Source organism: Methylophaga frappieri, from assembly GCF_000260965.1.
Taxonomy (GTDB): Bacteria; Pseudomonadota; Gammaproteobacteria; order Nitrosococcales; family Methylophagaceae; genus Methylophaga; species Methylophaga frappieri.
This window is the reverse complement of the sequence record NC_017856.1, coordinates 2186743-2244022: the sequence shown is the minus strand read 5'-3', so window position 1 is coordinate 2244022 and position 57280 is coordinate 2186743. Positions and strand designations below refer to the sequence as shown.

60 protein-coding genes and 1 pseudogene (2 of these 61 running past the window's edge) are annotated in these 57280 nt (G+C 47.5%); 32 read left to right on the top strand and 29 right to left on the bottom strand.

From position 1 onward, the window contains the following. Window positions 1-1487, top strand: the 3' portion of a protein-coding gene (locus Q7C_RS10790) for a carbamoyltransferase family protein (protein ID WP_014704807.1). The gene continues 241 nt to the left of window position 1, outside the view; 1487 of the gene's 1728 nt are visible here — the last part of the coding sequence; its start codon lies off the left edge, out of view; its stop codon occupies window positions 1485-1487. 10 nt (window positions 1488-1497) lie between these two features. After that, a complete protein-coding gene (locus Q7C_RS10785; protein ID WP_041366708.1) occupies window positions 1498-2265 on the top strand; it encodes a polysaccharide pyruvyl transferase family protein in 768 nt (255 codons plus the stop codon). On the opposite strand, the gene Q7C_RS10780 is transcribed toward Q7C_RS10785, so the two are convergent. The 3 genes from Q7C_RS10780 to Q7C_RS10770 are packed head-to-tail and all read right to left on the bottom strand — an operon-like array spanning window position 2257 to window position 5496. After that, window positions 2257-3594, bottom strand: a complete 1338-nt coding sequence (locus Q7C_RS10780; RefSeq protein ID WP_014704805.1) for a lipopolysaccharide kinase InaA family protein — start codon at window positions 3592-3594, stop codon at window positions 2257-2259. The two genes, Q7C_RS10785 and Q7C_RS10780, sit on opposite strands and share 9 nt — an antisense overlap. Then, window positions 3587-4414, bottom strand: coding sequence for a lipopolysaccharide core heptose(I) kinase RfaP (gene rfaP, locus Q7C_RS10775; protein ID WP_238532317.1), 828 nt, complete (start codon window positions 4412-4414; stop codon window positions 3587-3589). Before rfaP ends, Q7C_RS10780 begins: the two co-directional genes overlap by 8 nt. After that, the gene (locus Q7C_RS10770) at window positions 4402-5496 is read right to left on the bottom strand and encodes a glycosyltransferase family 4 protein (RefSeq protein ID WP_014704803.1); all 1095 of its coding nucleotides are present in this window, start codon (window positions 5494-5496) and stop codon (window positions 4402-4404) included. The genes rfaP and Q7C_RS10770 overlap by 13 nt, the downstream gene beginning before the upstream one ends. Window positions 5497-5631: 135 nt before the next feature. Between Q7C_RS10770 and Q7C_RS10765 the strand changes: the two genes are divergently transcribed. The 8 genes from Q7C_RS10765 to Q7C_RS10730 all read left to right on the top strand — a co-directional run bounded on the left by Q7C_RS10765 (window position 5632) and on the right by Q7C_RS10730 (window position 12958). After that, window positions 5632-6192, top strand: coding sequence for a D-sedoheptulose-7-phosphate isomerase (locus tag Q7C_RS10765; RefSeq protein ID WP_014704802.1), 561 nt, complete (start codon window positions 5632-5634; stop codon window positions 6190-6192). Then, window positions 6189-7385, top strand: coding sequence for an FAD-dependent oxidoreductase (locus tag Q7C_RS10760; RefSeq protein ID WP_014704801.1), 1197 nt, complete (start codon window positions 6189-6191; stop codon window positions 7383-7385). Before Q7C_RS10765 ends, Q7C_RS10760 begins: the two co-directional genes overlap by 4 nt. Beyond that, window positions 7382-8182: an aldo/keto reductase gene (locus tag Q7C_RS10755; protein ID WP_014704800.1), complete on the top strand. Its 801-nt coding sequence runs from the start codon at window positions 7382-7384 to the stop codon at window positions 8180-8182. The genes Q7C_RS10760 and Q7C_RS10755 overlap by 4 nt, the downstream gene beginning before the upstream one ends. Window positions 8183-8309: 127 nt before the next feature. After that, window positions 8310-9368 carry a phosphate ABC transporter substrate-binding protein PstS gene (gene pstS / locus Q7C_RS10750; RefSeq protein ID WP_014704799.1) on the top strand — a complete coding sequence of 353 codons (1059 nt, stop codon included), beginning with the start codon at window positions 8310-8312 and terminating at the stop codon, window positions 9366-9368. Between the two features lie 122 nt (window positions 9369-9490). Then, window positions 9491-10468 (top strand): phosphate ABC transporter permease subunit PstC, encoded by a 978-nt coding sequence (pstC, locus tag Q7C_RS10745; RefSeq protein ID WP_014704798.1) that lies wholly within the window; start codon window positions 9491-9493, stop codon window positions 10466-10468. Continuing rightward, window positions 10465-11367 carry a phosphate ABC transporter permease PstA gene (pstA, locus tag Q7C_RS10740; protein WP_014704797.1) on the top strand — a complete coding sequence of 301 codons (903 nt, stop codon included), beginning with the start codon at window positions 10465-10467 and terminating at the stop codon, window positions 11365-11367. Before pstC ends, pstA begins: the two co-directional genes overlap by 4 nt. 15 nt (window positions 11368-11382) lie before the next feature. Then, window positions 11383-12210: a phosphate ABC transporter ATP-binding protein PstB gene (gene pstB / locus Q7C_RS10735; protein WP_014704796.1), complete on the top strand. Its 828-nt coding sequence runs from the start codon at window positions 11383-11385 to the stop codon at window positions 12208-12210. Window positions 12211-12250: 40 nt separating this feature from the next. Further along, on the top strand, window positions 12251-12958 hold the full coding sequence (locus Q7C_RS10730; protein WP_151194759.1) for a hypothetical protein: 708 nt from the start codon (window positions 12251-12253) through the stop codon (window positions 12956-12958). A 1-nt stretch (window position 12959) separates the two neighbouring features. On the opposite strand, the gene Q7C_RS10725 is transcribed toward Q7C_RS10730, so the two are convergent. The 5 genes from Q7C_RS10725 to Q7C_RS10705 are packed head-to-tail and all read right to left on the bottom strand — an operon-like array spanning window position 12960 to window position 17118. Then, the gene (locus tag Q7C_RS10725; protein WP_014704794.1) at window positions 12960-13259 is read right to left on the bottom strand and encodes a hypothetical protein; all 300 of its coding nucleotides are present in this window, start codon (window positions 13257-13259) and stop codon (window positions 12960-12962) included. A gap of 43 nt (window positions 13260-13302) precedes the next feature. Further along, window positions 13303-14742: a bifunctional D-glycero-beta-D-manno-heptose-7-phosphate kinase/D-glycero-beta-D-manno-heptose 1-phosphate adenylyltransferase HldE gene (hldE, locus tag Q7C_RS10720; protein ID WP_014704793.1), complete on the bottom strand. Its 1440-nt coding sequence runs from the start codon at window positions 14740-14742 to the stop codon at window positions 13303-13305. A 27-nt stretch (window positions 14743-14769) separates the two neighbouring features. After that, a complete protein-coding gene (gene waaC / locus Q7C_RS10715; RefSeq protein WP_014704792.1) occupies window positions 14770-15807 on the bottom strand; it encodes a lipopolysaccharide heptosyltransferase I in 1038 nt (345 codons plus the stop codon). Beyond that, window positions 15807-16763 carry a homoserine kinase gene (locus tag Q7C_RS10710; protein WP_014704791.1) on the bottom strand — a complete coding sequence of 319 codons (957 nt, stop codon included), beginning with the start codon at window positions 16761-16763 and terminating at the stop codon, window positions 15807-15809. The genes waaC and Q7C_RS10710 overlap by 1 nt, the downstream gene beginning before the upstream one ends. A 22-nt stretch (window positions 16764-16785) precedes the next feature. Further along, window positions 16786-17118 carry a DUF2782 domain-containing protein gene (locus Q7C_RS10705; RefSeq protein ID WP_041366707.1) on the bottom strand — a complete coding sequence of 111 codons (333 nt, stop codon included), beginning with the start codon at window positions 17116-17118 and terminating at the stop codon, window positions 16786-16788. Between the two features lie 91 nt (window positions 17119-17209). On the opposite strand from Q7C_RS10705, the gene polA reads away from it, so the two are divergent. Beyond that, a complete protein-coding gene (polA, locus tag Q7C_RS10700) occupies window positions 17210-19924 on the top strand; it encodes a DNA polymerase I (protein WP_014704789.1) in 2715 nt (904 codons plus the stop codon). Between the two features lie 62 nt (window positions 19925-19986). Here polA and xerC read toward each other — a convergent pair whose 3' ends face one another. Genes xerC through lptM form a run of 5 tightly spaced genes read right to left on the bottom strand, consistent with a single transcriptional unit; the run spans window position 19987 to window position 23805 of the window. After that, window positions 19987-20907: a tyrosine recombinase XerC gene (gene xerC / locus Q7C_RS10695; protein WP_014704788.1), complete on the bottom strand. Its 921-nt coding sequence runs from the start codon at window positions 20905-20907 to the stop codon at window positions 19987-19989. After that, window positions 20891-21595, bottom strand: coding sequence for a DUF484 family protein (locus tag Q7C_RS10690; protein WP_014704787.1), 705 nt, complete (start codon window positions 21593-21595; stop codon window positions 20891-20893). Before Q7C_RS10690 ends, xerC begins: the two co-directional genes overlap by 17 nt. Beyond that, the gene (gene dapF, locus Q7C_RS10685) at window positions 21571-22419 is read right to left on the bottom strand and encodes a diaminopimelate epimerase (RefSeq protein ID WP_014704786.1); all 849 of its coding nucleotides are present in this window, start codon (window positions 22417-22419) and stop codon (window positions 21571-21573) included. The genes Q7C_RS10690 and dapF overlap by 25 nt, the downstream gene beginning before the upstream one ends. A gap of 3 nt (window positions 22420-22422) precedes the next feature. Further along, the gene (gene lysA, locus Q7C_RS10680; protein WP_014704785.1) at window positions 22423-23670 is read right to left on the bottom strand and encodes a diaminopimelate decarboxylase; all 1248 of its coding nucleotides are present in this window, start codon (window positions 23668-23670) and stop codon (window positions 22423-22425) included. Window positions 23671-23676: 6 nt separating this feature from the next. Next, the gene (gene lptM, locus Q7C_RS13555) at window positions 23677-23805 is read right to left on the bottom strand and encodes an LPS translocon maturation chaperone LptM (protein ID WP_014704784.1); all 129 of its coding nucleotides are present in this window, start codon (window positions 23803-23805) and stop codon (window positions 23677-23679) included. 142 nt (window positions 23806-23947) lie between these two features. Here lptM and pilB point away from each other — a divergent pair, with 142 nt between their 5' ends. The 6 genes from pilB to yacG are packed head-to-tail and all read left to right on the top strand — an operon-like array spanning window position 23948 to window position 29372. Further along, window positions 23948-25666, top strand: a complete 1719-nt coding sequence (pilB, locus tag Q7C_RS10675) for a type IV-A pilus assembly ATPase PilB (RefSeq protein WP_014704783.1) — start codon at window positions 23948-23950, stop codon at window positions 25664-25666. Window positions 25667-25669: 3 nt separating this feature from the next. After that, on the top strand, window positions 25670-26911 hold the full coding sequence (locus tag Q7C_RS10670) for a type II secretion system F family protein (protein WP_014704782.1): 1242 nt from the start codon (window positions 25670-25672) through the stop codon (window positions 26909-26911). Further along, window positions 26911-27780: a prepilin peptidase gene (locus Q7C_RS10665; RefSeq protein WP_014704781.1), complete on the top strand. Its 870-nt coding sequence runs from the start codon at window positions 26911-26913 to the stop codon at window positions 27778-27780. The genes Q7C_RS10670 and Q7C_RS10665 overlap by 1 nt, the downstream gene beginning before the upstream one ends. Before the next feature lie 3 nt (window positions 27781-27783). Next, entirely contained in the window at window positions 27784-28395 is a 612-nt protein-coding gene (gene coaE / locus Q7C_RS10660) for a dephospho-CoA kinase (protein WP_014704780.1), read from the top strand. Window positions 28396-28401: 6 nt separating this feature from the next. Further along, complete coding sequence (zapD, locus tag Q7C_RS10655) at window positions 28402-29178, top strand: cell division protein ZapD (RefSeq protein ID WP_014704779.1); 777 nt, start codon at window positions 28402-28404, stop codon at window positions 29176-29178. Then, window positions 29178-29372: a DNA gyrase inhibitor YacG gene (gene yacG / locus Q7C_RS13550; protein ID WP_014704778.1), complete on the top strand. Its 195-nt coding sequence runs from the start codon at window positions 29178-29180 to the stop codon at window positions 29370-29372. Before zapD ends, yacG begins: the two co-directional genes overlap by 1 nt. Here the strand turns inward: yacG and mutT are convergent. The 5 genes from mutT to Q7C_RS10630 form a co-directional block, all read right to left on the bottom strand. Beyond that, the gene (gene mutT, locus Q7C_RS10650; RefSeq protein WP_014704777.1) at window positions 29329-29769 is read right to left on the bottom strand and encodes an 8-oxo-dGTP diphosphatase MutT; all 441 of its coding nucleotides are present in this window, start codon (window positions 29767-29769) and stop codon (window positions 29329-29331) included. The two genes, yacG and mutT, sit on opposite strands and share 44 nt — an antisense overlap. Next, complete coding sequence (locus tag Q7C_RS10645) at window positions 29766-29951, bottom strand: zinc-finger domain-containing protein (protein WP_014704776.1); 186 nt, start codon at window positions 29949-29951, stop codon at window positions 29766-29768. The genes mutT and Q7C_RS10645 overlap by 4 nt, the downstream gene beginning before the upstream one ends. Window positions 29952-29965: 14 nt before the next feature. After that, window positions 29966-31078: a quinolinate synthase NadA gene (gene nadA / locus Q7C_RS10640; RefSeq protein WP_014704775.1), complete on the bottom strand. Its 1113-nt coding sequence runs from the start codon at window positions 31076-31078 to the stop codon at window positions 29966-29968. A 45-nt stretch (window positions 31079-31123) separates the two neighbouring features. Then, window positions 31124-32905, bottom strand: coding sequence for an aspartate--tRNA ligase (gene aspS / locus Q7C_RS10635; RefSeq protein WP_014704774.1), 1782 nt, complete (start codon window positions 32903-32905; stop codon window positions 31124-31126). A gap of 96 nt (window positions 32906-33001) precedes the next feature. Beyond that, window positions 33002-33241 carry an FmdB family zinc ribbon protein gene (locus Q7C_RS10630; protein WP_014704773.1) on the bottom strand — a complete coding sequence of 80 codons (240 nt, stop codon included), beginning with the start codon at window positions 33239-33241 and terminating at the stop codon, window positions 33002-33004. A gap of 452 nt (window positions 33242-33693) precedes the next feature. On the opposite strand from Q7C_RS10630, the gene Q7C_RS10625 reads away from it, so the two are divergent. From Q7C_RS10625 to Q7C_RS10605, 5 genes are all read left to right on the top strand, one after another. Then, window positions 33694-34137: a plastocyanin/azurin family copper-binding protein gene (locus tag Q7C_RS10625; protein ID WP_014704772.1), complete on the top strand. Its 444-nt coding sequence runs from the start codon at window positions 33694-33696 to the stop codon at window positions 34135-34137. A gap of 165 nt (window positions 34138-34302) precedes the next feature. After that, window positions 34303-34899 carry a ubiquinol-cytochrome c reductase iron-sulfur subunit gene (gene petA / locus Q7C_RS10620; RefSeq protein ID WP_014704771.1) on the top strand — a complete coding sequence of 199 codons (597 nt, stop codon included), beginning with the start codon at window positions 34303-34305 and terminating at the stop codon, window positions 34897-34899. Then, entirely contained in the window at window positions 34899-36113 is a 1215-nt protein-coding gene (locus Q7C_RS10615) for a cytochrome b (protein ID WP_014704770.1), read from the top strand. The genes petA and Q7C_RS10615 overlap by 1 nt, the downstream gene beginning before the upstream one ends. Beyond that, window positions 36110-36820, top strand: a complete 711-nt coding sequence (locus Q7C_RS10610; RefSeq protein ID WP_014704769.1) for a cytochrome c1 — start codon at window positions 36110-36112, stop codon at window positions 36818-36820. Before Q7C_RS10615 ends, Q7C_RS10610 begins: the two co-directional genes overlap by 4 nt. Before the next feature lie 107 nt (window positions 36821-36927). Continuing rightward, the gene (locus Q7C_RS10605) at window positions 36928-37326 is read left to right on the top strand and encodes a ClpXP protease specificity-enhancing factor (protein WP_014704768.1); all 399 of its coding nucleotides are present in this window, start codon (window positions 36928-36930) and stop codon (window positions 37324-37326) included. Window positions 37327-37724: 398 nt separating this feature from the next. Here Q7C_RS10605 and Q7C_RS10600 read toward each other — a convergent pair whose 3' ends face one another. Continuing rightward, window positions 37725-38411: a hypothetical protein gene (locus Q7C_RS10600; protein ID WP_014704767.1), complete on the bottom strand. Its 687-nt coding sequence runs from the start codon at window positions 38409-38411 to the stop codon at window positions 37725-37727. Window positions 38412-38484: 73 nt separating this feature from the next. Between Q7C_RS10600 and Q7C_RS10595 the strand changes: the two genes are divergently transcribed. Further along, a complete protein-coding gene (locus Q7C_RS10595; RefSeq protein WP_014704766.1) occupies window positions 38485-38934 on the top strand; it encodes a DUF302 domain-containing protein in 450 nt (149 codons plus the stop codon). A gap of 30 nt (window positions 38935-38964) precedes the next feature. Here the strand turns inward: Q7C_RS10595 and Q7C_RS10590 are convergent, their stop codons facing one another. From Q7C_RS10590 to gltX, 3 genes are all read right to left on the bottom strand, one after another. Next, window positions 38965-39843 carry a quinoprotein dehydrogenase-associated putative ABC transporter substrate-binding protein gene (locus tag Q7C_RS10590; protein ID WP_014704765.1) on the bottom strand — a complete coding sequence of 293 codons (879 nt, stop codon included), beginning with the start codon at window positions 39841-39843 and terminating at the stop codon, window positions 38965-38967. A 140-nt stretch (window positions 39844-39983) separates the two neighbouring features. Then, entirely contained in the window at window positions 39984-41762 is a 1779-nt protein-coding gene (locus Q7C_RS10585; protein ID WP_014704764.1) for a methanol/ethanol family PQQ-dependent dehydrogenase, read from the bottom strand. Window positions 41763-41978: 216 nt separating this feature from the next. After that, window positions 41979-43379 (bottom strand): glutamate--tRNA ligase, encoded by a 1401-nt coding sequence (gene gltX, locus Q7C_RS10580; protein WP_014704763.1) that lies wholly within the window; start codon window positions 43377-43379, stop codon window positions 41979-41981. 75 nt (window positions 43380-43454) lie between these two features. Here gltX and Q7C_RS13900 point away from each other — a divergent pair, with 75 nt between their 5' ends. The 4 genes from Q7C_RS13900 to Q7C_RS10565 all read left to right on the top strand — a co-directional run bounded on the left by Q7C_RS13900 (window position 43455) and on the right by Q7C_RS10565 (window position 46055). Further along, window positions 43455-43652 (top strand): hypothetical protein, encoded by a 198-nt coding sequence (locus tag Q7C_RS13900; protein ID WP_238532316.1) that lies wholly within the window; start codon window positions 43455-43457, stop codon window positions 43650-43652. Continuing rightward, window positions 43649-44380 carry a quinoprotein relay system zinc metallohydrolase 2 gene (locus Q7C_RS10575; protein WP_083839465.1) on the top strand — a complete coding sequence of 244 codons (732 nt, stop codon included), beginning with the start codon at window positions 43649-43651 and terminating at the stop codon, window positions 44378-44380. The genes Q7C_RS13900 and Q7C_RS10575 overlap by 4 nt, the downstream gene beginning before the upstream one ends. Before the next feature lie 15 nt (window positions 44381-44395). Further along, a complete protein-coding gene (locus Q7C_RS10570; protein WP_238532315.1) occupies window positions 44396-45184 on the top strand; it encodes a quinoprotein dehydrogenase-associated SoxYZ-like carrier in 789 nt (262 codons plus the stop codon). A 79-nt stretch (window positions 45185-45263) separates the two neighbouring features. After that, a complete protein-coding gene (locus Q7C_RS10565) occupies window positions 45264-46055 on the top strand; it encodes a quinoprotein dehydrogenase-associated SoxYZ-like carrier (protein WP_014704759.1) in 792 nt (263 codons plus the stop codon). 84 nt (window positions 46056-46139) lie between these two features. Here Q7C_RS10565 and Q7C_RS13895 read toward each other — a convergent pair whose 3' ends face one another. Continuing rightward, window positions 46140-46361 (bottom strand): hypothetical protein, encoded by a 222-nt coding sequence (locus Q7C_RS13895; protein WP_014704758.1) that lies wholly within the window; start codon window positions 46359-46361, stop codon window positions 46140-46142. A 344-nt stretch (window positions 46362-46705) separates the two neighbouring features. Between Q7C_RS13895 and Q7C_RS10555 the strand changes: the two genes are divergently transcribed. The 3 genes and pseudogenes from Q7C_RS10555 to Q7C_RS10545 all read left to right on the top strand — a co-directional run bounded on the left by Q7C_RS10555 (window position 46706) and on the right by Q7C_RS10545 (window position 49525). Then, window positions 46706-47572, top strand: a complete 867-nt coding sequence (locus tag Q7C_RS10555; protein WP_014704757.1) for an NAD(P)-dependent methylenetetrahydromethanopterin dehydrogenase — start codon at window positions 46706-46708, stop codon at window positions 47570-47572. 34 nt (window positions 47573-47606) lie between these two features. Next, window positions 47607-48626: a beta-ribofuranosylaminobenzene 5'-phosphate synthase family protein gene (locus tag Q7C_RS10550; RefSeq protein ID WP_041366703.1), complete on the top strand. Its 1020-nt coding sequence runs from the start codon at window positions 47607-47609 to the stop codon at window positions 48624-48626. Further along, window positions 48619-49525, top strand: a pseudogene (locus Q7C_RS10545) (NAD(P)-dependent methylenetetrahydromethanopterin dehydrogenase). The gene Q7C_RS10550 and the pseudogene Q7C_RS10545 overlap by 8 nt, the downstream one beginning before the upstream one ends. Window positions 49526-49757: 232 nt before the next feature. Here the strand turns inward: Q7C_RS10545 and Q7C_RS13705 are convergent. Next, window positions 49758-49898, bottom strand: a complete 141-nt coding sequence (locus tag Q7C_RS13705; RefSeq protein ID WP_014704754.1) for a hypothetical protein — start codon at window positions 49896-49898, stop codon at window positions 49758-49760. Here Q7C_RS13705 and Q7C_RS10540 point away from each other — a divergent pair. Both Q7C_RS10540 and htpX read left to right on the top strand, forming a co-directional pair. Further along, the gene (locus Q7C_RS10540; RefSeq protein ID WP_041366702.1) at window positions 49838-50629 is read left to right on the top strand and encodes an ATP-grasp domain-containing protein; all 792 of its coding nucleotides are present in this window, start codon (window positions 49838-49840) and stop codon (window positions 50627-50629) included. The genes Q7C_RS13705 and Q7C_RS10540 overlap by 61 nt on opposite strands. A 60-nt stretch (window positions 50630-50689) precedes the next feature. Further along, complete coding sequence (gene htpX / locus Q7C_RS10535) at window positions 50690-51559, top strand: protease HtpX (protein ID WP_014704751.1); 870 nt, start codon at window positions 50690-50692, stop codon at window positions 51557-51559. 43 nt (window positions 51560-51602) lie between these two features. On the opposite strand, the gene Q7C_RS10530 is transcribed toward htpX, so the two are convergent. The 5 genes in view from Q7C_RS10530 to glyQ are tightly spaced (at most 12 nt apart) and all read right to left on the bottom strand, a layout consistent with a single transcriptional unit that may run on beyond the window. Beyond that, complete coding sequence (locus Q7C_RS10530; RefSeq protein ID WP_014704750.1) at window positions 51603-53678, bottom strand: EAL domain-containing response regulator; 2076 nt, start codon at window positions 53676-53678, stop codon at window positions 51603-51605. Between the two features lie 2 nt (window positions 53679-53680). Further along, window positions 53681-54427 carry a lysophospholipid acyltransferase family protein gene (locus Q7C_RS10525; RefSeq protein WP_014704749.1) on the bottom strand — a complete coding sequence of 249 codons (747 nt, stop codon included), beginning with the start codon at window positions 54425-54427 and terminating at the stop codon, window positions 53681-53683. Next, window positions 54427-54963 (bottom strand): D-glycero-beta-D-manno-heptose 1,7-bisphosphate 7-phosphatase, encoded by a 537-nt coding sequence (gmhB, locus tag Q7C_RS10520; protein WP_014704748.1) that lies wholly within the window; start codon window positions 54961-54963, stop codon window positions 54427-54429. The genes Q7C_RS10525 and gmhB overlap by 1 nt, the downstream gene beginning before the upstream one ends. Window positions 54964-54975: 12 nt before the next feature. Next, window positions 54976-57045 (bottom strand): glycine--tRNA ligase subunit beta, encoded by a 2070-nt coding sequence (gene glyS, locus Q7C_RS10515; protein ID WP_014704747.1) that lies wholly within the window; start codon window positions 57043-57045, stop codon window positions 54976-54978. Next, a protein-coding gene (gene glyQ, locus Q7C_RS10510; RefSeq protein ID WP_014704746.1) for a glycine--tRNA ligase subunit alpha crosses the window boundary here: on the bottom strand, window positions 57042-57280 show its end. Its footprint extends 691 nt past the window's final position; the window shows 239 of its 930 coding nt (coding positions 692-930); its start codon lies beyond the right edge, outside the window; the stop codon is at window positions 57042-57044. The genes glyS and glyQ overlap by 4 nt, the downstream gene beginning before the upstream one ends.

The window sequence follows — 57280 nt, the reverse complement described above, 5'->3', positions numbered from 1 at the left end:
ATTACGCAAAACGCCACTGGTATGCCCCTGACCGTGCATTATTGGCACTGTTCAACGGAAATCGCCGCTATTGGCGGAATCATAAACACGTCATGCAATTATTGGATGACCTTGGCATTGGCGCCAACCGAGTCAAGTTTGTGCCGGTGGAACACCATCTTGCTCATGCCAGCAGTGCCTATCATCTAAGTGGTTTTAAAGAAAAAACCGCCATTATTGGCATTGATGGTAAAGGCGAATATGCCACCACTTTTTTTGGTTATGGTGAAAACGGCCAGATTCACAAAATCAAAGAATTTTATGACCCGGACTCGTTGGGCGGACTATATGGTGCATTAACAGAGTATCTGGGCTTTGAAATGCTCGATGGCGAGTTTAAGGTTATGGGCATGGCCCCCTATGGCGACCCAGACCGTTTTGATTTTTCCCGCCTGATTGACTGCCAAGATGGCCAATTCCGCATCAATACCAAACTGGTCAATACTGTGGGGCTTCGGCGCTTCAAGAAAAATGGCAAAGGCTATTTTTTCAGCCCGGCCCTGATTGAGTGGCTAGGGCCAATGCGCGAAGGCGATGAAAAAGACGAACCGTATATTGATTACGCCGCCAGCATTCAGGCATTGCTGGAAAAATGTGCCTTGCATCTGATTGATTATTATCTGGGCGATATTATCAAAGAAACCGGCAAAATCGCTTATGCTGGCGGTGTCGCACTGAACGTCAAATTAAATCAGCGCATCATTGCCATGCCCGGTGTCAAAGAGCTCTTCGTGCAACCAGCTGCTGGCGATGCTGGTACCGCTATTGGCGCGGCCAGCTACGCCGCCACTCAAGCCGGGATGATCATCGAACCCATGCAACATGCCTATCTTGGCCCTGCTTACACGACGCAGCAGTGTATTGATGCCTGTGAAGCCTACACGCAACCCGTGACATGGCAAAAACTGGATAATGTGACCGCTGAGACGGCGCAGCTGCTTGATGCAGGTAATCCCGTTGCCTGGTTTCAGGGACGCATGGAGTTTGGCCCGCGCGCGCTGGGTAATCGGAGTATTCTGGGGTCACCCAGTCACCCGGGCGTTGCCGATCGCATCAATGCCCAAATCAAGTACCGAGAAAGATGGCGCCCATTCTGTCCCAGTATGCTGGATACCGTGGCAGAAGAGATTTTACAGACTGCCCATCCTAGCCCGTATATGACTTTTACCTTTGATGTCGCAGAAAGCTGGAAGTCACGCATCCCGGAAGTGGTGCATGAGGATGGCACGGCTCGGGCACAGATTGTGACGGCGCAAACCAATCCGCGTTATTACGATCTGATAAGTGAATTGGCAAAACGAAACGGCAATGCGGTGGTGCTCAATACTTCGCTCAACCGGCGCGGTGAACCGATGGTGTGTAGTCCAATCGATGCCTTGAATATGTTTTTTGGTTCCGATCTGCAGTATCTGGTTATGGAAGATATTCTCGTTACTAAAACAGTGTGAATGTCGCATCGTGCGGGCCCCCCTTAAACTTCACTGGTCAGCTTCGAAGCCCAATTTTGGGGATGCGCTCTCGCCACGCATTTGTGAAATTATCTCGGGTCGCAAAATCGTTTATGCCCCCGTTAAACAATGCGACTTGATCGCTATCGGCAGTTTATTGCATCGTTTGCCTGAACATTGGTTTAGCCGTCGGCTATCGGTTTGGGGCAGCGGGTTTATTGAAGCGAAAAAGCCGCATCAATCTCGCCACCATTATCATGCTATCCGAGGTGCGCTTAGCCGAGACATCATTAGCGCCGGCCCAGACACACCACTCGGTGATCCCGGACTCCTTGCTCATCTGCTATTGTCGGGTTCAAAACCAACAAAAAAGTTTACTGTTGGTTTGGTTGCGCATTACAAAGACAAATCCCATCCATTATTAGCGCAGCTTTGTGATCGCTATGCTGATGTCACCTTGATTGATATTTTTCTGCCACCCGCCATGTTTCTGCAACGACTGCAAACCTGTGAGGTTATTTTTTCATCGGCCATGCATGGGTTAATTGCTGCCGATGCACTTGGCATTGCTAATGCACGTATTCAGCTTTCGAATGACTTGCGAGGTGGTGATTTCAAGTTTGCCGATTATTACACTAATTTTGGTATTTCAGCGGCGCCTATAGCCCTGACAGTTGACGAAATCCATCATCAAGCCGAACACATTGTGAACAGCTATCACCGTCCCGGTTTAACTGAAATTCAGTCTCAACTTATCGCCGCTTTTCCATCATTCTGACCAGTTACGTTGATAACGTTGCCAGTCACGATGATGGCCACGCGCAAATTGCCGGTTGTTTTCACATTGAGACATGGCATCGAGATCGATCAGCTGAAGTTGCTGTTGGTCATCAATTAGAATATTACTGGCCTTCAAATCACCATGCACCAGACGGTAACGTAATAACAGTTGGAACAGTGCCTGAATCTGTTTGGCAATCTCGCCACCAGGCTCTTTATCAGGAAACCGCGCCGATAACTCTTGGCCTGGCAGCCACGCCGTAATCAGGTAAGCACGACAGCGTAATGGCCCGATTCGTCTTTCAACAAAGCCCAGTGCCGTCGGTGTCGGCAAGCCAATCAAAGTCAGCAGTCGACCATAACGCCAGGCATTGGCAGCGCGACTTGGCCGCCAGCACCGTTTAAGAAAATGCCATGCTGACTTCAGGTTGTAACGTTTAATCACTACCACCTGACCATCCAGGTCCACTTTCGCCACCGTTGCCGAGTTACCTTGTTTGAGTAACTCTCCATTTGCAATTAGCGTATCCAGCTGCGTGATAAAGTCATCATGCCGTTTTTCCCAAAACTCGCGCTGGAATGCATACTCATAGGTCAGGGTATGCCGATAGGCGGTCATCGTGCAGGTCCGAAAGCATTTTTTTAGATACGTCTGATGACGCTGTTGCTCAATTTGTTTCCGTTTTGCCGGTAATTGCTCAGCAAAAGCAAATAACTGATCAGACTGTAAGCTGTTCTGATAGACCGAAATAGACTGGCATAGCCTGTCTTGTCCCTCCGCGGTAAACTGCGCTAACAAAAGGGCGACCTGTTCCAGTCGCATTGCCAGAGACAAGGGCTGCTTCTGTGCCAACACCGCGGTATAGTCGACCATCACAAACTGATCCTCGACAAACAGCAAATTGTCACAATGCAGGTCCTGATGTATCAGACCAGCATCGTGTAATTTAGCGAGTTCAGACCAGATTTTTCGACACTTTTCTGGCACGGTTAAATCCTGCTCGGTCAGCGGTGTCGCCCGTTCCAGCCAGGCATAGGCAATCGCATAACAACCCGCCAAATCAGCTTCCATTAAAAGCCGCGCGGGCGCATTTAACCCCGCTTCTTGCATTAGTTGATGCCCTTTTTGTTCGGCCAACCACTGCCTTTTCCCTTGTCGATTACGGCGAAAACACTTCAACAAGAGGGGCGTGTCATGCCACCTTGCTTTCGTGACTAATCTTTTCTCAGGCAGGTAACGTAATGTTTGCTGCAAGGTAATTGACTGCTCTTGCCATGTCAGGGTAACCGGCAAGTCTGGTAAGTCTCCAAGCGCTAATTTAGTCATGCTGTCGCTGCCATTTGGCCATTAAGGCATCACGCCGTTTCTGCACTTTATGCCAAAAACGGCGATCATGGGTCAGGCAAAATCGTAATGACAAGCCACTGTAAGCTCGAATAAAACGCAGCTTATCCCGCTTGGTCAGTGATACCGCATGCGCCGAAAAATACAGTGACGCCAAATCTTTGATTAACCAGCGCGCGGGTACGCGCTTACGTTGCTGGGCACGATGCAGATCAATCAAAAACAGTTGCGTTTGCTCAGAAATCGTATTCGTCTGTGCAAACGTTTCGGTCAGCAAAACATGGCAGAGATAATAGTCACGATGATTCAGGCCGGCATGATGCATGCGCCTGGTCATATCTGCCAATTTGTCTATTAGTAAGCGCTTACTTTTTAGGCTGGGCGCATTATGCTGCCATTGTTCACCGAGATACTCCAGACTCATGGTATGGGTCAATTCATCAGTGACGACAAACGAGCGACGCTGGGCTGGATTGAGGCCCGTTTCCCCATACCCTGCCAGGGTCATGGTATCCACCCCAACGCGATGCAGAGTTTGGATGGCCTGCCACTCATTCCGCGCGCTGATAATTGGTAACCGTGCCTGCAACAGATTTTTCCATATCTCTCGCCAGCCGACACCTTGATGATATTTCACAAAATAACGTTTGCCTTCAGCAATAAACCGAAGTGTGCGCCGGCCTTCTTTATCCCTGTAAATATCACCCTCAACCATTTTAAAGAAGTCAAATGGCGAGCGGCCCGCCAAGACAGCCTTTAACTCTTCACGAAGATAGACTTCTGGTTTCATCAACGTAACCATGCCTCAATCTGATCGGCACAGAAATCGGCACGGGGCCGACGACTAATGCCATTGCCGCCTTGACCACGTGATAGAGGTAAAGGCATGCGGCTGATTTGTCTAATCTCTTGCGCCAGGGCAGCAACCCTGTTTTTGACAGGTAATATTCGCGACGCAGGATCCGCCTCAGCCAGAAAACGGTAACCACACACAGATGAAATTCTGACCGGTAACCGGGCAGCCAACGCCTCGGCAATCACCATGCCCGCCGCTTCCTTCCGGGCAGGGTGCACTAATACATCCGCCGCGAAGTAGAAATGATGCGTCGTTGTTTGTCCGCCCCAAAAGGTGTAGTGCAAACCCGTTAACGCGGCTAACGCCTTGTCATATTTCGCTTGTTTTCCGTTGCCAACGATCCATAAGGCCAATTTTTCGCGCTCTTCTGAACTCAGTTGCTGTAAAGCTCGGATGACGCGATCCAGACCTTTTGTATGAAAATCTGCCGCGACGAATAACAATACCTGACGTCCCGATTCCGGTTGATGTTCCTGACGCCAACGCCTGCCAGCATCGTAACGCACTGGGTCATAATGAAATTCTGGTTCGACAGTCACCGGTAACATTTGCTGATTTTGCGCCGCCACGGAAAAATAGCGTTGATATTGTAGGCGTTGATCTTGGGTTAGAAAAAAGACTTTTAAGGCTTTATTAGCAAACATCTGCTGTTCTATTTGTGCATAAACCCGATAGCGCGGTAAGCATTTTTTGATACCGTGATACCGTGTCGCAACAAAGCTCGGGTCTGCAGCAAAGTAGATATCCAGTCCGGCCATTTTGGTAAAGCCGATAATGGCATCAAAGGTATGATTTTCCTGAAAAGCTAAAACCGTATCCGATAACGCTCGTAATCGCGCATGATTGGTTCGAAATTGTGCTTTACTAACAATGACTTTTTGCCAGCCACAGGGAAAGTCACCCTGCCAAGCTGCAGTGATAACCGTTATCTGATGTCCGCGATGAGCCATCGCTTTGGCAACGGCAATAAAATCACGCTGCGCCCCACCGAACGGAAAATATTCCGTGATGGCAAAAGCAAGTTGCATACATTGTTCCTAACTGACTGCACTCAAAACTGACAAGGTACGAGCGCTCCACTAGAATAGAGTCACAATGCGAACGGCACACTGCGAAATATTGTCGTTCAGTTTAACATTGATTTGAAATAATCGAGGTATGCCGTGTCATTTGATGCCACTTTGCAACGTCACCAGCGCATGGTTGAAAGCCTGTTTGAGCTGGCGCCACAGTTAGATGCGTTATTAAAACGTGTTTGTGACTGTGTTTTAGCCGGAAACAAAATTTTGTTTTTCGGCAATGGCGGCAGTGCCGCGGATGCACAACATTTGGCAGCAGAATTTGTCATTCGATACAAAGATGACCGTCGTCCACTAGGGGCGATTGCGTTGACAACGGATACCTCAATTTTGACGGCGCATAGTAATGACTATGCGTTTGATACTGTCTTTGATCGCCAGATAACCGCCTTGGCCAAACCCGGCGACTTGGCGTTTGGTTTTTCCACATCGGGTAACAGTCAGAATGTGATTAATGGCGTCCGCGCCGCACAGTCTGTCGGCATTTATACAGTCGCTTTTACAGGCCAGAATGGCGGTGCTCTCCATACTTTGGCTGATGAGTGTATCCGTGTTGCCAGTACCGAAACCGCTCGCATCCAGGAAGGCCATTTAATTATCGGGCATTGGTTATGTGAAGCGGTAGATAGTCAACTCCATTCATGACGTCAACGGCCATCGATACGGATATTGTCATTATTGGCGCCGGTATTGCCGGACTATGGCTGCATCACCGTCTGAACCAGCTTGGCTATCATGCGTTATTACTGGAAGCGCATCAAATTGGCCATGCGCAAACACTTGCTGCACAAGGCATCATCCACGGCGGTAGCAAATATGCGTTAAATGGCGTTTTATCCAATGCGGCGCAAGCGATCAGTGCCATGCCGGCAAGATGGCAAGCCTGTTTTCATGGTTCGGGTGAGATTAATTTATCTCAGGCGAAGATTTTAGCCGATCATCAATTATTGTGGTCGACACAACGTTTATCCTCAAAACTGGTGTCATTTTTTGCCAGTAAAGCGTTGCAAAGCCGTATGCAAGCAATCCCTAAATCAGCACGAAATGGCATCTTTGCCGATCCCGGATTTAAAGGTGCCTTGTATGCGCTTGATGAACCTGTGGTGGATGTGCCCAGTTTATTAGGTTGTTTCCAGCAAAACTATGGACACCGGATATTGCATACCGGGGCGGCAACCCTGAAATTTATTCGGGAAGGACAAGGCATTCACCGTCTGGCGATTGGCGATACGCTCCAAATTAAGGCGCAGCACTTTATCGTCACTGCCGGCGAAGGCACCGGTGAGTTGTTATCACATCACCATATCCAGCGGCCTGAAATGCAGCTGAGACCTTTACAAATGCTGCTCTGCAAATCGGCCGATCCGTCATCGCCTTTGCCCGCCATTTATGCGCATAGCCTTGGCTCCGGGAGCAAACCAATAGCGACGATCACCAGCCACTCGGATCAACACGGTAATATGGTCTGGTATCTGGGCGGTAATATTGCCGAGCAGGGTGTGGGTAAATCGCCGGACAAATTAATCCGTGAGGCGCAGGCATTGCTTAAACAAATTATGCCCTGGGTATCGTTACCCGATCTCGACTGGGCAACGGTGAATATCAATCGCGCCGAACCCAAACAAAAAGGCTTCAGCCGACCGGACAGCGCCTTTGTAGAAAGCCATGACAACCTGCACATTGCCTGGCCAACCAAATTAGCACTCGCCCCGGATCTAAGTGATCAACTCATCTCAACGCTACAAAATGCGTCAACAAATCAGCACTCTTATCCCGAAGTGACGGTATTACCCCAAGCAACGGTTGCGACGCCATTATGGGATAGGGCGTTTTCATGAGCGCTTTAAAACAAACCCGTATTGCCGATTCCGATGTGGTGGTATCGGCACTGGGTCTTGGCACGGTGAAACTGGGCCGAAATACCGGCGTAAAATATCCGGACAACTTTACTATCCCCGATGATGAGGCGGCACTCAAGTTGCTTGATACCGCGTGGCATCTGGGGGTTAACTTGATTGACACCGCGCCAGCTTATGGTAACAGTGAAACTCGCCTCGGCCATTTACTTCCTCAATTAGCGCATCCCTTTGTCATTTGTACTAAAGCCGGCGAGCATTTTGATCCCGAAACCAGTCAGTCTCACTTTGACTTTTCGAAAAGCGGATTACAGCGCAGCGTTGAAACCAGCCTCAAGCGACTCAATCAGGACACTTTGGATATTGTCTTGATTCATTCAGATGGCCAGGATCTGCCGATTATTCACCATCACCATGCGTTGGATACCTTGAATGAGATGAAAGCGCAGGGACTGATAAAAGCGGTGGGTATGTCAACAAAAACCGTTGCCGGTGGCTTACAGGCATTGCACCAGTCCGATATTGTGATGGTGACGCATAATCTGGCCTATCAGGATGAACAAGCTGTATTGGATACTGCGGCCGAGCAAAACAAGGCGATTTTCATAAAAAAAGCCTTTGCCAGTGGTCACTTGCCGAATCAAGACGATGCCATTCAAGCAAGCTTTAAACTGAACTTTGCCAATCCCGCTGTCGCAAGCATCATTATCGGTACGATTAATCTCGCCCATTTAACCGATAATATCGTTAAAGCAAACGACCTGTTGGCAAGGTATTGATTACTTCTTGGCGTAATAACAATTTGATTTATTTCACACTGTCATAATTCTTTAACAGTTTCCTCCTACCCTGCTCACTGATTACTTTGCCTGCGTCATTGAACGCAAACATCAATCAGGAGTCGTTATGAAGTTATTCACAAACAAGGCTAAATCACTGTTGCTTGCGGGCACATTGATGGGTGCCATGACCTCACTGACAGCCCAGGCTGACATGAAATTAATTGGTTCTGGTGCCAGTTTCCCTGCCCCGATTTACAGCAAATGGTTTAAAGACTTCAGCAAAGAACATGACGGTGTTCGCGTTGACTATCAATCAAAAGGTAGCGGTGGTGGTATCAGCGACTTCATCAACGAAACCGTTGACTTTGCGGCCAGCGATGCCGCGATGAAAGATGAGGAAATCGCTAAGGTTAATAAAGGAACAATTTTGCTGCCGATGACGGCTGGCGAAGTCGTACTCACCTTTAATCTCGACGGTGTGACCAGTTTGAACCTGCCACGCGATGTGTACCCTGAAATCTTCATGGGTAAAATCACGCAATGGAATGACCCAAAAATTCAAGCGGCTAACCCGAACGTAACGCTTCCTGAAAAGCGCATCACTGTCGTCGTTCGTGCTGATTCCAGTGGTACCAGCTACGTCTTTACCAATCACTTATCGGCCATCAGTGATGCATTTAAAGAAACCGTTGGTACCGCCAAATCACCAAATTGGCCTAACGCTGGTACCTTTGTTAAAGCCCCTAAAAATGACGGTATTGCTGCCACGGTTAAACAAACGCCGGGCGCCATCGGCTATGTGGAATACGGTTTTGCCAAGCTGACTAAACTGCCAACAGCCAAACTGGAAAACCAAAAAGGCAACTTTATTGAAGCCGGTTCAGAAAGTGGTGCTCAAGCCTTAGCCAGCACGCCTTTCCCGACCACTAACCTGCCAAACAGCGATGTGCCGGATCTGCGTGGCTGGGTAACGGATCCTTCTAGTGAAGAAGCCTATCCTATCGCCTCATTTACTTGGTTATTAGTTTATAAAGACATGGACGATGAAAAAGCCAAAGTCATGCGTGATCTTATCGAATACATGGTGACGACTGGCCAGAAATCCGCTGATTCTCTGGGTTATATCCCGTTACCAGAAAACGTCATCGAAAAAGTCCGTAATGCGGCAAAAATGATTCAGTAACAGGACGTTGAACAAACAAAAGCAACTATCCCCGCTGCAAGTATCTCACACGATACTTGCAGCGTTGCGTTTGGGGCAGCGGCGATACTTGTTCGGGTTGCTCCCCTATTTTGGAAAACAGCATGGCTTATGATCCTTTCAAATCTGATAGCAGTGATATGACGTTGTCAGCACCGCCATCAGCAAGCGACTATCTGCAAGACAGTATTTTTCGATTTTTTGCTCTGTTCTGTGCGCTGTCTATTATTCTATTGGTGGCCTACATTATTATCGAGTTAGGGTCACAAGCCTGGCCAGCGGTACAGCAACATGGTATCGGGTTTATCACTGGCACCACCTGGGATGTTAATCAAAGTGAGTTTGGCGTTCTGCCCGAAATCTGGGGCACGCTATACAGCTCGTTACTCGCCTTACTGATTGGCGGAATATTAGGTGTGGCAATTGCTATCTTCCTGACTCAGGATTTTATGCCGGCTAAACTCTCGGTCAGCTTTCGCACAATTATCGAATTATTGGCTGCCATTCCTTCCGTGGTTTACGGCTTATGGGGTATTTATGTGCTTATCCCACTTCTACGCCCGGGCGCAAACTGGTTACATGAACACCTGGGCTGGTTTCCCTTTTTTGGAACCGAGTTAAGCGGTCCGGGTCTAGCGCCAGCCGCACTGGTCTTGGCCATTATGATTTTGCCCACCGTTGCCGCTATTTCAGCCGATGCGTTTCGACGTATTCCCTACAAAATTAAAGAGGCGGCCTTTGGAATGGGCGCCACCAAATGGGAAGTGATCTTGAAAGTCATGCTGCCAACCGCTTCCTCGGGCATCTTGGCTGGGTTGGTACTGGGATTTGGTCGCGCACTGGGTGAAACCATGGCCTTGGCAATGTTGATTGGTAATATGAACAACATCAGCATTTCTCTGTTTGCACCGGCTAATACGCTTGCCTCACTGCTTGCGTCAACTTTTCCAGAAGCCAGTCAAATCGAAATTGAAGCACTCATGTACGCGGCACTGGTTCTGCTGTTAATTACATTCCTAGTCAATATCGGTGGTCTGATGATTCAACAAATGACCATGCGTAAATTTGAGGGTAAATCATGAGTCTGGAAAGCAAAACGGCGACATTACCGCCTCGAATCGATTTACGCTCTCTTGAAAAAAATGTGTACGAATGGCGGTCACTAAAAAACACCTTACTCACTGGCCTGATCTGGTTTCTGGGCATTGTCGCCAGCATTCCGCTGTTTTCTGTGATTTTCATGCTGATCGTGGAAGGCGGCACCCGTCTGGATATTGAGGCACTGACTGCCTTACCACCGGCTGGTTTTGAAATGGGTGGCGGATTTGGTAACGCGATTCTCGGTACACTCACCATGGTAGGCATTGCCGCAGCAATTAGTATTCCAATTGGCGTACTGGCGGCCATTTATCTCGGGGTGTTAAATCCAAAAAGCCAGCTGGCAACTACGTCGCGATTTTTAGCTAAAGTGTTAACCGGTTTTCCATCGATTCTCGCCGGTGTCTTTGTCTACGCTGTCTTGGTTGTCACCATGGGAACGTACTCCGCATGGGCAGGTGGCGTGGCGCTTGCCGTATTAATGTTGCCAACGGTTATTCTGGCTGCGGAAGAAGCGATGAAGCAAGTCCCGCAGCGTATGAAAGATGCGGCCTTTGGTATGGGCTGCACCCGCACTCAGGTCATTTTTAAAGTCGTGCTGCCGACAGGCTTACCCGGCATTCTTACCGGCGTTATTCTGGCTGTGGCAGGCGCCGCCGGAGAGTCCGCGCCGCTGTTATTTACTGCCTTGTTCAGCAACTACTACATGGCTGAATTAGCGGAGCCTACTGCATCCCTGTCTATTTTGATTTACAACTTTTCCGGCATGCCGTTTGAAAACCAGATTGAGCTCGCTTGGGCGGCATCTCTGGTGCTGGTCATGCTGGTGCTTTTCTTCAATATTTTGGCGCGCATCATTGGTCGCTCCAAGTTCAGAGAATAAAACTGAGGTAACCCTATGAACCATCACGCTGACACTGGCTCATTTATCGCCAAACCTTATCAGCCAACCGGCCCCGTTGTTTTGGATTGTCAAGTTAAGAATATTTATTACGGCGACTTCCGAGCGGTTCGAGACACCATTGTGCCTATCGAAAAAAACAAGGTGACCGGTTTTATCGGCCCATCAGGCTGCGGTAAAAGTACGGTACTTCGTAGCATGAACCGGATGAATGATCTGATTGATTCTTTCCGTTTCGAAGGCAGTATCCAGTATCACAACCATGATATTTATGGGAAAAAAGTTGATGCCGTTGTCGTAAGACGCTACATCGGTATGGTGTTTCAACTGCCGAACCCTTTCTCTATGAGCATATACGACAATGTCGCGTTTGGCCTGCGTTTGAATGCCTTTAAAGGCGATGAAGCCGAAATGGTAGAACGTGCTCTGAAACGTGCTGCGCTGTGGAATGATGTCAAAGACAAACTGAAAAACAGTGGCTTGTCTTTATCAGGTGGTCAACAACAACGCTTGTGTATTGCGCGCGCAATTGCCACAGAGCCTGATGTGTTACTGATGGATGAGCCCTGCTCGGCTTTGGACCCCATTGCGACTCGTCAAATTGAGGAGCTGATGGTCGAACTCAAAGAGCATTATAGTGTGGCACTAGTCACCCATAATATGCAGCAGGCCATGCGTGTTGCCGATGTGACCGCCTTTATGGGGGTGGATATTTCTAAAGGGTGCCGCACCGGTCACTTGGTTGAAATGGCAGAAACCCGCAAAATTTTCGAATCTCCCGACCAAGCGTTAACGCGTGCCTACGTCAACGGCGAGTTCAGCTAAGTTGTGTTTTACTGACGTCAGCGATGGGTTGTTGTGAGCAATGCAATCACTTCAACCCACCTGTGCAACTGAGCGGAAACCAACCTTAGCCTCGCCAAGAATGAATTTGCCAGCCATTCGATTGCGATTGCAGGAAACGCAAAAGAATTTCGATAAGATTAATGCGACGTTATCGGTCAAGCGCACTCCGCCATCAGATGAAGTAATTAATAATCTATTGGCGGGCTATGCGTTGCTGGATCGGTATCTTGCCGATGATATGGACTTGTTTGCCTACGGGCATTCAGAACATCTTCTGGCGCTAAATCAAACTGTCCTCTGCCATACCGCCGCAATTTCTGAAACGGAACGCCTTGCTCAGTTTGAGGCAACAAAAGCACACTTCTATAGCTCAGAAAATAACGGTATTGGCGCCATAAATGATTGGCTATCGCTTCATCGAAGTGCTTCCGTCTGGAAACGGGCTGCCGGGGTATTCACACTGATTTTGAGCCAGCCACAGTTATTTTTAGAAGGTAATCATCGAACCGGCTCATTGATAATGAGCTATTTCTTAATGCGTGCAGGACATGCGCCCTTTGTGTTGTCTTTTGACAATGCTCACCATTTTTTTGAACCCGCAGAGTTCACCAAAAAACGCCGCAAAAAACAGTTTCTCGATGACGTGATTCATTTACCGAAACAAACGCGAAAATTCGCAAACTTGCTTAAAAACGAGCAAAAATACAGTCAATTTCTGCTCAGCTAACTCAATGGTAGCGATCTTTATCTGGTCGCCCTTTCAGTTCACCCCGGTTGGCCTCCAGGATCTTTTGAAATTTTTCCGGATCCTTTTTAAGAATATCGATATATTCGCCAACTAAATCAGCCCAGTCCGGGCCGGCATGTTGAGAAAACTTTTCGAGGGACACCAGCAATAGTTTGGCTGCAACCCGCACTTCTTTCTTTTCAGCATCGCCATACCATTGCACCAAGTCATTGAAGACATATTCAATTTTCTCCAGTGGTGTCAGATCTGTTGGTATCTCGATGGGGGACTTTTTGCTCAACTTACTTCCAAATGATGTTATGCGTGACTCAATCGCAAGCCAATTATCGCTGATTAATTTTATTGACGATGGCCGTCGTTGAACAATTTTCTACCAAGCCCATCACCTTCACCTCGCCGCCATAAGCTTCAACAATTTCCCAGCCAACAACGCCCGTTTTATCGTAATCGCCGCCTTTGACCAAGATATCAGGCTGAATTTCTCGAAGCAGTGCTTCAGGGGTGTCACCCGCGAAGCAAGTCACCCAATCCACATCAGCTAAACCGGCTAATACCGTTTGACGACGCTCTGCCGTATTAATCGGCCGGCCCGGTCCTTTTAACTTCGTCACCGAGGCATCCGTGTTAATTGCCACAATCAAGCGATCGCCCAATTGTCTGGCTTCATGTAAATAACTGACATGGCCTGCATGCAAAATATCAAAACAACCATTGGTAAATACGATTTTTTCACCACGTTGTTTGGCTTGCGCGACGGCTGTTTTAAGTTGCTCCGTGGTGACCGCCCCAGCAATGGCATGATCCGTGTGATGAGCACCTTGATGTCGTTGATACTCGGCTTGAAGTTCAGGACTACTTACCGTCGCTGTACCAAGTTTGCTCACCACAATACTGGCCGCTACATTCGCCAAAATAACGGCTTGCTGCAGACTTTGTCCCGCTGCTAATGCTGAACCGAGTGTCGCAATAACCGTATCGCCGGCGCCCGTGACATCGGCCACCTCCTTGGCAATTGCCGGCAAATGCAATTCACGGCCATCCGCATGGATAAGCGACATACCCTGTTCACTGCGCGTAATTAACAACGCCGCAATCTCTAGATCGATAATTAATTGCCGTGCTTTTTCTAATAATTCTGCTTCCGAATGAATTGCCCCTACTACGGATTCAAACTCGGCCATATTCGGTGTAATTAAATCGGCACCGCGATATTTAGAAAAATCCTTACCTTTTGGATCTACCAACACTTGCAACCCTGCGGCTTTTGCAGACTGAATCAGCGGTTGCGGTTGCGCTAAAGTGCCCTTATTGTAATCAGACAAAATCAGCACTTTATTTTGGGTGAATAATGGCGCGCTGAGATTAGGTAACGGCTTCGCCTCGTCGTGCGTAAATGGCGTTTCAAAATCCATACGGAGCAATTGTTGATGCGCACTAATGATGCGTGACTTGATAATGGTTGACCGCGCCCCTTTTTGAAAGTGGCAGTCGATGCCCACCGCATCCAGTCGTTGCTGTAAAACCACCGCAGCTTCATCCTCACCGGTAATCCCTAACAACTGACAACGCGCACCCAGCGACGCAATATTCATTGCCACATTGGCAGCACCGCCCGGAATATCTTCAAGACGCTCCACATTCACTATCGGTACCGGCGCTTCCGGTGAAATGCGCTGCGTTTTGCCGAAATAAAAACGATCCAGCATGACATCACCGACGACGATTATCGGTGCATTAAAAAATTCAGGAAAAGACGGTTTCATGCGTTTATTGTGTTTGCAGATAAACGCTTATTTTGCGGGTAAAAGCGATTGTAGTCCATGCCAAACCGACTCCGGCGCCATTTCTTGCATACACACTGGCAAACCGGCCTCTGCCTCTGGCCGTGGACAACCGCGTTTATAACAGGGCACACAGGCTTTATCACTAACCAAATGCGATTGATGCTGGCCAAAAGTCCCAATCAAATTCGGATCAGTTGAGCCGTATAACGTCAGTGCTGGCGTTGAGGCGACTGCTGCCAAGTGGGCTAATCCGGTATCGCTGCAAATCGCAGCCGTAGCATTCTGGAGAAGCGCGGCCATGTGATTCAATGACAATCTAGGCAATGCATAGGCATGACCACTCACCATGGCAATTTGCTCTGCGCGTAAATACTCTGCCTGATTGCCACTTGGAATTAGTACCTGATAACCGGCTTCAACAGCTAGTAAAACCAGTCTTTGCCAATGCTTTACCGGCCACATTTTACTCAGCCAACTGGCATTGTGAACAAACAATAAATAATTATCGGCAAGCCTGAAATCGAGCGTAGGTAAAGCGTAGCTCGTAAAGTCAGCGGCATAATCGGCCGGTGTCGTTGGCGAGGGATAATTCAATGCTTGCGCCATGATTTGGCGCATTCTCTCGACAGCATGCTGTTGTGGATTGACGTGGATCGGCACTTTATAGGCGAGATGGGCGGGCCGTTCCCGACACGATGCTTTATCCAAGCCGGCAACCGGTCCACGCCTTAACAGACTGACCAGCGCACTCTTCAAGTTATTCTGCATATCGACAATGACATCATAATCGCTTGTATTCAGTTGCCGATAAAAATGACGCAACTCACCATCGCGTAATGTCTTCCAAAGCGATTTTTTCCAGCGCCGATGTGAGGTAGTAATAATATTTCGGATGGCCGGATGCCATTGAGGCACTTCAGCAAAGGCTTCGTCTACAACCCAATCAAAGATGATTCCGGGAAATTCTCGAACAGCATCAGTCAGGGCAGGTAAAGCATGCATCAAATCGCCCATTGAGGTGAGCTTGATGATTAAGACACGCATCAGCTGGGCGCGAATCCATCTGCAGGAAATATCTGTTGCTGATGCTGACGCAAAATGGCCAAAAACGCATCCGGGTTTTTGATTTGGGTCAGTTCGCCTTCTCTGGGGAAAAGTTGATCTTGAAGTCGCGACAGCCAGAAACGTAATGCAGCAGCACGAAGCATCAAATTCCAGTTCGTTATTTCCGCCGCAGTCAGGGGGCGGCGTTGGATATAGGCCTGCATTAATCGCTGATAGCGCGTTGTTTCCAGCAGACCGTTTTCAGCAACACACCAATCATTGACTGCCACGGCTAAATCGTAAAGCAGATAGTCATCGCAGGCATAGTAAAAATCAATAATACCGGACAGTTGGTCACCGTCAAACAAGGCATTATCGCGGAACAGGTCAGAGTGCACGACACCCCAAGGTAAATCCAAATCGGCATAATTCTGTTGAAATGCGAGTTCAGCCGCCAACATGTCGGCTGTGGCCGAATCCAGATGCGGTATCAACGCTTTGCCCGTCTTTTTACGCCAATGCGCCCCTCGACTATTAGGACGTCTGGATGGAAACTGCTGTCCGGCCAAATGCATCTGTCCCAGTCTGTCACCAATGGCCTGACATTGTGCTGGTGTGGACCAGGTATCCACGGTACCGCCAGCCAGACGATTAACCAGTGCCGCCGGTTTTTCAGCCAACTTTTTCAGGTAATTGCCTTGTTTGTCAGCAGCAGGATGGGCTGACGGAATACCCTGTTGATAGAAAAACGTCATCACATTCAGAAAATACGCCAACTCACTGTACTCATGCTGCTCAAACAAGGTCAGCACAAATTCACCTTGGCTGGTGGTAACAAAATAATTGGTATTTTCGATACCGGCGCTGATGCCCTGATAGGAAATCAACTTACCCAGATCGTAATCATCAAGAAATTGTTCAAGCGCGGTACGCCCGACTTCAGTGTAAACAGACATGTAAACTTACTTCAGTAGCGTCTTACCACTCCAGCAGAATCCAGTTTGGTACCGCTGGGGCATCCAACTGATCCTGACTGCGGCTTTCCAACGTGCCATCTCCATCCGTGTCAATAAGGTAATAGGGAGGCCCCAAAAGCGGCGTCACTTTCACCATATATAACTGGCCATTGACCCGGTATTCTTCGATTGTTCTATCATCTTCTTGGATGATATTGATGTCCGGCTCAATACTGTCACCGCTTTCCATCCGTTCAGGCAACTGCGGTGGCTGATCCATTATTTCTTCGTTCGCCCAGACAGCTACTGTGACTAAGACGCCAAGTGCGCCTACAATAGCAATTTTGTTCAACATAGCTGTGCTCCAGATGGTTTTCGCTAAAGATAGCATTTCCGTTAGCATGATTAAAGCAATCTGAATGCCCAGCTGACAGGCTTTGTGAAATATGACCCAATCTACCGCTCCGCTGATTCTCGTCGATGGATCTTCTTACCTTTATCGCGCCTATCATGCGATGCCGCCATTGACCAACAGTGCCGGCGAGGCAACAGGGACAATCTATGGCGTCGTAAACATGCTGCGTAAACTCATTAAGGATTATCAGCCTTCACGAATGGCGGTGGTTTTTGATGCCAAAGGCAAAACCTTCCGCCATGACTTATACAGCGAGTACAAAGCGACCCGCCCGCCCATGCCGGATGATCTGCGTGAACAAGTTACACCAATACACGACATCGTCACCGCGATGGGCTTACCGCTGCTCGTTATTGATGGTGTTGAAGCCGATGACGTCATCGGTACGCTTGCCAGGCAAGCGACGCAAAACGGTATTGAAACAGTTATTTCAACTGGCGATAAAGATATGGCGCAACTGGTCAGCGAGCACGTGACGCTGGTCAACACCATGAACAATACGAAAACCGATATTGCCGCTGTCAAAGAAAAGTTTGGCTTAAAACCAGATCAGATCATCGATTACCTCGCCTTAATGGGCGATAAAGTGGACAACATTCCGGGGGTTGAAAGCGTCGGCCCAAAAACAGCCAGTAAATTGCTCAATCAATATCACAGCCTGCAAGGCGTTATTGAGAACGCCAATGAGGTAAAAGGTAAATTAGGTGAAAAGCTCCGTGCCGCCTTACAAGATTTACCACGCTCTTATGATCTGGCGACGATTAAGCTGGATGTCGATTTGCCCGTCGACCTCGATACACTGGCGATAAAACAACCGGATTTAAAGGCGCTGTCAACATTATTTGAACAGTATGAATTTAAAACCTGGCGGCAAGAAATCACCTCGGAGAGTTCGGCCAATGCGATGACGACAAACACCCCCGAATCATCCCAAAAAACCGATTATCAGGTTATTACCAGCGAAAAACACTTGTCTGAATGGCTTGAGCGACTGAAAAAAGCGGACCTGTTTGCCTTTGATACAGAAACCACCAGCCTGAATTATCTGGAAGCGCGACTTGTTGGCCTGTCCTTTGCCATTCATCCCGGTGAAGCGGCTTATTTGCCGTTAGCTCATGATTATCCCGGGGCACCGGATCAGCTGGACTTTGATCAGACATTAGCAACGTTAAAACCCATTTTGGAAGATGCGCGCATCCTCAAACTGGGGCAGAATCTGAAATACGATCGGCATGTATTACTTAATCATAATATCGACTTGCAAGGCATTGCTCACGACACCATGCTGCAATCGTATGTCCTTGATAGTACGGCAACCCGACATGATATGGACTCGCTTGCCGAAAAATATTTAGGCCAAAAGACCATTCACTTTGAGGATATCGCAGGCAAGGGTAAAAAACAGCTCACTTTTAATCAGATTGCTTTGGAGCAGGCGGTACCCTATGCCTGTGAAGATGCCGACATTACCATGCAACTTCACCAGCAACTGTGGCCGAAGATACAAGCTATTCCCTCACTGAAAACCGTTTACCGTGAACTCGAAATGCCGCTTCTGCCTGTTTTAAACACACTGGAACGCAATGGCGTGCATATTGATATTTTCATGTTGCAACAACAAAGCGATACGCTGGCACATGACATCGTACAATTAGAAAAGCAGGCTCACGAACTTGCTGAGCAGCCCTTTAACTTGGGTTCACCGAAACAATTACAAGAAATTCTTTACGAAAAACAGGGTCTGCCTGTTCTGAAAAAAACCCCCAAAGGTCAACCGTCAACGGCTGAGAATGTGCTGCAGGATCTCGCCGATCAAGACTATCCATTACCTAAAGTCATCATGCAGTACCGCAGTCTGAGTAAGCTCAAGTCAACCTATACCGACAAGCTGCCGCAACAGGTTAATCAGCAAACCGGTCGTATTCATACCTCCTATCATCAAGCGGTGACGGCGACAGGTCGACTTTCGTCGTCTGATCCTAATTTGCAAAATATTCCTATTCGAACAGAAACGGGCCGGCGTATTCGTGAAGCCTTTGTACCCGAGTCTGAATACAAATTGCTGGCCGCCGATTACTCGCAAATTGAACTGCGCATCATGGCGCATTTATCAAGTGACCAGAGTTTGCTGACTGCTTTTTCGCAAGGTGAAGATATTCATCGGCATACTGCTTCAGAAATTTTCGCCGTGGCAGCGCAAGACGTCACAAGTGATCAACGACGCAGTGCCAAAGCCATTAACTTTGGTTTAATTTATGGCATGTCTGCACATGGTTTGTCTGTTCAGCTTGGTATCGAGCGTCATCAGGCTGCCAGTTACATGGAGACCTATTTTGAGCGTTATCCCGGCGTACGTGATTATATGAATCACACCCGTGAACAAGCCAAAAAAGATGGCTATGTTGAGACCATTTTTGGCCGGCGTTTATATTTGCCCGAAATTAATTCCAGTAATGGTTTACGACGTCAGTATGCAGAACGCACAGCGATTAATGCGCCAATGCAAGGTAGTGCCGCAGACATTATTAAACGCGCCATGATCGCTATCCATCATTGGCTGAGTGAGTCCGACACCGGTATCCGAATGATTATGCAAGTACACGATGAACTGGTTTTTGAGGTTCCGGAGACGCAGGTTGAACTGGCGCAGCGCGAAATCGAAAAATTTATGACTCAGGCAGCAGCGTTAAAAGTCCCGCTAGAAGTTGGTGTGGGTATCGGTGATAGCTGGGAACAAGCGCATTGAGTTCATGACTCCCGCATCGTCAAATGTGCTGTTTTACGTTGATGTCGGCATATTGCTTCGGCTCAGGACCGGTCACGCTTCTTGGCACGCGGATGCGCCGAATCATAGACTTTGGCGAGATGATTAAAATCAACATGAGTATAAATTTGCGTCGTGCTGATATCCGCATGGCCCAATAACTCCTGAACCGCTCGCAAATCGCCACTGGATTCCAGCATATGAGACGCAAAAGCATGCCTTAGCCGGTGCGGATGAACGTGTTGTGACAAACCGTGCTTTTTACCCCAGTAGGCGAGTCGTTGTTGAATGCTACGCACGCCCAGTCGCCTACCCTGCTGTGTAATAAATAATGCGGTCGACGTTATCAACCGCTGCTGTTCACGTTTATCAAGCCAGTTTTTTAATGCCGCTATGGCTTTGCTACCCATTGGCAAAATACGATCTTTGCCGCCTTTGCCTTCATGTACCCAGAGTTGCTGCTCGGCAAAGTCGACATCTTGCAAATCCAACGCCGCAAGCTCAGCTAACCGCAATCCGGAAGAATAAAATAACTCCATGATGGCGCGATCCCGGCAGGCAACAAAGGTGGTATCAGGGGTTAAATCCAGCAATGCCGAAACCTGATCCACATCAAATGTTTTCGGTAGCCGCTTCTCGGTTTTAGGGGCCTGAACGGATTGTGCCGGATTGTGATCAACCAACGATATTTGGATTAAATACCGGTAAAAACTACGGACAGCAGAAAGCAGACGATGAATCGTTCTGGCAGATAGACCCTGCCGATGTAATCCTGAAACAAACTGACGCAACTCAACCGGTTTAAGACGTTGCCAGTGTGTAATCTTTTGCTGCTGGCACCAGCGACTTAGCTGCTGACAATCACGTTGATAGCTAGTGACCGTATGCTGCGACAGCCGGCGATGCTGGGCAAGATGATCCAGAAATTGCTGTAACGGCGCATTTAGATCAGGCTGTTTGTCCACAATAAAACCGTCGCATCAGCCGCATAAAGACATCACCAAGAAATTGCAGATATTCTGTCCCCATGTCGGCGTGAAATCGATTGGCATCCTGACTGGCAATGGCAAGTAACCCTGCGCAAGGTTTCTGCCCTAATGGCAGACAGGCGATTGAGTTGGCAGATTCGGCCTGTTCCCCAAACAGTGTTTGCTTTTGCTTTTTGGTTAAACGACCACAAACCGGCACCTGATTCGCCAACACATGATCAAACGCTTTCAGCTGAGGATCATCGGGGTGAATAACCGCAACATTGGCATTCAAATCCGGCAAAGTCAGCATCGTTTCCTGACTAAAAATTTGCAGTGATACCGCATCCGCCTGAAATTCTTCATGTAATTTTGTCACCAGCGTGGTTAGCAAGGCTTCACCATCCTGACAATCCATGAGTGCCAAGATCAGCGCATTAACCCGTTGCTGGAGCTGATTATTACTTTCTGCGTTTTCGAGTAACGCATTGAGTTGTTCTTGTAGCTGATGCGTTTTTCGTTCCAGCTGTTTGCGCTGAAAATGGACCAATGACACCGTGCCATCGGGGCTATCCCCCAAGGTCAATTCCTGCAGCACATCAGGCTGACTGATTAGAAAATCTCGATGCTGCTTTAAATAAGCACTGACCTGTTCAGCGCTTAGAGAAGGTTCAGGGTTGCCCACGCAATTTCTCCATCAAACACCTGTGTTGCTGGCCCCGTCATGATGACATTGGCATCATCATCAGGCCAATTGATTAACAGCGAACCACCTTTTAACTGTACCGTGACTTGGCGCGCTAATAAACCCCGCCGAATGCCACTGACCACGGCAGCACACGCACCGGTACCACACGCACTGGTCTCACCGGCGCCACGCTCAAAAACCCGTAACTTGATGGTCTGCCGATCACACAACTGCATAAAGCCGACATTCACCCGCTCGGGAAACTGTGGATGTGATTCAATTGATGGTCCCAGCGTATCAACCGGCGCGGTCTCGACCGCATCCACCAAGATCACCGCATGCGGGTTACCCATTGACAGTGTCGCAATCTCAATTTGCTCACCTGGCGCAACCGTCAGCATATAGGTGTTAGCCGGTTCTTCTGCACTAAAAGGGACTTCTGCAGGTAAAAAATGCGGTTGTCCCATATCAACTGAAATATTGCCATTGGCATGCAATGTCGGGTAAATAATGCCAGCCGACGTTTCTACCGCAATGGTCGCTTTATCGGTCAGCCCTTTGTCACGAACAAATTGGGCAAAACATCGCGCACCATTGCCACATTGCGCCACTTCTCCACCATCGGCATTAAAAATCCGATAACGAAAATCGACGTTTTCAAGCTGACTTTTTTCCACCAGCAACACTTGATCGCAACCAATACCCCGGTGCCGATCCGCCAGAAACTGAACCTGCGCTGTTGTCAACGAAATGTCTTGGTGTATCGCATCAATAACGACAAAATCATTACCCAATCCGTGCATTTTGCTGAATTTCAACATCATTTAGTCCTGCAAAATCTGCTCATTGGCAAACAGGCTTTCGATTGTCTCACGCGCACGAACCAAAGTAACGCTATCACCATCGACCATGATCTCAGGGGCACGTGGGCGCGAATTATAATTTGAACTCATCGTAAAACCATAAGCGCCAGCCGAGCGGATTGCCAATAAATCACCTTGGGCGATTGCCAGGCTGCGGTCTTTACCCAAAAAATCACCTGTTTCACAAACTGGCCCTACGATGTCGTAGTTTAACGCCTCACTCTGACGTGGTTGAACCGGATCAATGGCCATCCAGGATTGATATAACGATGGGCGCAGCAAATCATTCATCGCCGCATCCACAATCGCAAACCGTCGCTCATCCGTTGCCTTGATATATTCTACTTGTGTCACCAACAAGCCAGCATTCCCGGCGATAGCGCGTCCTGGCTCCAGTAAAATCTCCAATGACCGGCCTTGCAATAGAGACTGCATCGCTGCTGCGTAGGCAGCCGGTGTCGGCGGCGTTTCATCTTTGTAGTGAATCCCCAACCCACCCCCAATATCCAGATGATGAATGGAAATGCCTTGTTGCTCGAGCGTATCAATCAAGCCTAAAACCCGCTGCAAAGCGTCGACAAATGGCGTCACACTGGTTAGTTGTGAACCAATATGACAATCCACACCAACCACATCCAGATTGGGCATTGCCGCTGCCTGTTGATACACCGCTGGTGCCAAATTGATATCAATGCCAAATTTATTTTCTTTGAGTCCCGTTGAAATATAGGGATGTGTACCCGCATCGACATCTGGGTTAACGCGAATGGAGACCGGCGCCACTTTGTTCATTTCACCAGCAACGTGATTAATGCGTTCTAGTTCGGCAATCGATTCCACATTAAAACAGCGGATGTTCGCCGTTAAGGCATAGGCAATTTCTTCCGCCGTTTTACCCACGCCAGAAAATACCGTCCGCTCTGCTTCACCGCCTGCTGCCAGCACGCGGGCTAACTCACCGGCGGACACAATATCAAAGCCAGATCCAAGCCGCGCCAGCACATTTAAAACAGCCAGATTGGAGTTGGCTTTGACGGCGTAGCACACCAAATGCGGTTGCGCCGCAAACGCGGTATCAAATGCCCGCCAATGTTGTTCCAAAGCAGCCCGAGAATAAACATAAGCCGGCGTACCATGCGCCGCCGCGATGGCCGCAACCGCGACATTTTCAGCAAACAGCTCCCCATCGTGGTAATGAAAAATAGCCATGCTTTGTTACGCCACCTCAATTGTTTGTGCTTTGCCTTCAGGCAGATATAAATCGCCTTTTTGGCCACAGGCAGTCAGTAAACTAACCGTGCATAGGATAAGTGCCAGCGTTCGCCAGCCAGAAGATGTTTGCATCAGTGCTTCCCCGGTAAATGACATCGCAGAAACTATACGCGATCCTAACTATCTGCTTGAATCAGAAACTAGAAATTATCGCCTAACTCCCCTACTATTGCTGCATCGGCGACAGCATTATGTTAAGGAATCACGGCGAGTCATGGCAAATACATCCGTACCGATTCGATTAAGCGGTCTGGCCCGGCGGCTGGTAAATGAAGGCCTGCTTTCGGAAGAAGAAGCCCAATCTGCGCAAATGGCGGCCAAACAAGCGAAGCAATCGCTGGTTACCTATTTGGTTAATCACAAACTGTTATCCAGCCAAAAAATCGCGGATATTGCCTCTCAAGAATTCGGTGTTCCTCTATTTGATATCGATACCATGAATCTGGAACTGGCGCCGACCAGTTTGTTTCAGGAAAAATTGATTCGCCAGCATAACGCGCTGCCTTTATTTCAGCGGGGTAAACGATTATTTGTCGCCGTTTCAGATCCCACTAATCTGCAGGCGCTGGATGAATTTCAATTTAACACGGCATTAAATACTTATCCGGTTTTGGTTGATGAACAAAAACTGGCACTAAGTATTGAAAAAGCCTTAGACAAACGCGAACAACAACTAGACGAATTTGCCAATGCAGACCTTGATGATATTGATCTTGGTCCCGATGACGAGGTTGATCGTTCTGCTGACATTACCGAAAGCAATATTGATGACACCCCCGTTGTTCGGTTCATCAATGGCATCATGACCCAGTCTATCAAAGCAGGCGCTTCGGACATTCACTTCGAGCCATATGAAAATAAATACCGGGTTCGTATTCGTATTGATGGTATTTTGCATGAGACCAAGACCGCACCGGTTGCTTTAAGTGGCCGTATTGCAGCACGTTTAAAAGTGCTATCGCGAATGAATATTGCCGAAAGACGAGTCCCTCAAGATGGTCGCATGCGGCTGAAATTATCCAAAAACAAAGCCATCGACTTCCGGGTCAACACCATCCCAACGCTGTTTGGTGAAAAAATTGTATTACGGATCCTGGATCCAACCAGTGCACAGATGGGTATTGATGCGCTCGGTTATGAGGAAGACCAGAAACAAATCTTTCTCGATACCATGCATAAACCTTATGGCATGATTCTGGTTACTGGCCCGACGGGTAGCGGTAAAACCGTCTCGCTCTATACGGCTCTGAATATTCTCAATACCGATGATCGGAATATTTCAACCGCTGAAGACCCCGCAGAAATCAACTTGCCCGGCATTAACCAGGTGAATGTACATCCGCAAATCGGCCTCGACTTTTCACAATGTTTGCGGGCTTTTTTGCGTCAGGATCCCGATGTCATCATGGTCGGTGAGATCCGGGATCTGGAAACCGCTGAAATTGCGATTAAAGCGGCACAAACTGGTCATATGGTGTTCTCTACTCTGCATACTAATGATGCGCCACAAACCCTGACACGACTTGCCAATATGGGTGTGCCCGCCTTTAATATCGCCTCTGCCGTATCGCTCATCATTGCACAGCGGCTGGCTCGCCGATTGTGTCCCAAGTGCAAGCAGCCCGAGGATGTGCCTGCGGAAACTTTGCTAGCAGAAGGGTTCAGCCAACAACAAGTCGATACCGGTTTTAAACCGTACAAAGCCGTCGGGTGTGATTCCTGTACTGCCGGTTACAAAGGCCGCGTGGGGATTTATCAAGTAATGCCTGTTTCTGAAGAAATGGGTCGCATCATTATGGAAAATGGTAATGCCATCCAACTGGCCGATCAGGCTGAACAAGAAGGTATTGATGATTTACGGGCATCTGGACTGAAAAAAGTGGCGGCAGGCCTGACCAGTCTGGAAGAAATTAATCGCGTGATTAAGGAATAGGTCATGGCGCAAGCGGTAGCAGCGAAGAAAAAACGAGAACCAGCGCCGACGCTTTATCTCTGGCAGGGCACCAACAAGCAAGGGCGGCGGGTCAAAGGACAGATGACGGGAGAAGGTGTGCAAGCAGTTCGTGCCGATCTGCGCCGTCAGGGCATTACACCGTTAAAAGTGCGCAAGAAACCCAAGGACTTGTTTGCGCCAAGAAAACCGCCTATCAAACCCGCCGACATTGCCATTTTCAGCCGAATGCTGGCCACCATGATGTCTTCTGGCGTGCCGTTAATGCAATCCATGCAAATCATTGGCGAAGGCCATGAGAATGCCTCCATGCAAGAGATGATTCTTAGCATTAAGGCAGATGTGGAATCAGGCACTAGTCTTGCCGAATCTTTATCAAAATTCCCGCTTCACTTTAATGACCTCTACGTAAGCCTTGTCAATGCCGGTGAACAATCAGGCACGCTGGAAGCGTTGTTACACGAAATTGCCACCTATCAGGAAAAAACGGAAGCCCTTAAAGCCAAAATTCGTAAAGCATTGGTGTATCCGGCTGCCATTATCGTCGTGGCTTTCATCGTGACCGCCATATTGATGATTTTTGTTATTCCTCAGTTTGAATCTTTGTTTACCGGATTTGGCGCTGATCTGCCTGGCCTGACCAAGTTGGTTATCTCGATTTCTGAGGTTTTCCAAGAGAAATGGTGGCTGATATTCGGGGTGCTGATTGGCACGGTTGTCGGCTTTATGATGGCCAAGAAACGCTCTCGCAAAGTACAACACTTTCTGGATCGCTTAACCCTCAAATTGCCGGTTATCGGCGAGGTGATGACCAAAGGTGCCATCGCCCGGTTTTCCCGGACATTTTCGGTCATGTTTAAAGCGGGGGTGCCAATGGTAGATGCGATGACATCTGTAGCCGGTGCGACGGGCAATATAGTTTATACCGATGCCACACTCGCCATGCGCGATGATGTGGCAACCGGAACACAGCTTAACAAAGCCATGGTTGATACCGAGTTATTTCCCAATATGGTGATTCAAATGGTCGCGATTGGTGAGGAATCGGGGTCTTTGGACTCGATGCTGGCGAAAGTTGCTGATTTCTTCGAGCGCGAAGTGGATGATGCCGTCGATAACATGACCGCCTTACTTGAACCACTCATTATGGCCTTTCTGGGTGTGGTTGTGGGTACGCTGGTTATTGCCATGTATCTGCCGATATTCAAGCTTGGCGCGGTGGTGTAATGCCGGTTGTCGATTTGCTAGTCAGTTCAACGCTGGCTTTTGTAATAACAGCCACTATTTTAGGATTGCTGATTGGCAGCTTTTTAAATGTCGTCATCCACCGCATCCCCCTTATCATGCAACGCGACTGGGAGCGACAATGTCATGAGCTAATGGATTCCAAGGCCCCGACACAATCGACACTGACACTGAGCCGCCCTCGTTCTCGTTGTCCTGATTGTGGCAAGGCTATTCCCGCCTTGGATAATATTCCTATCCTGAGTTACCTGATCCTTGGTGGGCGCTGCCGGGCATGTCGGGCGCCGATTTCGATTCGCTATCCACTGATCGAATTATTAACTGGTGTTTTGTCGGCGATTGTAGCGGCTCACTTTGGGTTTAGCTGGGCATGCCTTGGCGCTTTATTACTCACCTGGCTATTGATTGCGCTGACCTTTATTGATGTTGATAAACAGCTGTTACCTGACAACTTAACCCTGCCGCTACTCTGGATGGGGTTGGTATTCAACCTATTTAATGTTTTTACGGATCTGACCTCGGCAGTGATAGGCGCTATCTCTGGCTATATGGCGCTATGGCTGGTTTATCAACTATTTCGACTGATTACGGGCAAAGAAGGCATGGGCTACGGTGATTTCAAATTACTGGCGGCTTTAGGCGCTTGGCTGGGCTGGCAGTTTTTACCCGTCATTATTATTTTGTCGTCATTAGTGGGGGCAGTGCTTGGAATTTGCCTTATCCTGTTTAAACAGCATCAACATAGTCAGCCGATCCCGTTTGGCCCCTATCTGGCTGCAGCTGGCTGGCTGGCCTTGATATGGGGCGAACAACTTAATCATGCCTATTTACGGCTGGCAGGACTGGCTTGACTGATGCTCAGGGTTGGCCTCACTGGCGGCGCGGCTAGTGGCAAAAGTACCGTTTGCAAGTTATTAGCCGAAGGCGGCGCAAAAATTATCGATGCAGATAGGCTGGCAAAAGAATTGTCTGCGCCGGATCAGCCAGCTTGGCGCAGTATCTTGCAAACGTTTGGCAACCAGTATGCGCTGGATGATGGCCAGTTGGACCGTAAGGCATTGAGAGAATTGATTTTTACGGATGAAGCGGCACGGTCTAAATTAGAACAGATCCTGCATCCGCCGATTAGAAAAGCGATAATAGCGCAAATGCATAATGCAACGGCAGATTTGGTCGTCATTGCGGTGCCATTACTGATAGAAGCACAAATGCAGGATTTGTTTGACCGAATATTAGTGATTACGGCTGACGATAAAGTGAAACAACAGCGCTTACAACAACGGGATGCGATTTCCCCCCAGTTGGCGAGACAGATCCTTAATGCACAGATTGATGAGCAACGCAGATTACACTATGCTGATGACATCATTGATAACAATCACAGCCAGCATGCATTAGCATCACAGGTTGAAATGTTGCTGAAGGTATATCGGCAACACTGTCATTTTAATAAACCAGCCCAATGAACTGACGTGTCTGAGAATACAACGACTATTTACGAACAGCCCCTTAATGAGCGTATTCGGACTTTCTTGCGTCTGGAGTTTTTATTCGCTCGTATTCATCACAGCATCCAACGCGATGAGATTTTCAGTCACCGTGAAGCTATTGATGCCATGCTCAACGTCTTGAGCATCTTTGAACGCAGTGATTTAAAAGCTGAGATTATCAAAGAAGTTGAGCGACTGGTTACGACCTTATCTGCACTTGAAAATACGCCCGGCGTTGATCGTCAGGCACTCGATCTGCTGTTGGCCGAGCTGGATCAAACGCTGGATGCCTTGCAAATTCGTAAAGCCGGTATTGGCCAGGCGTTAAAAGAAAACGAGTTTTTATACAGTATTCGTCAGCGTTCCAGTATTGCTGGCGGTACCTGTGATTTTGATTTACCCGCTTATCATTACTGGTTACAGCACACGCCTCTGGCTGATCGGCATAATCAATTACGCTATTGGCTGGAGCAGTTTGTTGCAGTTGAAGCCGCCATTGATATCAGTTTAAGACTGATTCGTGGCAGTACTGGGTTTAGTGATGCCCAGGCTGAGAACGGTTTTTTCCAACGCTCACTCGATGGTAACCAGCCCTGTCAGTTAATTCGCGTCATGATCAACACACAGGCAGCCTATTTCCCTGAAATTAGTGGTGGCAAACATCGGTTTACCGTGCGTTTTATGTTATTTGATATTAATCAGCGACCGCAGCAGATCAACCAAGATGTGCCGTTCCGACTCAGCTGTTGCAATATGTAATGATGGTTACCCAAGTTGAATGCCCGAATTGCGGTCAAAAAGTAGCTTGGTCAACTGAGAATAAGTGGCGACCTTTCTGTTGCGAACGCTGCAAGCTGATTGATTTGGGTGACTGGGCAGCAGAAAATCACCGGATTGCGGGCGAGTCTGTCACTCCACCGGAAGATCCGGCTTTTCCTTACGAGAAACACTGAGCTGTTCACACTGTTGAAGCGCAGTTATGATTGGTGCATTGGCTGCGGGAAAGTCGTGCTCAGCCAAAGCCGCTAAGGTACACCACTTTATTTTCTGACCCTCTCGACCATGCGCCTCACCGTCAAATTCCGTCACCAACCACACATCCAAGGTAACTCGACGATCAGCATAATCATGCCTGATTCGGGTAAGCTCGGTTGCCGAAATGACGTTAATACCCACTTCTTCAAACAATTCCCGCGTCAATGCTGCTTCACGACTTTCGCTGGGTTCACGTTTGCCGCCAGGAAACTCCCACAAATCTCCCTGATGCTGATCAGGGCGCCGATGCGCAATCAGAATTTCCGCATTTTCATTGATGACCACGCCGACGGCAACCTGCAGCTGAGACATCATTTTTTAGCCAATTTATAAAGTGTGCCGCAGTAAGGGCAGCGCACTTCATCCCGATCTTCCAGAGAGAGATAAACGCGCGGATGTGAATTCCATAAAACCATCTCAGGTAAAGGACAGCTCAACGGCAAATCTTTGGGCTGGACTTGATAGTATTTACCAACCTTGGTCTGTTTCGCATCCATGATGCGGCTCCCGATTATATTGGCAGATCCAACATGCGTTGCAAAGCCAGCTTGGCTTGAGCTGCCGTATCTGGCTCAACGGAAACCTGATTGACCACATGGCCTTCCAGCAGGTTTTCAAGTACCCATAACAAATGCTGAGGATCAACCCTGAACATGGTTGAACACATACATACCGTTGGTGACATAAAGTGGACAGACTTGCCCTCTGCTGAAAATTGCTCGTGCAAGCGATTAACCAGATTCAGTTCTGTCCCTACCAGCCAGCGGGTTCCCGGCTCACTCTCAGCAATAGTTCTGACAATGTATTCTGTCGAACCAACATAATGCGACTTTTGACAGACCTCAAAACTACATTCCGGGTGAGAAATGACTTTGGTCTCTGGATATTTTTTCAGAAAATTATCTATCTGTACGGGCTGAAACATCTGGTGCACAGAACAAAACCCTTTCCAGAGGATCATCTTGGCATTTTTCAATGCTTCTGGGGTTAAGCCCCCCATCGGTTTGTCAAAATCCCAAACCACCATTTCTTCGAGTGGAATGCCCATTTTGAAGCCCGTATTACGACCGAGATGCTGATCCGGAAAGAACAGAATTTTCTCGCGCTGCGAAAATGCCCAATCAAGCACATGCGGCGCATTGGTCGAGGTACAGACGATACCACCATGCTTGCCACAAAATGATTTTAAGTCTGCTGCAGAATTAATGTAGGTAATCGGTGTGACCAGGGTATCAGGATCAAATACCGCCGACATTTCCTGCCAGGCTTTGTCCACATTGATTCGGTTGGCCATATCTGCCATAGAACAGCCAGCTGCCATATCTGGCAGAATGGCAATCTGATCCGGCCGGGACAAAATGTCAGCAACCTCCGCCATAAAATGCACCCCGCAAAAGACAATGTAGCGCGCATCTGATGAGGCAGCATTACGGGATAATTTCAGCGAGTCTCCGGAATAATCAGCATGACGAAATACTTCGTTGCGCTGATAATGATGGCCCAAAATAACAAGATCCTCACCTAGGGCTTGCTTCGCTTCGATAATTCGCTGTTCACACTCGCTATCATCAAGCGAAAAATAGTCTTCAAACGGGATCGGGCTACTGATTACATCAACTGCCATGATTCACCTCTCTACACTCAACGCTGCAGTTGGCCGGCTGCCTGCCTATTCGGCAAGCACCGGTTTCCGCAGACGAATATTTAGCTCTTTAAGCTGTTCTTCAGCGACCTTTCCGGGCGCATCGGTCAACAAACAGGCTGCTGACTGTGTTTTCGGAAAGGCCATGACATCCCGGATCGACGCGGATCCTGTCATTAACATTACCAGCCTGTCGAGACCAAACGCCAGTCCACCATGCGGTGGGCAACCATATTTTAAAGCTTGTAACAGGAAGCCAAACTTTTCTTCCGCTTCTTCTGGTCCAATATCCAGCATTTCAAACACTTGCTTTTGTACATCACTATGATGAATACGCATTGAGCCACCACCCAGCTCCGTGCCATTTAACACCATGTCATAAGCACGTGATAAGCATTTGCCCGGATCCGATTGTAATAAGCCCAAATCCGCTTCACGTGGCGCTGTAAACGGATGGTGCAAAGCATACCAGCGCTTGGTTTTTTCATCCCATTCAAACATTGGGAATTCAACAACCCAAAGTGGCTTCCAGCCTCGCTCAACCATGTCCAGATCATGTCCCACTTTGACCCGTAACGCGCCTAAAGATTCATTTACGGTGGTGGCTTTATCGGCGCCAAAGAAAATCAGATCGCCTGTTTCTGCTGCTGTACGTTGCAAAATCGCCTCAACGACCTCATCTGGCAAAAACTTCAGGATTGGCGATTGCAGACCTTCTCGGCCAGCACTGAGATCATTAATCTTGATATAGGCAAGCCCTTTCGCACCGTAAATACCAACAAACTTGGTGTAATCGTCAATCTCTTTCCGCGTTAAGGCGTTACCTCCCGGCACCCTCAACGCAGCAACCCGGCCATTATCATCCTGCGCTGGTGATGAGAATACTTTGAAATCAACGGATTGCATCAGATCGCTGACTTCAACCAACTCTAATGGAATACGCAGATCCGGCTTGTCACTGCCAAAACGTGCCATGGCTTCAGAATAAGCCATGCGTGGGAACGGGTTTGGTAATGCTTCTTCTAAAACATTAGCAAATAGATTACGAATCATCTCTTCCATCATCTGCATCAGATCTTCTTCAGAGACAAATGACGTTTCAATATCTAACTGGGTGAATTCGGGTTGGCGATCCGCACGTAAGTCTTCATCACGGAAACAACGCACTATCTGATAGTAGCGATCCATACCTGAAACCATCAGTAATTGTTTAAACAACTGTGGCGATTGTGGCAAAGCAAAAAACTCACCGGGATGGGTTCGACTTGGCACCAGATAATCACGCGCACCTTCCGGCGTTGCCCGGGTCAGGATCGGCGTTTCTATATCCAGAAACCCCTGTTCATCCAAATAATGACGCAATTCTCTGGTGATTTTTGAGCGGAAACGCAACTTTTGCTGCATCTCAGGGCGACGTAAATCAATGTATCGATGTCTCAAACGAACATCTTCACTGACATCAATCTGTTCAGATAGCGGAAATGGCGGCGTTTCAGCGCTATTTACGATTGTCACCGACTTAGCAATGATTTCGATCTGACCACTTTTTAAATCCGGGTTTTCACTGCCTGCAGGTCGAGGCCGGACAACACCCTCAATTTGCAATACATACTCACTTCGAACTTTTTCGGCCACAGCAAAACTGTCCGCATCTTCTGGATTACAGACAACCTGAACCAAGCCTTCACGATCACGCAGATCAATAAAAATCACCCCGCCATGATCCCGGCGGCGGTGCATCCAGCCAGCAACAGAAACAGATTGACCGGTCAGCGATTCATTGACCTCGCCGCAATAGTGACTTCGCATAATATTTCCAGTTTAAATTGATTTAAAAATATAGTTGGCTACAGTAAGCCAAGTTAAAAAACACCGCTCGCCATTTGGCTTATGCTGGTTTACCACTTAATTAGTGGTTGTCTCGCTACCTTTCGAACCTGAGTCAGCAAGGTTACGTTTTTCGCCCGATTTAAAATCAGTTTCATACCACCCCTGACCTTTAAGCCGGAATCCCGCTGCCGAAATGCGTTTTCTCAAAGCGGGTTGCTGACATGCGGGACACTCACGCAATGGTGCATCACTGATTTTTTGCAGCGCTTCCAGCTCATGACCACACTGATCACATAGGTATTCATAGAAAGGCATGATTTTTCTCCATCATACTTACGCTTAAGTCAAGCAAGAGCTGATATAGGGCGATGCATGTGTTATTTCAAGTTAAATAGTCTAATTATAACCAAATGCAGCCATTACGTCTGTTTGTTAACCCAAAAGTGATTCCAGAACAAATGTCGGGACTCTATCCTGTGTCAAATCACACACACTTAAAATGGCGCAACAAAAAGCAATAAAATAACACTATGATTTTTAATGTTAAATAGCCACAACGTGACTTTCCCCCCTAACAAAAACAAAGAACAGAAGCCCTTTATTTAGACAAATTCCCACAACTGAAGGTAAAATTACCCTCCAAATTGATGGTTAAATTCTATTAATTAAGTGAAATAACACACTGTTCAGTGGGTGTTCAGCTTTTTTTTGTATCATTCACCCAGCGAACAAAGAAAACCTTTGAAGAAATGTTAAGAGGAACAACTATGAAATTTGCTAAAACAATGGCTGGTATTTTGATGGGCACATCCGCTATGTTCTCTGCAGCAACAATGGCAGAAACACATGTCGTCAATGCATCTTTGACTTCTTTTGACCCACTAGTCATTAAAATACAACCCGGTGACACGGTTAAATGGGATCGAATGAATGGTCACCTTGTTAATACTAAATTTACTGACTCAAAAGGTGTCACAGAATATCTTCCAGAAGGTGCCGAGGGTTTCATGTCCCAAATGGGTGAAAACTTTGAAACTCAACCTTTAACTGTAGAGGGTGTATATCTTTATAAGTGTGATCCTCATTGGGGTGCTGGTATGGGCGGGGCAATCATTGTTGGAGAACCCACTAACCTTCAAGCAATCGTCGACTCTAAACCCAAAGGTGCACTAAAAAGATTGGTGAAAAAAACACAAAAAGCAGTTGAATAACGCACTACTTTTACCTGTGCTCTTGAAAAAGCCCGCTTAAGCGGGCTTTTTTGATCCTAATTGGCAGCGGCTATGTTAAAATTCCGTGGATTTAACGTCAGTAAGTGCGCCTTAATAACAGCATACCTGACACCGCATTAATCAGTATCAGGGGATAAGCATCTGATGAGTAACAACGTAGATACTGGCAAACGGCGATTCTTGACCGCTGCAGCCAGTGTGGTCGGCGGTGCTGGCGCCATCGCGGTCGCCGTTCCGTTTGTATCATCGATCAAGCCAAGTGCCAAAGCACAGGCAGCCGGCGCACCGGTTCTGGTCGATATCAGTCAATTAGAAACCGGGCAATTACTGACAGTTGAATGGCGGGGTAAGCCGGTTTGGATTTACCGTCGTAGTGAAGACGTGCTTGATGCACTGGCGACTTTAGACGAGAGCTTGCGCGATCCAGATAGTAGCAAGGCAAAACAACAACCCGACTATTGTGAAAATGAAACCCGCTCAATCCGTGAAGAAGTAATGGTCCTTGTTGGTATTTGTACCCACTTAGGCTGTTCACCGACTTACCGTCCTGAGCTAGCGCCAGCTGATTTAGGTTCGGAATGGAAAGGCGGTTTCTTCTGCCCTTGTCATGGTTCCAAATTTGATTTGGCTGGCCGCGTTTATCAGGGCGTACCCGCACCGATAAATCTCGAGGTGCCTCCCTATCACTTCCAAGGTGATAACACCGTCATCGTTGGTGAAGACGCCAAAGGAGCTGCGTAATGGCCAAATTGATGGATTGGGTCGATGCCCGGTTTCCCGCCAGTAAAATGTGGCGAGAGCACCTCTCCGAATACTATGCGCCAAAAAACTTCAACTTCTGGTACTTCTTTGGTTCATTAGCTTTACTCATTCTGGTCATGCAAATTGTGACCGGAATTTTTCTAACCATGAATTACAAACCGGATGCCGATCTGGCCTTTGCCTCTGTTGAATACATCATGCGTGATGTCGAATGGGGGTGGCTGATTCGTTATCTGCATTCGACCGGTGCTTCGGCATTTTTCGTGGTGATATATCTGCATATGTTCCGTGGCCTGATTTATGGGTCCTATAAACAACCACGTGAGCTCATCTGGATATTTGGTATGTTGCTTTACGTTGTCCTGATGGCTGAAGCATTTATGGGATATTTATTGCCATGGGGACAAATGTCTTACTGGGGCGCACAGGTCATTATCTCCCTTTTCGGCGCCATTCCTGTGGTTGGTGAAGAACTGGCATTGTGGATTCGGGGTGACTTCGTTGTTGCGGATGCCACATTGAATCGTTTTTTTGCTTTTCACGTTATCGCCTTACCGATTGTGTTATTAGGCTTAGTTGTCATGCATATTCTCGCGCTGCATGAAGTCGGCTCTAACAATCCGGATGGGGTTGAGATTAAGAAAACCAAAGATGCCAATGGCAAGCCACTGGATGGCATTCCGTTCCATCCTTACTATACGGTTAAGGATTTGGTTGGCGTGGTCGCCTTCCTGTTTATTTTTGCCTTGGTGTTGTTTTACATGCCTGAGGGGGGCGGCTGGTTCCTTGAAAAAGACAACTTCGTGCCGGCGGATCCACTGAAAACACCGGAGCATATTGTGCCGCTCTGGTATTTCACGCCGTTCTATGCCATTTTGCGCGCGGTTCCCGATAAACTCTGGGGTGTCATTGCGATGGGACTAGCGATTGTAGTTCTGTTCCTGCTGCCATGGCTGGATCGCAGCAAAGTTCGTTCTGTTCGCTATCGTGGTCCGGCTTTCCGAACCGCATTGGTCTTGTTTGTTATTAGTTTCTTAGCATTAGGTTATCTGGGTACGCAACCGGCAACTGGTCTCTACACTATGTTGGCGAGAGTGTTCACGTTTATCTATTTCGCGTTTTTCATTCTGATGCCGATTTACACGAAGTTGGATAAAGACAAACCGGTACCAGAAAGGGTGACTTTCCAATGAAACTGCTAATGACCGGCGCTTTGATGGCGTTAATGACTCTGTTTTCTATTTCATCAATGGCGGCCTCCAGTGGTACGCCAGTTGATTCGTTTGACGTGGACTTGTATGACAAAGCGTCATTACAACGCGGCGCACAAATTTTTACCAATTATTGCCTGAGCTGCCACTCAGCCTCATATATGCGCTATAACCGCATGGCAAAAGATTTGGGCATGAGTGAGGATTTAGTGCTCAACAACCTCATGTTTACTACCGATAAAATTGGTGACCCGATGACCGTGGCGATGCGCCCGGAGGATGCGAAAAAATGGTTTGGTGTTGTGCCACCGGATCTTTCTGTGATTGCCCGAGCCCGTGGCACGGATTGGCTTTACAGTTATCTGCGTCACTTTTATCTGGATGACTCCCGCCCCATGGGCACTAATAACCTGTTTTTGGTTAATGCAGGTATGCCGCACGTTCTCTGGGAGCAACAAGGTTTTCTGGCTGAAAACGAAGACCATCAGTTGGCAATAGCGCAAACAGGTCAGTTGACAGAAAGACAATATGACCAATACGTTGGTGATTTAGTAAATTTCCTAGCTTATATCGGCGAACCCTCAAAGCTACAACGCTTGGCACTGGGTAAGTGGGTTCTGCTCTATCTGGCATTTTTCTTCATCATCGCGGTTGCCCTGAAAAAGGCTTACTGGAAAGATGTCCATTAAACGCCGGTTAACGCGCCTTGCTTGTCACACGGCCAGCTCAATCAAAGATGGTTTTCGTTGTGCGCAAGGCGTAAACTGCATCCAGTGATGATGTTTGGTAGTTCGTGATGACACCACAAAAACCCTATTTAATCCGTGCGATTTACGACTGGTTGCTGGATAACCAATGTACGCCTTATCTATTGGTTAATACAGAAATAGAAGGCGTGGTGGTTCCGGCTGCGTATATCAAGGATAATCGCATTGTCTTAAATCTGGCACCCGATGCCATTCATCAATTGCAAATGGATAATGAGTGGATTAGCTTTTCTGCTCGTTTCTCTGGCAAGGCGATGGAGTTATTTATCCCAACAACGGCCGTACAGGCTATTTATGGCAAGGAAAATAACGAAGGCATGTTTTTTCCCGAAGAACTTCAGTCACCGCCACCAAGTGATCCTAAACCGCCAAGCTCACCACCACCAGGCACCACAAGCGGCAAACCACAATTGAAAGTGGTCAAATAACGTAGTCCATTTTTTATATTTAATCGGTCGTCTTATTCTGTTTTAGCATCAGGTTAAGTTAAATAGCCTAATTTAATTCCCTCAGCAGAGATAAGAGAACGAGAATTATGGTTGAGAGAGGCCGACACTCGGAAGCGCTACAATGTCACTTTGCTGTTCGTTCGATTGTACCCCGTCATATCAGAGTTCTTTTACTTGTTTCGCTGCCAAGGCGAATTTCATCATCGCTACTTTTTGCGATTGGGAGAACTATCTTACCGTTTGCTGCCAACAAATAATGATATTCGAGAGCCATTGCTCACCCTATTAGAATGCCAACACATATTACGCGCTTTGCTTAAAACGACGCTTAAAAAGCACACCAATAATCATGGCCTTCGATTTAACTTTAATATACTTTAGTGTTCTGGCCGATAATCAAATAATGTAACTGTTTCGTCAATTAATGGCACTTGCTCACCATCCCATGTCAAGCCATCAGGAACGACCGTTCTAATTTGATAAATCTCACCTGGAACTGCTTCAGATAGCGTAAAAATATAATACTTTCCGGCATACAGTTTATAGCGACCATTTTTAGGATCATCAACATAAGGTTGAATCGTATATTGCGTTGCTTCTACCTTTTTTCCTTGATAGTCAATCTCGACTTGTTTTTTATCCGCGCCCGCAGCCATTGCCCAACGAAGTTTTCGTTGAAAATAGCGCCACTCACCGCCCGTGAGACGATCCATTTCATGCACATCAAACTCTAAAAAATAAACAAAAATAGGGTTACCGCGCTGATCATTCATCGCTTGATATGGGCGATTATGCTTGCCAGTGAAGAACTCAAACTGCGTATCACGGCGACCTGTATTTCGAATATTATCAACCGACATAACAATCGTATCTTCCCGGTTACCTTCTGTGTAACTCGTTTTCTGATACTTATATGTCAGTTTTGCTGATTCATTAATGTTTTTAAGGTGAGATTTGTCGAACAAGGCATTATTTATTTCCGAGTAACCTGGTACCGCATAAGCCTGGCCAAAACAGCTTAAAAGCATACAAAAAAGTATCACGGCAAAACGGGTTTTCATCATTTTCTCTCTCCCATAAAACAGACTATTTGATGTTATTCTGTCACTGAACTGAATATTAAAGGCCATTTTTGTTATGCCAATATCCTGGTTTAAATACGCTTTTCTTTCTGTAGCATGGCTCACCTTCGCGGGTTGTCAGGCGAATCAACTAAATGTTTATCAATCGATAAGCCCTTATAATTTTGAAGACACGCTACTGAGCCTGGATATAGCAATATCAGAGTACAACTATCGTATTATTCATCGTAGTGATATTGGTCAAGCAATACGTGACCGAGGCGATCCGAACTTTCCATTAGCTACCATTATTAGTTTCTGCAATATCACTTACGCTAAAGAAATGATGCTGATTGATGATCATCTGATCAATGAAATGCCTTGTACGATTGCCGTTCGTGAAACATCCCAAGGCGTCATCGTCAGTGGTCGGTTAATGCAGGAAAAAGGACGCGGTGAGCAGCGCAACTTTTCCACCAAAATTAACGGTAACCTAAGGCATATCATAGATGCGGCCACGCTATGACGGGCCGCATTCTGAAAAGTAAATCACCTGTTAATCGTCATCATCTTTGCGAATCCGCTTAGCAGGGGTCGGACTAACATTTTCTAAAGAAGGTAAATTGTATTCAGCAATGATTGCATCAATATCATCTTGACGCTTCTCAATAAATTTATTTAACAATGCCGTCCATTTTGGTTCGCCATAACGCGTTCCCATACTAAAAGCAAATACATGGCGTTGCCCCAACTCATTCAGCGGCTTAACCGCAATATCAACATCTTGTCTGGCTCCATAATAGCCAGCGATAGGCCCCCACATAGGAACAACATCGACTTTACCTGCAGCAAGATCTTCGATAATTCTTCCTGGGGTCACATCCCAACCACCAGCCATCATTTGATAATAAACAATGTTATCGGCTAAGCCCATGTCAACGATATGCTTTGTCGTTAACGCACGATCAAACAGGCCAATTTTCAGAGGACCATGCTGTTCATTTGCCATTTTAATATCGGTCAACTTATTGATGTCATAACCTTCTCCGCTCCGATAAGCAACTACTTCTATAGACTCATAATAAGGATTTGTAGTTTTGACGAAATCAGATGTCTCAGAAATATTAAATGCTACGTCACACATATAGCGAGCTTCGGTTGGATGTTCTTTTTTTAACGTATTTCGCGCAAAGCCAATTCGCTGAGGAAACCAATAATACTCTACGGGTATACCTAACTCTTCACCTAAAAGGGCTGCAATTTTATTATCAAAGCCTTCAAGATCACCATTAGAGTAAGGCATATTGTTTTTGTCAGCACAAACACGTAAAACCTCTTGTCCCTTTAACGGCTCCAAGTCTGCAGCATTAGCTGAACCTATTGCTGTCACAAACAAACCGCCTAATAAAACTGTCCACTGCTGTCGCTTAATCATTACTTTTTCCTTATCATTACTGGGAACATTTATGACAATACAATAACCTTGTCAGTTTCAAAAAAAAACCCAGTGCCAATCGGCACCGGGTTTTTTCTTTTGCTTCGTATATTTAATCAATCAATATACGCATGGCCTTATTACAGGCTGAACACACTCAATACACCACCCAGGTTTGTCCAGCTAGACAGTGAACGGTAGGCACCAACCGCGCCCAAACCATCAGCATCATTTTCCAGACTTGGGATAGCCATACCGATACCAGCCCAACCACCGACACCTGACAAGATAGAAATGTACTGCTTACCATCATGCTTGTAAGTGTTCACGTTACCGATGATCCCTGATGGCGTTTTAAACCGCCACAGTTCACGGCCTGATTGTGCATCAACCGCTTTTAAATGACCTTCAAGCGTACCGTAAAAAACAACATCCGAAGCGGTCGCTAACGCACCAGACCAGACCGAGAAACGTTCCGGGTTAGACCAAACGATCTTACCTTCGCGTGCATCCCAGGCAATGAAGTTACCCAAGTGTGTACCACCTGGTGCTGGATACATTGCTAATGTCGCGCCCACATACGGCTGACCAGCGACGTATTCCACTTCAAATGGCTCGTAGTCCATGCACACATGGTTTGTTGGTACATAGAACAGGCCTGTACGCGGTGAGTATGCCGCTGGCTGTTGGTCTTTTGTGCCCAATGCTGCCGGACAAATACCTGTCGTATTCACATCCTCACCATTATGGGCAGTGGAGTACTTAGCAACACGATCATGACGACCTGTTTCCAAGCTGACACCATTTGACCAGTTCACCGCTGGATCAAACTTTTCGGCAACCAGCAATTCACCATTCACACGGTCTAACGTATAGGCAAAACCATTGCGGTCAAAATTGACCAACGTCTTACGCATTTTGCCGTTGACTTTTTGGTCAACCAAAATGTTTTCGTTAACACCATCATAGTCCCATTCATCATATGGTGTTTTTTGATAGACCCATTTGGCCATACCGGTATCAAGGTCACGAGCAAAAATTGTCATAGACCATTTATTATCACCAGGACGTTGTACTGGGTTCCAGGTTGATGGGTTACCAGAGCCGTAATAGAACAAATTCAAATCCGGGTCATATGAATACCAACCCCAAGTGGTACCGCCGCCAATTTTCCATTGATCGCCTTGCCAGCTTTTCAGGGATGAGTCCTTGCCAATCGGCTTAAGCATGGTCGTTGTCTTTTCGCCATCAATCAACATTTCGTCATCAGGACCGGTGCTGTAGGCTTTGTAAACAACGTTACCATCTAAGTCATAAGCTTGGACATAACCACGAACACCAAACTCACCCCCTGAAATACCGACAATGATTTTGTCATCAAAAACGTGGGCAGCAGCAGTGCTGGTCGCACCTACTTTCGCATCGTCACGTTTATCCGACCAAACCTCTTCACCAGTCTCCATATCCAATGCCACCAACGTGGTATCAGCCTGATTCAGGAAGATTTTACCGTCAGCATAAGACAGACCACGGTTCACCGTGTCACAACACATGACTGGGACGGTTTCATCGTAGTTTTGGCTTGGCTCATATTTCCATTTGATTGCCCCATCATTGTTCAAATCAAGTGCAAAAACAATGTTTGGAAACGGGGTATGAACATACATCGTACCGTCCATAACCAGTGCATTACCCTCATGACCACGGAGAACCCCTGTGGAGAAGGACCAAGCCATATTCAGATCTTTGACATTCTCTTTATTAATATCAGTCAGGGTGCTGTAGCGGTGATTGGCATAGTTACCTGCCGGCATGACCCATTCGTCATGATTCTTTTGCATTTCCAGCAGTTCATCAGCGGCTACCAGCCCTGGTGCTGCCAGTCCCATCATGGCAATTGATAATGTTTTCAGCTTCATAAAGTTATCCTCTGATTGCTTTTCGTCATTGCACGAAAATTTGAGCACGTATTTCATGCTTAAGAGGCACCATAATCGTAAGCCTTTTTTCAGTCAAGACATTTTCCGAACTTTTTTGTGACTTTTTCCGCGCCAATAGTGGGAATAAATTCCCTATCCCGTAACCTTATGATTTTAAATAAATAATGATCTAATCCCTGCATTGAGATGAAAATGTCACTCCTTTTCAATCCAATTAATCACACGGCGAATTGCGCTTTCAGTGCGCAAACGTCCTGCTAAAGCTAAAGTCAGATCTAACGAAGGTGATACGGTGTTACCCGTCAGAGCAACCCGAACGGGCTGTGCTACTTTTCCCATGCCGACACCAAATGCCTCAGCACAGGCTTTGATTTCGGAGTGAATTAAGGCTGCCTGCCAGTTTGGAAGCGCTTGCAGTCGTGACAAAAAATCACTCAGAATGGGCAAGCTATCTGCGGTAAGATGTTTTTTTGCCGCTTTTTCGTCATATTCCTCAACGTCCTGATAAAAATAACGGCAACTATCAGCCAACTCGACCAGTGTTTTGACACGCTCACGCAACAACACAATGACATCCGTTAATGCCGGGCCATTGCTGATGTCTAAATCACGTTTTTCCAGATGCCATTGCAAGTGTTCCGCAATATAGGCTGGCTCACTGTGTTTAATATAATGCTGATTGAGCCAAATCAGCTTTTCGGTATTGAAACTTGATGCCGCCCGGTTAACATCGTCGATATCAAATAACTGGATCATTTCCTCGCGTGAAAACACTTCTTGATCGCCATGTGACCAGCCTAAACGGACCAGGTAGTTCAACAGCGCTTCTGGCAAGTAGCCTTCATCACGATAACTCATGACACTGACAGCACCATGACGCTTGGACAACCGCGCACCATCATCTCCCAATATCATTGGCACATGGGCAAACACGGGTGGTGTTGCGCCTAACGCATTAAAGATATTAATTTGTCGCGGCGTGTTGTTGATGTGATCATCGCCACGAATCACATGGGTCATGCCCATATCCAGATCATCGACAACAACCGTCAGGTTATAGGTTGGTGTGCCATCCGCTCGCGCAATGATCAGATCATCCAGTTCACTATTATTAAAAGTTACTTCCCCCCGAATCGCATCGCGAAAAGTGACCACACCTGTTAGCGGATTTTTAAAACGAATAACCGGCTCAACGCCTGGACGAGAATCTGTCCGATCCCGCCAGCGCCCATCATAACGTGGCTTTTCTTTATTAGCTCGCTGTTGCTCACGCAATGTTTCCAGCTCTTCCTTGGTGCAATAACAGTAATAGGCATCGCCTTGTGCTAAGAGCTGGGCAATCACTTCTTTATATCGATCAAATCGCTGGGTTTGATAAAAAGGTCCTTCATCATAATCCAAGCCAAGCCAATTCATGCCCTCCAAAATGGCATTAACTGATGCTTCTGTTGAACGCGCCAGATCCGTATCTTCAATTCGCAAAACAAAGCGGCCTCCTTGCTTGCGCGCATACAACCATGAAAACAGCGCTGTACGGGCACCACCAACATGCAAATAACCGGTTGGACTTGGTGCAAATCGTGTACGAATAGTCATGTTTTCCCTCGGCTGACATCAATGTTGAAAAATGCGATATTGTAACAGTATTGGTTCATTTTCCGGAGACACCCAATGAGGGGAAAATCCAGCTTAGTCCTGATGTTAATGTTGTTCAGTAGCGCTTCACATGCGGATGACGCTTACCCCATCAATCAGGTCGCCGATGGCGTTTATTATCATCAAGGCGTGCATGAAGATGCCAACGAAACCAATATGGGTGCCATTGCCAATGTAGGTTTGTTGTTGGTGAACGTTGTGTCGCGGTTATAGATAGCGGTGGCAGTTACCGTGAGGGCACGCACCTTAAACAAGCAATTAAAAGCGTGACCTCACTGCCCGTTTGCTATGTCATTAATACCCATGTTCATCCGGATCATATGCTTGGCAACGCGGCTTTTGACGATGAGCAAACTATTTTTATTGGTCACGAAAAAATGCCGAATGCGATGGCAAGTCGCTTGGCGCATTATCAACGGCAATTTTCTGAAATTCTGGGGTCAGCGTATAATGGCACTGAGTTCATCGGGCCCGATCAGTTAGTCACAACATCAGAACCAACTACACTGGATCTCGGCAACCGGTCGTTATTGCTCACCGCATACACCACAGCGCACACAGATCATGATCTTACCGTTCTGGATCAAAAGACCAATACCCTTTGGACGGGAGACTTATTGTTTCGAGAACGAATACCGGCCTTAGATGGCAGTATTAATGGCTGGATTGCTATATTGGAAAAATTTCAGCAACAATCGTTTCATGCGATTATTCCTGGCCATGGTCCTGCTGCAATAGGCGCAGAGTCGGCTGTTTGGCAACCCATACTGACCTATTTGAAAACAGTTCGAACCGACATTCGCGAAATTATTCAGGATATGGGCACAATTGATCAGGCAACGGAAACTGTTGCTCCCAATGCGTGTTCAAATTGGCAATTGTTTCAACATTATCACCGACGCAATGTGACCGCTGCGTTTGTAGAATTGGAGTGGGAGTAAGCTATGTTATCCATCATGAGTCGTTTATTTTTTCTCAGCATCATGCTGTTTGCAAGCACCGTCAATGCAACTACATCAGAGACAACCGATGAAACCGCCTGGCCTGCCTTAAAACAACATTATTTTGGGGATAAAATTATTCATGTTGCTGAGCCGGAAATGTTGCAACTCGAGGCACCGAAACGGGCTGAAGACGCCGCCGTTGTACCCATTCGCATTAGCTCAAATCTCACACCGACGGAAACGGCTTATATTCAACGACTGCATTTATTTATCGACAACAATCCCATGCCCTACTCGGCAAACTTCCTGTTATCGCCAAAATTAGGTGAAATCGACATCGCCACCCGAGTTCGAGTTGATCGCTACACTCCAATTCGCGCTATAGCAGAAATGAATGATGGTCGTTTGTACATGGTCAGTGATTACATCAAAGCCACGGGGGGATGTAGCGCCCCTGCCGGCAAAGATCCGTCAGCCGCAATGGCACGGTTAGGTAAAATGCAATTACGAATGCGCCCAGTCGTACCGGGAGATATGACACCAGTTCAGCTTATCATCAGCCACCCGAACAATAGCGGCTTGCAAATAGACCAAGCTTCACGAGGTTACATTCCCCCGCATTATGTGGAAAAGATAGATATCCGAGTGGATGATGAATCACTAATTCAATTAGAAAGTGGCATATCAATCAGCGAAGATCCGAGCATTCGTTTTATGTTTACCCCGGAAAAGTCGGGCACGCTGTCTGTTGATGTGACCGACAGTAAAGGTGGCAACTTTACTTTAAATAAAAGCTTTTAATCCCAAAAATATACAGGAACTAATCCTAAAAAAGGTTATCCTAAATAATAGCTAATCATTTTCTTTGGGAGAGAAAGATATGTTTAAACGCTTCTGCTTATTAATAGTCAGCATTTGTGTGTCCTTAACTCTGCCTGCTCAAGCTGACACGCCAAAGGAGCCGATGTGGCCAATATTAAAAGAGATTCATTTTGAGGGACGTGATATCCGAGAGGATGCAAATGATCTGATTAGTCTCGACGCCCCCAAGAGAGCCGAAGATGCCGCAATTGTTCCCATAACGATTAAATTGTTAAAACCGCAAACCGAAACAACCTACATTAAAAACATTCATTTAATTATTGATAATAATCCTGATCCATACTCGGCCAACTTCCATTTAAACCCTGAGATGACTGATGTTGAGATAAGTACTCGTGTTCGCGTTGATCAATATACGGACATGCGTGTTATCGCTGAAATGAACGATAACTCATTGCACATGGTCAGCCGCTTTGTTAAGGCATCTGGAGGTTGTAGCGCGCCTGCGGGGAAAGATGCCGCCGCCGCACAAGCACGACTTGGTCAAATGCAAATTAGAATGCGACAGCCACAACTGAACGAGCCCGTTCATGCTCAAGTTATTGTGAGCCACCCAAATTATAGCGGTTTACAATTTGATCAGAAAAATCGACGCTATATTAATGCACACTATGTGGATCATATTGATATTCAATTTAATGGAAAAAGCTTGATTCAAATTGATGCGGGAATTTCAATTAGCGAAGATCCAAGTGTTCGTTTCGTTTTTACGCCTCGCGAAGAAGGTACGCTTAAGGCTTTTGTAAGGGATAGTAAAGACATGACATTTAACTCTGAAAAAACGATATGAGTTTGAAATAAACATCAAGATTCAAGGCTTTACTTGCGCAAAAAAAATGCCAGTAATGACTGGCATTTTTTTAGTTTTAAAACCTCATTGTAACCGACAATCTTTGTACGCAGCCGCAATGACTTCATCAAATTTGTCGGAGACTTCATTCAATTTCTTATCATCTCGAAATTGCGCGCCTCGATCCGCTGGTAAATTTCGATACATATACCCGGTACTGATATCATCAAACTCGGTTTCAGTAAAAGCAGCGTCAATGGCATCGATAACACAGGAACATTTATAGACACTTTCATAAACATTCATGTCTCCATTAGCAGTCATACAATCCTGAACGTAATGAACTTTAGTCACAGTAGAGAAATCTTGTACATTGTGATCATGAGCCGATCCAATAGTTGGTAATATCATTCCTGTAGCCAAAACTAATACGCTGAATTTCCTCATTTCACTCTTCCTTCATTAATATTATTGAAAACTTGGGACATTGACCTTAAAACTATAGTTCCTTAATCCATAACGCCAACGTTAAACCAGACCACATTCTTTAAGCAACCACTTTCTTAAACTCAATTTTCCCCCGCTTCCTGAGATAAGGTAAAATCCTTACCTAATAACAATTTCAAATAACAGTGTCCGGAAGAAATAACATGAAAAAACTGTTACTGCACCTTGATACCGACCCTGTCGCAAGCACATTTGATCAGGCTGTAGCTTACGACTCTGGTGTCGATAACATCATCGCCCATGGTAATGCGACTAGAGATAATGTGACGTCGCATGTTCACGGTATGATTTTTACCCGTGGCGGTAAAAACCTCAAAAATAGCGCTATTTTCATTGGAGGATCCAATGTCGCTGCCAGCGATCGTGTTGGTGACGCCGTAAAAAATGCTTTTTTTGGGCCAGTCCGGGTTTCCGTGATGCTCGATCCTAACGGCTCTAATACAACGGCCGCCGCGATTGCGCGCAAAGTCATGAACAACTATGACATCCGAGGCAAGAAAGTAGTTATTTTGGGTGCCGGACCGGTTGGCCAACGCACTGCACTATATCTTTTACAAGAAGGGGCGGGAGAAGTGGTACTGACCTCGCGTAGTCTTGAACGCAGCAAATCAACCGCTGCTCAGATGAAAAAGGCTTATCAAGTCGATGTCATTCCCGGTGAAACGCGCAGCGATGAAGCTGTCGCAAAATTACTAGCCGATACGCACGTTGCCATCGCTGCGGGTCCTGCTGGTGTTTGTATCGTTCCCGAAACGGTCTGGCAGCAGAGTAAGTCATTGGAAGTCATTGCGGATGTGAACGCTGTGCCACCGCTTGGCGTAGAGGGCCTGGAAGTCATGGATGACGGGGTAGAAAAACAGGGAGTTCGTTTTTATGGTGCCATTGCTATTGGTAATTTCAAGATGAAAATTCACCGTGGCGCTATCGCTTCCCTGTTTGAGAGCAATGATGTTTTTCTCGATGAAACCACGCTCTATGATATTGCCTGCAAGATCGATAAAGCATCTTAAACATGAATAATGGTTCTGTCCTGCGAGTAGCCTCATGATAACAGTGACTGCGCCAGCGCGATTACACCTGGGTTTTCTGGATCTGGGCGCGAACCTTGGGCGTCGTTACGGCAGCATTGGGATGGCTATCGACAGCCATCGAGTCAGACTACAAGTGCATCCTGGTGATCACCTGCAAATCACTGGTCAGGCAAATGAAGCGATAGGTTTGAAGGTTCAGACATTGGCGGAGCAGATTATTGCCCGACTTCAGCAACACCGTCCAGGCCAGTCAATATCACCGCATATTCAATTGCAAGAAATGATTCCCGAACATGCCGGATTAGGCTCAGGGACGCAACTTGCCATTTCGCTCGGTCATGCACTGGCAGCATTTTATGGTGTCACCTTAAACAGCAGTCAAATTGCCCAACTGACAGGACGAGGCAAACGTTCTGGTATCGGTATTAATACCTTTGAGCGTGGTGGTTTTGTCGTTGATGGCGGACTCGCAGATAGCAGCGATGTACCGCCCTTGTTAATGCATCATGCTTTTCCGGAATCCTGGCGAATTTTGCTCATTATGGATCCGCATTACCAAGGCGTGCATGGTCAAGCTGAAAAAAAGGCTTTTACCACACTGCCACGATTTTCAGCGACTGACAGCCAAGCAATCTGTCACCTCACATTGATGCAATTATTGCCTGCGCTGGTTGAGGCTAATATTGATGCATTTGGCGCCGCGATTACTGATATTCAATCCTTAATCGGTGAATATTTCGCGCCAGCACAAGGTGGTCAATTTACCAGTCCTCGCGTCGCACAACTCCTGCATCTTGCACGAAATATGGGGCATCGAGGCATTGCGCAAAGCTCTTGGGGGCCGACTGGCTGTGTTTTTGTCGATAGCCCCGAAGCGGCTACAACGCTTAAAGCGGCACTTGAGGCGCAATGCCAGCAAACGGAAATGCGAGGTTTGCAATTTCATGTTACCGCTGCCACCCAAAAACCCGCTCAAATTATCCGTGATTGTCCGGAAACCCCATTTACTCAATTAAGGAGTCACCATGGCTAAACGTCCCATTATTCATATGCTTAACCCCATGAAGCATAATAGTCCTTTCGACATCAATATGGCACTGGATGCCGGCTACGATGCCTTAATCCCTTATAGTCATGTCGAGCTTAAAGAGGTGGCAGGGCTGACTCAGGATGCGATTTTTTTCTCGTGGTCCTGCCGGCGTAAAAAAAACCGGCATGTTTATCGGTGGACGGGATATTGGACTGGCAATGGATATGCTGGATGCTGCCAAAAAAGCGATGTCGCCGCCCTTTGAAATTTCTGTGATGGCTGATCCCAGTGGCGCGTTCACAACTGCTGCAGCACTGGTCGCCTGTGTCGAACGTGAGTTAAAAAAGCATTTCAATCAGGATTATAAAAATTGTAAAGCCGTGGTCTTTGGTGGCACCGGTCCTGTCGGTCTGGCCACAGCTGTCATTGCCGCTCAGCAAGGCACTGACACGACGATTGTCGATCATTTTTCGATTGATACCGCGTTGGAACTTGCTGCAGAAATGAAAAAACGTTATGGCGTTGATCTAAAAGCAACTACCGCCGCTTCTGATGCGGATAAGGCGCGTTTGCTCAGTACCGCTGACGTCGTTTTCTGCACTGCTAAAGCAGGTGTACAAGTGCTCAGTGCTTCCGTACTTGAAGACGCAAGAAACCTTAAGGTTGCCGGTGATGTAAACGCGGTGGCGCCACTTGGTATCGAAGGACTGGAATTGATGCATGATGGCGAGCCACTCAAATTTGCGACCAATGCTCCAGATGCCGTAGGTATTGGTGCTCTGGCGGTCGGTAATATTAAATATAAATTACAGCAGGCCTTGCTCAAGGAAACTCTGGAGAGTGATAAAGCTGTTTACCTCGATTTTCGCAATGCCTTTGATGGGGCGCGAAAGCTGGTTTGACGTCTGACCTGTAAACCCCGTCTACTCATTATCGGCCAAAGCGGCCGGTTTTTCGCTGAAGCCGCAACACGTTCAGGCTACTCTGTTCGTGTTGCGGATGCCTTTGGCGATACAGATACCCGTGCGGTCGCGGACAAATGGTTACCGCTGCCTGACCTGGCAGTAGATAATTCTGAAGAACTTAATGAATGCATTGCGCAATTATCAGATCAGCAGCCGGCAACCCTTATCTTTACAACCGGTTTTGAAGCACTGTTCGATATTGTTCTGCCAGCATACCTTCGGCTTGCCAATACGCTACCAGCACACTGTTTGCCCCATCTGAGGCATCCGGCTTGGCAAAAATTAACGCAGTCTCTGAATATCGCAACACCTGACACGCAGCTAACCCCGCCTACAGATCCTCAACACTGGCTGATAAAACGCTGGCCTGCTTGGGGCGGCACACACATTTTTCCTGCAAATCGTTGTCTTGAAAATCAGGAATATTATCAACGCCGGCTCCAGGGACGCAGCGCCTCAGTATTATTTTTAGCCAATGGTCAGCGCTGTCAGATCATGAGTTTTAATGAACAGATCTGTCGCAATACATCCCAACATGACTTTCAATTACTGGCCATCACCAATCAGCTGGATTTAGACACTGCGCAGCAACGATTGCTAACTGATTATTGCCAACAACTGACCGAAGCGCTGTCATTGCGCGGCTTTTGTTCGCTGGATTTTATAATAGATAAGCAAGGCCAGATTCATATTCTGGAAATCAATCCACGTCCTTCCGCCAGCATGCAATGCCTGCCAATCACGTGGCCCCTGATTCAATGGCATCTCGATGCTTGTCAGGGACAACTGCCAAGCCTGCCAGCGCTGCCAGTTTGTCCGCCCCAGCTACTCTATTATTGTTTTACGGCAAGACCTATTCGCATCCCAGACCAGTTTAACTGGCCGGCTAACTGTCATGATTTACCACCGGTTGGACAGCGGATTCCTGAGAACCATATTTTGTGCAGCTTTCTTTATCCCGTAAAGACGTCGCTTGCTGCACTTTTACCTTACTGTCATCGCTTGGCAACAGAACTGCAAATACAATGTCTGAACTATTGAAAAGGACATCAGCAACACCATTTACATCACAACAATAATAATTTGTCGGAGAAAATAACAATGACACGCATAATGCTTTTTTTAGGGACCAATATCGCGGTACTGGCAGTGCTCAGTTTCACCATGCGATTATTTGGCATTGATGGCATGCTCGACGCGCAAGGTGGATTAGATACTAATTCCCTGCTCATTATGGCTGCCATCATGGGCTTCAGTGGTTCGATTATCTCCTTATTGATATCGAAATGGACGGCAAAACGTCTGACCGGTGCCCAAGTCATTCAACAGCCTCGCAATCGCACAGAGCAATGGCTACTTGATACTGTAGCCCGTCAAGCAAAGCAAGCGGGGATCGGCATGCCCGAAGTCGCGATTTACAATGCCCCCGAACCCAATGCTTTCGCTACGGGTGCCAACCGTAACAATGCATTGGTTGCTGTAAGTACGGGGTTAATGCAGGCCATGACTGAAGAGGAAGTGGAAGCTGTGCTGGCCCATGAAGTTAGTCATATTGCCAACGGTGATATGGTGACCATGGCATTAATTCAAGGTGTAGTGAACACCTTTGTGATCTTCTTGTCCCGAGTTGTCGGTCACTTGGTTGATCGTGTTGTGTTTAAAACGGAAAACGGCCATGGCCCGGCATTTTGGATAACCTCCATCATCGCGGAGCTGGTGCTGGGTATTCTGGCCAGTATTATCGTGATGTGGTTTAGTCGCCAACGCGAATATCGTGCTGATGCCGGCGCTGCCAGCCTGGTGGGTGCTCCCAAGATGATTGCTGCACTTAAACGCCTCGCCGGCACCAGTACCGAACCGTTACCGGATCAACTGCATGCTTTTGGCATATCGGGCGGTCGCGGCGGCTTAAGTGCACTGTTTATGACCCATCCACCACTGGCATCGCGAATTGAAGCACTGCAACAGTGATCATTGTGAATAAGTCTGATACGAGGAGGATACTTACCTCGTATCAGGCCTCATCATCAAAGTTATAGTAGAGTTCCGCTGCAGGCTCTTGGATGTAGTAGCCTTGCGCATAATCGACGCCAAATCGCCACAACAGGGCCAAACTGTTTGCGTCCGAGACAAATTCCGCAATGCAATATTTTTTCGCTTGGCGGGCCATTTCAATAATAGCTTTAACTGCAGTCTGATTTTCAGGGTCCTGAGCCATATTCTCAACAAAGTTACCGTTAATTTTCAGATAATCAACGTCCAGTATCGTCAAACTATGGGAGAAGTCGATACCACTGCCAAAATGCTCCAAACCAAACTCGCAACCAATTTCCTTCAGACGACTGATGGTTTGTTTACTTTGTTCCAGATTATCAACCGCAGCGGTTTCACTAATCTCGAATACCAGTGCGCTTCCCTTGATGTCATGCGCTTGCAATGTGGCAGATAACCAATCCACAAAGCCGGTTTCATGCAGTGTTTGCTCTGACAACTTGATAAAGAAACGGGTTTTAGGATGCGGGATCTGAACTTGTTTCAGGCTTTGTAATGCCTGTCGTATCACCCATTTATCTACTTCGGCCATGATCTCCAAAGTCGCCGCAGACGCAATAAAATCATCTGCCTTTATTGTTTTTCCGGAAGGCAGGGTGAGTCTTAATAAGACTTCATATAATTCTTGCTCTGGACCATGAAGACTGATAATAGGTTGAAAATTAAGGAAAAAGTTATTTTCCTTAAGCGCTGACTGCAGCACTGTCTGCCACTGCTGGGCGGATGCCGAAGCGGTCTCCGTGTCTGGTTGATAGCGGGCCACTTGATTGCCGCCACTTCGCTGCGCACGAACGCAAGCTCTGTCCGCGTTTTCCAATGCCGCTGCAGCACTGGCAATATTCTCTGTAATACGACTGATACCGATACTGCAGTGCAGATCAATAATTTTGCCATTCGCCTGAGACACATAATCATCAACCACGCGTCGATAGATTTCAGCGCGCTGATCGACTTCACGCTCATTCGCGCTAGGCACAATCACTGTAAAAACCTGATCGGCATAACGGCCTAACACTTCGCCTTCAATGAGAGTACGGCGCAGCAGCTCCGCGATGCTTTTGATCACGACATCACTGGTGCCAAGACCAACCTGGGCTTTGATGGCCTGGAAATCATCAAGCACGATAAATAGCAATTCAGCATCACCGCGCCCCTCTGCTGCAGCACTAATCGCTTTTTCCATTTCATCTTCAAATCGGGCACGGCTATACAGCCCGGTCAATAAATCATGATCCCGCAGCAGTTGTAATTTGTTGCTATCGTCACTCGACACCGATTCATCGCGAATAACGACCTGTGTGCAATCTTCGCCTTCAACTCGCGCATGGGAAAATTCGATATTGGCGCTGAATCTGTGTCCTTCCTCTTTTAAACACTGCACGGCCACAGTTTGAGGTAAGGCATCGGCGGTTTCGGTAAACTGACGAAACACCGCTTTAAATTTATTGTGATCTTCTGCCGCAATCAAATCGAGGATCGGCAGGCCATCAATATCTTCTGCTTCTTCATAACCAAATAGATTCAAATATGCCCGATTAACATAAATATGCATGCCTTCATGCATATAGGCTACCGCATCACGCGAACTTTCTAACAACGCCTGAGAACGTTTTTCACTCTCGCGCAAAGCACGTTCATTTCGCCGCGCCAAACGGCGCACCTGTAAACTGGTAATTTCTCGCGCCGCCGCAAATTGCAATCGCTCCACATCCTGATAGCTGACCACATCATGGGCACCGCCATGAAACAGTGCTGGCAATAATGTGAGATCCTGACAAAGCACGATACAAGGTAAATCTTTACCTAACCGCTGTGCCAGATTAATGATGTCCAGTGGCGGTAAACTTGGCAGATGATCACGGCAAATTAACAAATCCCAGGTTTGATTACTCAGTACCTGCTCCAGCGCATCGAATCGATCCTCTCGGTTTGCTCTAACCGCATGGCCTGCACTACGTAACACATTAATGACCGCCTCACTATCAGTCAGCGAATCATCCACAATCAGTAACCGCAGGATGCCTTCAGATCGTGCCACTGTTAATCCTTTTTATCCCGTTTTAGGGTAACTGCCGGCGGCAATCCCTCCAGCTCTGTCATTGTTGCCGTCATCCACATTTCTGCCTGATGGTTAATTTCGGCCGCTGATTGATCCTTCGTCTCAATACTGGCGCCAATAACCATCTTAATCACCCCCGGGTGTTTTAAAAAGCCCCGTTTCGGCCAGCAATAACCGGCATTATGCGCAACAGGCACCACCGGTACACCAGCTTCAACCGACAACCTTGCGCCACCAATACCAAAACGCCCTTGCTGCCTTACCGGTATGCGCGTGCCTTCTGGAAAAACCACTACCCAAATCCCTTGTTTTAGCCGTTGTTTGCCTTGTTCAATGATCTGCGATAATGCCTGCCGACCTGCTTTTCGATCAATGGCAATCGGCTTTAAAGATGCCAGCCCCCAGCCAAAAAACGGGATCCATAGTAATTCTCGCTTTAATACCCAAACCTGTGGCGGAAAGACTGCCTGCAAAGCTAACGTTTCCCAAGCAGATTGATGCTTACATAAAATCACGCAGGCTTGCTCGGGAATATGCTCTGCGCCAGTGACTTCCAATCGCACGCCACAAACCCAGCGCAATAACCAGATATTCCAGACAGCCCAACGGCTAATCGCGCGGTATCGCCATGAAAAGGGTAGCGGCCAGAGCAGCACACTCAGACATGAAAACAGTATCGCTGTCAGACAATAACAGACAAAAAACAGCGACGATCGCAACCAAATCATCAATCTTGATCCAGCAGCGCATCCACGACTGCGGCCAAATCGTCATAAACTGCCACCTTATCTGGTATGCCGGCCTCTAAGGTTTGCATACCTTTGCCGGTTCGGACCAGAATGGGCCTTGCCCCGGCTGCCTCGGCTGCCTGGAGATCTCTGAGTGAGTCCCCCACCGCCGGCACCTGCGCCAGATTTAAGCGCAAGCGATGTGCTAGATCCAAAAACATGCCTGGATTCGGTTTGCGGCAAGGACTATCAACATCCGGGCCATCTGGGCAAAACAATATTGCCTCAATACGCCCCCCCACCTGAGACAGCATCCGACGCATTTTGCTGTGGATACGATTCAGCATCTCCACATCAAGTAACCCTCGACCTATGCCAGACTGATTGGTAATAATCACAACCCGATAGCCAGCCTGATTCAAACGGGCTATCGCTTCCAGACTCCCTTCAATCGGCTCCCACTCTGCTGGCGATTTGATAAACGCCAGCGAGTCGTGATTAATCACACCATCACGGTCCAGAATAATCAGCGACATAAGTGGCTCCGTTTATTGTTGTAAACAGGAAATATCCGCGACACCCAAAAATAGTGTTCGGATTTGATTGAGCAAGGCTAACCGGTTTTGACGAACGGCGTCATCATCAGCCATGACCATCACCTCATCAAAAAACTGATCGATAGGTGCTTGAAGTGTTGCCAGCGTTTGCAAGATTTGTTGGTAATCATTGCCCATCGCCGCCACTGCGGTTGTGGTCTCCGCAACAACGCTAGCCAGTTTTTGCTCGGCAGCTTCCTCCAGCAAAACAGCCTGAACTGGTTGAATGACATCAACAGCATCATTTTTGCGCAAAATATTATCAATGCGCTTATTCGCGGCCGCTAATGCACCAGACTCTGGCAATTGTCGGAAATACTTGACTGCTTCCAGACGTTGCATGAAGTCCAACGGTCGACTCGGCGCCAAAGCCAATACCGCATCAAAAGCATCGGCAGTATGACCATTGTCTAACACATAGCCACGTAAACGCTCGAATAAATAGTGTTGAACTTGCTGAGCGGTGTTTTTTTCCGTCAACTTGTCAGTCAATCCGGCAACGGCAGTTGTCAGCAAGTCACCGAGATCCAAGTCACGCTGTTTTTCGATCAGGATACGTAATACCCCCAATGCAGCGCGTCGCAAGGCGAAGGGATCTTTGGTACCAGATGGGGGTTGACCAATACCAAACAGCCCAACCAACGTATCCAGTTTTTCAGCCAGACTCACTGACTGGCCAATTGCATCGGCAGGTAAATCATCTCCGGCGAAGCGTGGCATGTATTGCGCATCTAACGCCGTGGCCACGGCTTCCTGCTCACCATCCAACAGTGCATATTGACGCCCCATGATGCCTTGCAGCTCGGGAAACTCACCCACCATTTCCGTAACCAAATCACATTTGGCTAACTCAGCGGCACGTTTTGCCAATGCCGCATCGGCAGCCATGTGCTGCGCAATATGACTTGCTAATGAAGCAACACGTTGCGATTTATCGTAAATCGAACCCAATTGATGTTGAAACACGATGGATTTCAGCTGCTCCTGACGCGATGCCAGTGGCTGCTTGCGATCGGTATCCCAGAAAAACGCCGCATCACTAAGCCGCGGCCGAATCACCCGTTCATTACCGGCAATCACCTGCGCGGTATCCTGGCTTTCAATATTACTGACCGTAATAAAGTTCGCCAGCAATTCACCCGCCTGATTCTGTACCGGAAAATATTTTTGATGGCCCTGCATTGATGAAATCAATGCTTGAGCTGGCAATGATAAAAAGCGCTCATCAAAGCTGCCGGCAATCGCCACTGGCCACTCCACCAGCCCGGTTACTTCATCAAGTAAATCAGCATCAATAATAGCTTCGCCGCCAAGCTCTTCAGCTAGCCTAACCACTTGCTGGCGAACCTTATCTCGACGCTCGGCGAAGTCAGCGATAACATAACCGGTGTTGGCCAATTGTGCAGCATAGCTTCGAGCACTATCTATGCGAATAGCATCCGGAAAATGGAAACGATGGCCGTAACTCACTCTATCCGCTTCGGTATCCAGCAATGTCGCTGGCACCACGACATCCCCCAACAACATCACTAACCAATGTACCGGCCGGACAAACTCGGCATCCGAGTTGCCCCAGCGCATCCGCTTGGCGATGGGTAAGGCATCAAGCGCCTGTTGCATAATCTGTGGTAACAATACGGTCGCCGGCAAACCAGACTCTTGCTGACGATAGACCAGCCATTTGCCTTTGTCTGTTTCCAGGGTTTCCAACGCATCAATACGGGTGTTGCACGACTTGGCAAAGCCTTGCAGTGCTTTGGTCGGTTGCCCCTCTTCATCAAAGGCAGCCGCCACAGCCGGCCCGCGCCGTTCAACCTGGCGGTCTGCCTGTCGGGTTTGCAAATCAAAAACGGTCACGGCTAATCGACGCGGCGCTGCGTAAACATGCGTTTCAGAAAAGGCTAATTCGGCCGCCTTTAATCCCTGCTCAACGGCTTGTAACAACGCTTTGCTTAGTTTCTGCAAGGTAGTTGGCGGTAGCTCTTCTGTGCCGAGTTCAAATAAAAAGTCCTGCTGACTCATGCGCTGGCCTCCTGTGATGCCATCATCGGAAAGCCTAACGACTCGCGTCGGTCATAATAAGCCTGCGCAACAGCACGCGCCAAAGTCCGTACTCGTAGGATAAAACGTTGCCGCTCAGTGACGGAAATCGCTCTGCGCGCATCCAGAAGGTTAAATGTATGCGATGCTTTTAGCACCATTTCATAAGCAGGCAGTGGTAACCCTGCAGCAATCATGCGTTCACTTTCCTTTTCAC

Coding starts and splice junctions, on each gene's coding strand:
- Q7C_RS10645 (WP_014704776.1), bottom strand. CDS start 29,951: ATGGATGCGAAACAGACCAAGGTTGGTAAATACTATCAAGTCCAGCCC.
- Q7C_RS10610 (WP_014704769.1), top strand. CDS start 36,110: ATGAAACTGCTAATGACCGGCGCTTTGATGGCGTTAATGACTCTGTTT.
- polA (WP_014704789.1), top strand. CDS start 17,210: ATGACCCAATCTACCGCTCCGCTGATTCTCGTCGATGGATCTTCTTAC.
- Q7C_RS10600 (WP_014704767.1), bottom strand. CDS start 38,411: ATGATGAAAACCCGTTTTGCCGTGATACTTTTTTGTATGCTTTTAAGC.
- Q7C_RS10525 (WP_014704749.1), bottom strand. CDS start 54,427: ATGATTTGGTTGCGATCGTCGCTGTTTTTTGTCTGTTATTGTCTGACA.
- Q7C_RS10550 (WP_041366703.1), top strand. CDS start 47,607: ATGATAACAGTGACTGCGCCAGCGCGATTACACCTGGGTTTTCTGGAT.
- petA (WP_014704771.1), top strand. CDS start 34,303: ATGAGTAACAACGTAGATACTGGCAAACGGCGATTCTTGACCGCTGCA.
- Q7C_RS13900 (WP_238532316.1), top strand. CDS start 43,455: ATGAGGGGAAAATCCAGCTTAGTCCTGATGTTAATGTTGTTCAGTAGC.
- Q7C_RS10615 (WP_014704770.1), top strand. CDS start 34,899: ATGGCCAAATTGATGGATTGGGTCGATGCCCGGTTTCCCGCCAGTAAA.
- Q7C_RS10565 (WP_014704759.1), top strand. CDS start 45,264: ATGTTTAAACGCTTCTGCTTATTAATAGTCAGCATTTGTGTGTCCTTA.
- dapF (WP_014704786.1), bottom strand. CDS start 22,419: ATGTTGAAATTCAGCAAAATGCACGGATTGGGTAATGATTTTGTCGTT.
- Q7C_RS10760 (WP_014704801.1), top strand. CDS start 6,189: ATGACGTCAACGGCCATCGATACGGATATTGTCATTATTGGCGCCGGT.
- pilB (WP_014704783.1), top strand. CDS start 23,948: ATGGCAAATACATCCGTACCGATTCGATTAAGCGGTCTGGCCCGGCGG.
- Q7C_RS10755 (WP_014704800.1), top strand. CDS start 7,382: ATGAGCGCTTTAAAACAAACCCGTATTGCCGATTCCGATGTGGTGGTA.
- coaE (WP_014704780.1), top strand. CDS start 27,784: ATGCTCAGGGTTGGCCTCACTGGCGGCGCGGCTAGTGGCAAAAGTACC.
- Q7C_RS10770 (WP_014704803.1), bottom strand. CDS start 5,496: ATGCAACTTGCTTTTGCCATCACGGAATATTTTCCGTTCGGTGGGGCG.
- pstA (WP_014704797.1), top strand. CDS start 10,465: ATGAGTCTGGAAAGCAAAACGGCGACATTACCGCCTCGAATCGATTTA.
- Q7C_RS10780 (WP_014704805.1), bottom strand. CDS start 3,594: ATGACTAAATTAGCGCTTGGAGACTTACCAGACTTGCCGGTTACCCTG.
- waaC (WP_014704792.1), bottom strand. CDS start 15,807: ATGCGTGTCTTAATCATCAAGCTCACCTCAATGGGCGATTTGATGCAT.
- Q7C_RS10605 (WP_014704768.1), top strand. CDS start 36,928: ATGACACCACAAAAACCCTATTTAATCCGTGCGATTTACGACTGGTTG.
- gmhB (WP_014704748.1), bottom strand. CDS start 54,963: ATGTCGCTGATTATTCTGGACCGTGATGGTGTGATTAATCACGACTCG.
- Q7C_RS10570 (WP_238532315.1), top strand. CDS start 44,396: ATGAGTCGTTTATTTTTTCTCAGCATCATGCTGTTTGCAAGCACCGTC.
- Q7C_RS10730 (WP_151194759.1), top strand. CDS start 12,251: ATGCAATCACTTCAACCCACCTGTGCAACTGAGCGGAAACCAACCTTA.
- Q7C_RS10595 (WP_014704766.1), top strand. CDS start 38,485: ATGCCAATATCCTGGTTTAAATACGCTTTTCTTTCTGTAGCATGGCTC.
- pstB (WP_014704796.1), top strand. CDS start 11,383: ATGAACCATCACGCTGACACTGGCTCATTTATCGCCAAACCTTATCAG.
- rfaP (WP_238532317.1), bottom strand. CDS start 4,414: ATGGTTACGTTGATGAAACCAGAAGTCTATCTTCGTGAAGAGTTAAAG.
- yacG (WP_014704778.1), top strand. CDS start 29,178: ATGATGGTTACCCAAGTTGAATGCCCGAATTGCGGTCAAAAAGTAGCT.
- hldE (WP_014704793.1), bottom strand. CDS start 14,742: ATGAAACCGTCTTTTCCTGAATTTTTTAATGCACCGATAATCGTCGTC.
- Q7C_RS13895 (WP_014704758.1), bottom strand. CDS start 46,361: ATGAATGTTTATGAAAGTGTCTATAAATGTTCCTGTGTTATCGATGCC.
- Q7C_RS10630 (WP_014704773.1), bottom strand. CDS start 33,241: ATGCCTTTCTATGAATACCTATGTGATCAGTGTGGTCATGAGCTGGAA.
- Q7C_RS10625 (WP_014704772.1), top strand. CDS start 33,694: ATGAAATTTGCTAAAACAATGGCTGGTATTTTGATGGGCACATCCGCT.
- pstC (WP_014704798.1), top strand. CDS start 9,491: ATGGCTTATGATCCTTTCAAATCTGATAGCAGTGATATGACGTTGTCA.
- Q7C_RS10670 (WP_014704782.1), top strand. CDS start 25,670: ATGGCGCAAGCGGTAGCAGCGAAGAAAAAACGAGAACCAGCGCCGACG.
- gltX (WP_014704763.1), bottom strand. CDS start 43,379: ATGACTATTCGTACACGATTTGCACCAAGTCCAACCGGTTATTTGCAT.
- mutT (WP_014704777.1), bottom strand. CDS start 29,769: ATGATGTCTCAGCTGCAGGTTGCCGTCGGCGTGGTCATCAATGAAAAT.
- Q7C_RS10585 (WP_014704764.1), bottom strand. CDS start 41,762: ATGAAGCTGAAAACATTATCAATTGCCATGATGGGACTGGCAGCACCA.
- aspS (WP_014704774.1), bottom strand. CDS start 32,905: ATGCGAAGTCACTATTGCGGCGAGGTCAATGAATCGCTGACCGGTCAA.
- pstS (WP_014704799.1), top strand. CDS start 8,310: ATGAAGTTATTCACAAACAAGGCTAAATCACTGTTGCTTGCGGGCACA.
- Q7C_RS10590 (WP_014704765.1), bottom strand. CDS start 39,843: ATGATTAAGCGACAGCAGTGGACAGTTTTATTAGGCGGTTTGTTTGTG.
- nadA (WP_014704775.1), bottom strand. CDS start 31,078: ATGGCAGTTGATGTAATCAGTAGCCCGATCCCGTTTGAAGACTATTTT.
- htpX (WP_014704751.1), top strand. CDS start 50,690: ATGACACGCATAATGCTTTTTTTAGGGACCAATATCGCGGTACTGGCA.
- lysA (WP_014704785.1), bottom strand. CDS start 23,670: ATGGCTATTTTTCATTACCACGATGGGGAGCTGTTTGCTGAAAATGTC.
- Q7C_RS10555 (WP_014704757.1), top strand. CDS start 46,706: ATGAAAAAACTGTTACTGCACCTTGATACCGACCCTGTCGCAAGCACA.
- Q7C_RS10705 (WP_041366707.1), bottom strand. CDS start 17,118: ATGTTGAACAAAATTGCTATTGTAGGCGCACTTGGCGTCTTAGTCACA.
- lptM (WP_014704784.1), bottom strand. CDS start 23,805: ATGCAAACATCTTCTGGCTGGCGAACGCTGGCACTTATCCTATGCACG.
- Q7C_RS10710 (WP_014704791.1), bottom strand. CDS start 16,763: ATGTCTGTTTACACTGAAGTCGGGCGTACCGCGCTTGAACAATTTCTT.
- Q7C_RS10665 (WP_014704781.1), top strand. CDS start 26,911: ATGCCGGTTGTCGATTTGCTAGTCAGTTCAACGCTGGCTTTTGTAATA.
- glyS (WP_014704747.1), bottom strand. CDS start 57,045: ATGAGTCAGCAGGACTTTTTATTTGAACTCGGCACAGAAGAGCTACCG.